We start from the raw sequence: 49213 nt of genomic DNA on the forward strand, positions 1-49213 counted from the left end.
GTCTGGCGCCGTGCATCGCAAGGCGGAGGGGCGCCCGAGTACTGGACGTACTTGGGCGCCCCGACAACGCGGCGAGGCGCGGTGCCAGACGGCGCGGGTCAGGCAAGATCCGAAAGAGACGACCTAGCCGCCGACGCGCGCGACCAGGAGTGCGATGTCGTCGTCGGCCGCCGCCGGGACGAGGTGGGTGATCAGGGAGTCGCACACGTGGTCCAGCTGGCGCTGGGGGTCGGCGAGCAACTGTGTCAGCTCGGCCAGCCGTTCGTCGATGTCGCGGCCGCGGGCCTCGATCAGGCCGTCGGTGTAGAGCACGAGGAGGCTGCCCGGCGGCACCTCGATGTCGGTCGGGGTGAAGGCGACTCCCCCGACGCCCAGGGGGACACCGGGCGGGGTGTCCAGGAGGCGGACCGTGCCGTCGGGGAGCGCGAGGGCGGGCGGCGGGTGTCCGGCCCGGGTGACGGTGCAGTGCCCGGTGGCCGGGTCGCAGACGAGGTACAGGAAGGAGGCCAGCATCGGTTCGGCCAGATCGGCGAGGGTGGATTCCAGCTGGTGCAGCAGGCTGACGGGCGGGAGGTCGAGGCGGGCGAGGGCCCGTACGGAGGCGGACAGCCGGCCCATGACCGCGGCGGCGGCGATGCCGTGGCCCATGACGTCGCCGATGAGCAGCCCCGCCTTGCCGCCGGCCAGGGACAGCACGTCGTACCAGTCCCCGCCGACCTCGTTGACGTCGCTCGCGGGCAGGTACCGGTGGGCCACGGCGATGCCCGGGGGCGGGGTGATGTGCTGCGGGAGCATGCTGCGCTGGAGGATCACCGCGGTCTCGTGCTCGCGTTGGTAGAGCCGGGCGTTGTCGATGCTGAGGGCGGCGCGGGCCGTGAGCTCACCGGCGAGGGTGACGTCTTCGGAGCCGAAGGGCCCGATCGGGCGGGTGCGGTAGAAGGTGGCGACGCCGAGCACCGACTCCCTTGCCACCAGCGGCGCCATGATGAAGGAGTGCACGCCCACGGAGACCAGGTGGGCGGGTTGCGGCGCGTGCCGGGCGGCGGGGGCGTCGGCCTGCTCGTCGAGGCGGGCGATGAGGTAGGGCTGCCGGGCCGCGAGGGACTGGCTGTAGGGGGCGGCCGCGGGGAAGGTGAGGGTGCGGCCGAGGGGGTCGAGGATGTCGGTCACCCGGGATCCGGACAGCGGAGCCTTGCCCAGCCGTCGCAGGGCGACCCCGCCGGTCAGGCCCATGCCGGGGTCGTCGCCCTGTGCCAGTGCGTCAAGGACGTCCACGGTGACGGCGTCGGCCAGGCGCGGCACGGCGAGATCGGCGAGTTCCTGAGCGGTGCGCTCCAGATCCAGGCTGGATCCGACCCGCATGCTGGCCTCGCTGAGCATGGCCAGCCGGCGCCGTCCCGCTTCGGCTTCCACGTGGTCGCGCTGCTGCTCGGTGATGTCGACGAGCGAGGCGATGACTCCGATCGGCATGCGGGCCGGGTCCTCCACCCGGACGTAGGAACACGACCACACCCGGTCGTGGTCCGGTTCGGACGGTGTCCGTCCGACCCGGCGGCGGTCCAGGACGGGGCGCCCGGTCTCCAGGACCTGCCGCATGGCGTCCTCCATCTCCTGGGCGTTCACCTCCGGCAGGATCTGGGCCAGCCGGCGGCCCACGTGCGCCGATTCCGGCAGCCCGTTCATGGCCTCGAGAGCAGCGTTGACCTGGAGGAACCTCAGTTGTGTATCGAGGATGGCGATGCCGACCGGGGAGCGGGCGAACAGGCCGTCCCACACCGCCGACGAACCCCGGATGCGCCGTGCCGCGTGGGCGTCCGCGGCGAAGACCAGCACCGTGGCCGCGCCGTGCTGGCGGTCGGACACCGGAGCGGCCCAGATCTCCACCTCGAGCGGGTGCCCGTCGCGGTGCCAGGCGGTCACCGTGCCCATGACGCCCCGCCCCATGGCCGCGGCCTCCCACAGGGACCGGCCCAGGCTGCGGTCGGCTCCCGGGTGGAGCAGGTCCGCGATGTTGCGGCCCAGCATCTGCTGCGGGGCGTGGCCCAGCAGTTCCTGAGCCAGCTGGTTCCAGCGCACGATCGTCCCGTCGGCGCTGGTGGCCACGACCGCCACCGGCAGCGCGCCCAGCCATCCGCCGGCGGCCTGTGCGGCGCTGCTGATCAGCTCGTCGACCGCGTTGTGCTCGTTCATCTGGCACCCGCATCCAACGCCGCGGTCTCCTTGCCCTGCGTTCCGGCCCTGCGTTCCGGCCTTGCGTTCCGGCTCTGCGTTCCGGCCTTGCGTTCCGGCTCTGCGTTCCGGCCCTGCGTTCCGCGGTCGCGGTTCCATCGTCTGCCGGTCGGCGTGCCACCGCCTCCCCGGTCGGCCGCGCCCACGCACTGCCCGTATGCCGTCACCGAGGGTCACGGGGCCGTCGGGCTGGTCCGAACCGGGGATCCGGGGCCCTTCCCGGTGTCGGGCCGAGCGGTTCAGGGGACCCGTGAAGGGTTGTTTTCAGCCCAGGGAACGAGGGATGGCTGTGGCCAAGGCTTATCTGGTGGGCAGTGGGATCGCATCGCTCGCGGCGGCGGCGTTCCTGATCCGCGACGGCGGGTTCGCCGGACGCGACATCGTGATCCTGGAGGAGCAGGACCGCGAGGGGGGGAGCCTGGACGCGGCGGGTTCACCCGAGACCGGGTACACCATGCGCGGCGGCCGCATGTTCGAGATCCACTTCGACTGCACCTACGACCTGCTGTCCTCCATCCCCTCACTGGACGACCCGGCCACCTCCGTCACCCAGGACACCTTCGCCTTCCACGAGGACTTCGCCTGGGACGACCGGGCCCGCCTGGTCGACGGGCACGGGAACATCATCGACGCGCACTCGATGACCTTCACCGAGCGCGACCGCCTGCAACTCGTGAAGTGCGTGGCCACTCCCGAGGCGCTGCTGGACGGCAAGCGCATCTCGGACCTGTTCCACGAGGAGTTCTTCAGCACCAACTTCTGGGCGATGTGGTGCACCACCTTCGCCTTCGAGCCCTGGCACAGCGCGATCGAGTTCCGCCGCTACCTGAACCGCTTCGTCCACCTGTTCAAGACCTTCGACACCATGTCGGGGATCTACCGCACCCGGTTCAACCAGTTCGACTCGATCGTGCGCCCGCTGCTGGCCTGGCTCACCGCCCAGGGCGTCACGGTCGAGCTGGGCACGCGCGTGACCGATCTGCGGCTGGCCGACGGCGACGGGCTGACGGTGGAGGCCCTGGTCTGGGAGCGCACCGGGAAGACGGGGACGACCGAGCACGGCAGGGCCGCCGGCGAGACGGCCGTCGGTCCGGACGACCTGGTGCTGGTGACCAACGGCTCGATGACCGCGAACTCCACCCTGGGCTCCACCGACACCGCCCCGGCCCTGGACACCACCTCCTCCAGCGGGGCCTGGCAGCTGTGGGAGACCCTGGCCGCGAAGCGGCCCGGAGCCGGACTGGGCGATCCGAACGTGTTCAACTCCTCGGTGAAGGACTCGACCTGGGAGTCCTTCACGGTCACCACCAAGGACCCGCTCTTCTTCAAACTGATGGAGGAGTTCAGCGGCAGCGAGGCGGGCAAGGGCGGCCTGATCACCTTCAAGCAGTCCAGCTGGCTGCTGACCATCGTGCTGAACCACCAGCCGCACTTCCGCGAGCAGCCCGAGGACACCTTCGTATGGTGGGGCTACGCCCTGTTCCCCGACCGGCAGGGCGACTTCGTCGGCAAGCCCATGTCCGCGTGCACGGGCCGCGAGATCCTCGACGAGGTGCTCCGGCACCTGCCCTTCGCCGAGCGGCAGCGGATCCTGGACGGATCCGTCGTGATCCCCGCGATGATGCCGTACATCACCAGCCAGTTCCTGGTCCGCAAGGCGGGCGACCGCCCTCAGGTCGTCCCCGCGGGCTCCACCAACCTCGCGTTCATCGGCCAGTACGCCGAGGTCCCCGACGACGTGGTCTTCACCGTCGAGTACTCCGTACGCACCGCCTGGACCGCGGTGTCCCGGCTGCTCCACCTCGACAAGAAGCCCCCGGCCGTCTACAAGGGCGGGCACGACCCGCGCATCCTCGTCGAGGCCCTGGAAACCCTGCACCGGCGCTGACCGGGCCGGTCCGGCGTCAGGCCCCGGTCCCCGGAGTCGCCGGAGTGGCCGGGGGCGGTGGAGGTGCCGAGCCCGTGACGGCGGCGAGCGCGTCCCGCAGGGCCGGGTCTCCCGGCGGGCGGCCGGTCCAGCGGGCGCCGATGTATCCGTCGGGCCGGACGAGCAGGGCTCCCCGCGGGGAGAGGCCGTACCGCCCGGCCTGCTCGCCGGTGAGGGGCTCGACGTGCAGGGGCCACGGTCCGGCGGCCCGCCGCTCCCAGTGGGCGGGATCCGCGGTGACCAGCGTGAACCACGTGCCGAAGGCGTCGAGCGTGGAGCGGCCGGGTGCGAGCCAGAGGTGGGGCATGCGGTGGCCCGGTTCCGCGGTCGCCTTCGGGGTAGAGCGGGGCGAACGCTCCGTGCGCGGTGAAGTACACCCCGGCGGGCTGCCGCGCGCGCCAGCGGCTGAGATCGGCGTCGAAGACGACGGTGGTGAAGCCGGTCATCGCCCCGGGGCCGCTGGTGTCGATGCCGAGCCGTTGCCGGACGGTGGAGTTGGCGCCGTCGGCGGCGAGTACGTAGCGGGCGCGGACGCTGGTCTCGACGCCGCTCCGGCGGTCGGCGAGCACGGCCACGACGCCGCCGGGTTCTTCCGCCAGGTCGACGAGCTCGACGCCGAACCGCGTGGGGGCGTCGGCCGCGCCGAGCAGGACGGGCTCCAGCCGGTCCTGCGAGGTCACCACCCCGGTCGCGGGGCTTTCGGGGATCGGCGCGTGGACGCCCACCATCTCCGCGGTGGCGAAGTCGCCGTCGTGCAGGGTGTCGCGGAAGCGGACGCGGCCGAACTCCGGGGCGAAGGCACCGGCCGTGATGGCGTCGGCGAGGCCCAGCAGGCGGTAGATCTCCATGGAGCGGGTGTTGACCAGCCGGGACCGGGGGAAGGGGGACAGCTCGCGGTGCTTCTCGACGAGCAGCGTCCGTACGCCCCACCGTTCCAGCAGCACCCGGGCGGTGAGCCCGACCGGCCCACCGCCGACGATCAGCACCTCCACGTCTTCGGCGGCTGCGCCTGCTTCGGGCATGTCGGACTCCTCGTGCTCACCTCGGGCCTGCCGGCGCCGATGGCTCCGGTGTCCACCCTAGGCAGGCGAACCGGCCGCCTCCCCCGATGAGCGGTCCCGGCGCGCCGTCCGCACGCTGCCCTGCGGTCAGGCGGGGCCGGCGGCGAGGCCGTGGCGGCCGGATCCGGCGGCGAAGCGGGCGGCCCCGGTCACGGCGTCGGCGGCGAGGGAGACCGTGCCGTGGCCGAACTCGACGGCGAGGGCGGCGGGTTCGTCGAGGCCTTCCTGTTCGAGCACCGACATGCGGTCGTGGCGCATACAGGTCTGCGGGAACTCCGCCAGCTGTCCGGCGAGTTCCCGGGCCGCAGCCAGCGCCTGGCCGGCCGGGACCACGCGGTGGGCGAGGCCGATGTGGAGGGCCTCGGCGGCATCGACCGCCCGGCCGGTGAGGATCATGTCCATCGCCCGACTCGTGCCGATCAGCCGGGGCAGCCGGACCGTGCCGCCGTCGATCAGGGGCACGCCCCAGCGGCGGCAGAACACTCCGAACACCGCGGTCTCGTCGGCCACTCGGAGGTCCGCCCAGAGGGCCAGTTCCAGGCCCCCGGCCACGGCGTGTCCGCTGATCGCGGCGATGACGGGCTTGGAGAGCCGCATCCGGGAGACGCCCATGGGGCCGTCTCCGTCCGCGGCGACCCGGTTTCCGTTGCCCTCGCTGATGGCCTTCAGGTCGGCGCCCGCGCAGAAGGTGCCGCCCTCGCCGTGGAGCACGGCCACGGCCGCTTCCGGGTCGGCGTCGAAGGCACGGAACGCGTCGGCCAGCGCGGTGGCGGTGGTCAGGTCCACCGCGTTGCGGACGTGCGGCCGGTTCAGGCTGATGGTCGTCACCGCGCCGCTACGGCTGACCCGTACGGGCTCGGAGGTCACGTCGTACTCGGATGCCATGGGGCGAGTGTCTCCTGCCGGGCCGGTCCGGCGGAACACGTCGATCATCCGCGGGCTCGGCGGTGGCCGGGACCGGCCGCCGCCGAGCCCTGCCGCGCCGCACGCGCCCGCTCGCCCCAAGCCCAGAACGGCCGGGGCGCGCCGGTCAGTCGGCCGCCGCGGGGGGACGGGCGAAGTGGCGGGCGGTCGGCACCAGGGCCGCGGCCGCCGGGACGGCGAAGCAGACCGCGGCGCACACGGCGAGGACCGGGGTGACGCCGAAGGCGGAGATGGCCGGGGCGATGAGGGCCAGTCCGAGCGGGGCCAGACCGTAGGAGACCAGGAAGTCCAGCGAGGAGACGCGGGCGAGCTTGTCCGGGGCGACCTCGCGCTGGGTGGCCGTGAACCAGGGCACGTTGAACAGTTCGATCCCGATGCCGGCGACGGCGTACGAGGCGATCACCGCGGCCGGGTGCAGCGGCAGCATGAGGCTCAGCGGTGCGAAGCCGTACGCGGCGAGGCCGGCGAACGCGGCCCAGCCCTGGGCGCGGGGCCGCCAGCGGGCGATGACGAGGGCGCCGCCGAGGGCGCCGAGGGTGTACGCGGTCACGGCGGCGGCCAGCACCCATTCCGTGCCGTAGCGGTCCCGGCTGATCAGCGGCAGGGCGACGCTGGTGGCGGAGTAGCCCAGCGCGATGACCGCGGTGAGCGCGGCGAGGCCCGCGAGGAACCAGGGGTGCCGGCGGGCCTCGCGTATGCCGTCCACGAACTCCGCGCGGAACGAGGCCCGTCGGGCGGGTTCCGGAGCGGCGGCGGGGGTGGCGCCGCCGCGGCCCGGTACGAGAGCGGCGACCAGCCAGAGCAGGCCGATGCCGAGCAGCAGGGTCCACACGTCCAGGAAGGCCGCGAGCAGGGCGGTCAGTGCCGGTCCGGCCAGGGTGGAGCTGCGGACGGCCAGGGTCATGGCGGCGTTGGCCTGCTGCCTGCGCTCCGGGGCCACGACCTCGGCGGTGAGTGCCTGGAAGGCGGGGCGGCAGGCGCCCTGGCCGGCGCCGGCCAGGGCCGCGGCGCAGGTCATGAGCAGGACGGAGCGGCCGAGTCCGGCGGCGAGGAGCGGGGCGGCCGCGGCGGCCGCCAGGGCCGACCAGAGGACGACCGCCCGGCGGGAGTGGCGGTCGGCGAGCACACCGCCGACGGCGACGGCGGCGAGGAAGCCGGCGGTGCGGGCGGCGAGGACGAGGCCGAGTGCGGCGGGGCCGAGCTCGCGGTGCAGCACGGCCAGGCCGAGGACGAAGGGCAGCGCCCAGGTCGCCAGGCCGGAGGCGGTAGTTCCGGCCCAAAGGCGGAGGAACGCGACATCGCGCAGGACGGACGGCGCGGGGGGCGGATCGGTCGGATCGGCCTCGGCCGGGGCCGGGGCGGGCGTGGATGGAGTCGCCACGGGGTGTTGCTCCCTTGTTCACGGTCTTGTTCACGGTCGGACGGGCCGGGTGGCGGGCGGGGCGCCAACGCGCCGCGCGTTCGGCGCCGTTGCGGCCGGCGCCGCCGAACGGCGCGGCGGCGGCCGGGCGGAAAAGCGCCACCCCCGGAGTAGTTATTGAACATGATAACCATTACGGTACTGTCTGGCACGCGGCACTCCTGCCCCGCGACCAGCACCACGCTCTTCTCAGACCGGAGAACCCATGCGTCATCCCGCCCGCCTCGGTATCGCCCTCACCGTCGTCCTCGCGACCGCCGGGTGCTCGGCCGCCGCCGACCGCTCCGCCCCGGACCGCAAGGCCGCGGCCACCGCCCCGGCCAAGGCGACGACCCTCACCAGCTGCGGCCGGCAGCTCGCCTTCGACCGGGCACCCCGACGCGCCGTGGCCCTGGACCAGGCCTCGACCGAGATCCTGCTGGAGCTCGGACTCCAGGAGCGCATGGCCGGAACGGCCAACCTCAAGACCAAGATCCCGGCGAAGTACCAGGACGCCTACGCCAAGGTCCCCGTCATCGCTCCGAAGATCGCCACCAGCGAGCAACTGCGCTCCGCCACCCCCGACTTCGTCGTCGCCGGCTCCGGCGACCTCTACACCAAGGACCGGGCCGGCACCCGCGAGGAACTGGAGGCCCTGAAGGTCCCCACCTTCGTCAGCGCCGTCGACTGCCCGCAGCAGAACGAGCCCGGGAAGACGGCCTTCGACCTGCTCTTCGCCGACTACGAGAACCTGGGCAGGGCCTTCGGCGCCGACGAGGCCGCCACCGCACTCGCCGCCGCGCAGCGCGCCGCGGTCGCCAAGGCCGGGGAGACGGCCGCCCAGGTCAAGGACCAGCCGACCGTCGTCTACCTCTACTCCGTCTTCAACGGCATGCCGTACGTGGCCGGCAAGACGGGCCTGCCCAGCGAGATGAGCCGGATCGTCGGCGCCAGGAACGCCTTCGACGACGTGAACGAGGACTGGCCGGAGGTCTCCTGGGAGGAAGTCGCCAAGCGCGACCCCGACTTCATCGTCATCGGCGACCTCTCCGAGCGCGGCCGGCCGGGCGACAGCGCCGCCGAGAAGCGCGAGGTGATGGGCCGGCACCCGGTGATCTCCAAGCTCGACGCCGTGCGCGGAAACAAGATCATCGAGGTGCCGGGCATCGAACTCGACCCGTCCGTACGGTCCGTGCACGCGCTGGAGCTGCTCGCCACGGGCATGCGGGACCTCGGCCATGCCCGCTGACCCGGCCTCCCGCCCGGGACCGGTGGACCTGCTGCACCCGGCGGCCCGCCGCAGCCCGGCACCACCGGCCACCGCGGCAGCCGCAGTACCGTCGCCCGTACTCCCCGCCGGCCGGTCCGCGCCCGCCCGGGCGGGCCTGTTCCTCGCCGCGGCGGCGGCGCTGGCCGTCTCCATGGCGTGGGCCGTGCGCATCGGCACCGCCGACGTGGGGTGGGCCGACCTCGGCGCGGTGTTCGGCAGCCGGCTCGGCCTGGCCGTCGAACCGCTGCCGCCGCTGGTGGACTCGCTCGTCTGGGACCTGCGGATGCCACGGGTGCTGATGGCCGCCCTGGTCGGCGCCTCGCTCGCGGTGTGCGGCACGGTGCTCCAGGCCGTCACCCGCAACGCGCTGGCCGACCCCTACCTCCTCGGCGTGTCCTCCGGGGCCTCGACGGGCGCCGTGGCCGTCGTGGTCCTCGGCGTGGGCGCCGGCGTGGTCGGGGTCACCGGCGGCGCTCTGGTCGGCGCGCTGCTCTCCTTCGGCCTGCTCCTCCTGCTGCTGCGCCGGACCGGCCTGGACTCGGTGCGCATCGTGCTGACGGGCGTGGTCGTGGGCCAGCTCTTCACCGCGCTGACCTCGCTGACCCTGATGGCCTCGGCCGACGCCGACACCACCCGGGCCGTCACCCACTGGCTGCTGGGCTCGATGGCGCCCGCCCGCTGGGACGCGGTCCTCGTCTGCGCGATCGTCACGCCCCTCGGGCTGGCGGCCGCCTGGCTGTGCTCGGGCGCCCTCGACGGGCTCGCGTTCGGCGCCGACACCGCCGCCTCCCTGGGGATCGGCGTACGGCGCACCCGGCTGCTGCTGCTCGTGGTGACGGCCGTGCTGACCTCGGTGGCCGTCGCGACCGTCGGCGCCATCGGGTTCGTCGGGCTGATCGTGCCCCACGGGGTGCGGTTCCTGATCGGGCCGCTGCACCGGGTGCTGCTCCCGTACGCGGCGCTGGCGGGCGCGGTGTTCCTGGTGTGGACGGACGCGCTGGCGCGGGTCGCCTTCGCGCCGCGCGAGCTGCCCGTCGGCGTCATCACCGCGCTGCTCGGCGTCCCGCTGTTCCTGCTGGTCCTGCGCAAGAGGGGTGAGCTGTGAGGATCACGGCCGAACGGCTGAGCTGGTCCGTGGCGGGCACACCCGTGGTGCGCGCCGTCGACCTGGACATCGCCCCGGGCGAGACCGTCGGGCTCCTCGGGCCCAACGGGTCGGGCAAGTCCTCCCTGCTGCGCTGCCTCGCGGGCCTGCGCGCCCCGGACGCGGGCACCGTGCGGTACGACGGCGCGTGCGTACGGCGGTGGAGCGCCCGGCGCATCGCCCGCCACATCGCCTTCGTGGAGCAGGACTCGGGCTCCGACAGCGATCTGAGCGTCGCGGACATCGTCGGCCTGGGGCGTACCCCCTTCCGGGACCGCTGGCGCGGACCGGACGCGGCCGACCGGGCCGTCGTCGCCGCCGCGCTGGACCGCGTCGGGCTCACCGCACTGGCCGGCCGCTCCTGGCGGGCCCTGTCGGGGGGTGAGCGCCAGCGCGCCCACATCGCCCGGGCGCTGGCCCAGCAGCCGTACGGCCTGCTGCTGGACGAGCCCACCAACCACCTCGACGTGAAACACCAGTTGGAGCTGCTGGAGCTGCTGGCCGGCACCGATCAGACCGTCCTGGTGGCGCTGCACGACCTGTCGCTGGCAGCCCGGTACTGCGACCGGCTGGTGCTGATGCACCACGGGCGGCTGGTCGCCTCCGGCAGCCCCGAGGCCGTCCTGACCGCCGAGCGGCTCGCCGAGGTCTTCGAGGTCGACGCCGAACTCGCCACCGACGCCCTCGGCAACCGCACGGTCGCCTACCGCCGCCGCACCCGCTCCCCCTCCACCCCGCTCGCCCTCTGACAAGGACCTCCGATGACCCGCACCTCCACCGCGCCCGCCTCGTCCACCTCACCCGCCACGTCCACCTCACCGACCTCACCGGCCTCGTCCCTCGCATCCGTCCCGACCGTGGACGCGCTGACGGCGGCCGTGCTCGCCGGTGAGCACGGCCCGCTGCCCTCCGCACTCGTCGCGACGAGCGTGTTCTGGATCCACCACGGCACCCGCCTGGCCGGCGGCGACACCACCTACCTCAACCAGTACGTCCTGGTCCGCCTCGGCGGCTCCTTCGGCGGCTGTGCCTTCGAAGCGGGCGAGCTCGACCCGGCCGTCTGCCGCGAAGCCTCCGGCAGCCCGCTCGACGTCCTGCTGCGCGAGGCACCCCGCCCCCTGCGCATGGCGGCGCTCGACGCCTACCTCGCCGAAGCCCGCCCGCACGTACGGGCCGTGGACGCCGGGGAAGCCGAGGCGCTCGTCCTGCCGGCCGGGACCCCGGAAGTGCGCGCGGCGGCCCGTGACGCGGCCATCGCGGGGCTGCTCGACATCCGCGCGGGTGCGAAGGTCGGCCTCATCGGCGTCGTCAACCCGCTGGTGGCCGCGATCCGCGAGCGCGGCGGCGTACCCCTGCCCTGCGACTTCAACCTGAAGACCACCCAGTGGGGAGACCCGGTCACCGCCGACATGCACCAGGTCCTCGACGAGGCGGAGGCCGTCGTCGCCACCGGAATGACCCTGAGCAACGGCTCGTTCGACACGGTCCTGGACCGCTGCCGGTCCCGGGGGATCCCGCTGGTGGTGTACGCGCAGAGCGGCAGCGCCGTGGCCCGCGCCTTCCTCGGGGCGGGCGTGAGCGCGCTCTCGGCGGAGCCCTTCCCCTTCTCGCAGTTCAGCGCCGACCCCACACGGCTGTACCGCTACCGCGCCACGCCCGGCGCCTGACCTCCGGGCCCCAGACGCCCTCCACGTCCGTCACGTCCTCCACGACAAGGAACTCCCGCATGGACCAGCACTTCGCGGAGTCGGTCGGCCGCCCCGACCTGATACGCCTCGACGACCGGCTCGTCTGCCTCCGCTTCGAGACCATGAAGGTGGTCTCCGCGCTCGCGGCGGTCCGCCACCTGCTCGACACCGGAACCGTCCGGCGCGGCGACACCCTGCTGGACAGCTCCAGCGGCATCTACGCCCACGCCCTCGCCCTGGCCTGCCACCGCTACGGAATGCGGTGCCACATCGTCGGCTCGACCACCGTCGACCGCACCCTGCGCGCCCAGCTCGCCGGACTCGGGGCGACGCTGGAGCAGATGGAGCCGTGCAGCGACCTCAAGCTCGACCAGAAGCGCCGGGTCGAACGCGTCCGCGAGATCCTCGCCGAACACCCCGACTACCACTGGATGCGCCAGTACCACGACGACATCCACTACCTCGGCTACCGCTCCATCGCCGAGCGCATCCGGCGCGCGACCGGCACCGAGGCCCTGACCATCGTCGGCGGCGTCGGGACGGGCGCCTCGACCGGATCCCTGGCCCGGTACCTGCGCGAGGAGGACCCCGGCGTCGAACTCGTCGGCGTACAGCCGTACGGCAGCGTCACCTTCGGCGCCGAGCACGTCTCCGACCCCGAGATCATCATCGCCGGGATCGGCAGCTCCATCCCGTTCGGGAACGTCGCGCACGAGCTGTACGACGTCCTGCACTGGATCTCCTTCGACGCGGCACGCGCCGGCAGCATCGACCTGCTGCGCCGGCACGCCCTGTTCGCCGGGCTCTCCACCGGGGCCGGCTACCTCGCGGCCCGCTGGGAGCGCGACCGCAGCCCCGGGCGGACCGTCCTGTTCATCGCCCCCGACACCGGCCACCGCTACGTGGACACCGTCTACGCCCGCCACGGCCAGGTCGCCCGGCTGGCGGACCTGGCCCCGCACCCGGTGGTCGACCAGGCCGAACTCGCCCTGCCCTGGTCCCGGATGCGGTGGAACCGCGCGCCCTCCCCCGCGCACGGCCGCGTGGGATCCCTCGTGTGACGGACGGCGCCCGCCCGTCCGCCGAACCCGGCGGTGGTTGCCGGGAACCGGCGTCGCACGCCGTCCGACTACTGCCGTGTGGGAGGCGGAAACCCGTACTCCACTCGGCCGGGAGCAGCGGAGAGGCGTGGGATGGGCGGGCTGGATGTGCGCATGACGGAAGTCGCCTGCCGGCACGGCCGGGTGGAAGCCGTCAGCGACGTGAGTCTGGAGATCGCCGCCGGTGAGCGCGTGGCGCTGACCGGCACCAACGGCTCGGGCAAGACCACCCTGCTGCGTGCGGTCCTCGGCCTGCACCGCCAGGTGACGGGCTCCATCACGGTCGGCGGCCGGGACACCGGCTCGCCCGCCGCGTGGGCCTGGCGGCGCCGGGCCTGCGCCTGGATCCCGCAGAAGCCCGCGGCCGGCCGCTTCCCCCTGCTGGGGGCCGAACTGCTCGCGAGCAGCGCCGCACCCGAGGACGCGGCCCAGGCCGCCGCCCGGCTGGGGGTGGGGGCCCTGACCGAGCGGCCCCTGCACACCCTCTCCGGCGGCCAGTTGCAGCGCATGTACCTGGCCCGGGCGATCGGCTGCGTCGGCGCCGGGGCCCAGGTGCTGCTGGCCGACGAGCCCACCGCCGCGCTGGACTTCGACGGTCAGGCGGAGGCCGCGGACGTCCTCACCTCGCTGCCGGTGACCCTGGTCGTCGTCACCCACGACCGGGCCCTGGCGGAGCGCTGCGACCGTGTGCTGGAGATGGCCGCGGGCCGGCTGCGGGAGGTCCGGTGACCCTCGCCACCGCCGACCTCGGCGCCCTCCTCCAGCTGCTGCCCGTCCAGCGGGCCGCCCTCGCGCTGCTGCTCGCCGCGGTCGGACTGCCCGTCATCGGGGTGGTCATCGTCGGGCTCGACATCATGCCGGTCCGGTTCGCGATGATGCACGTCGCCCTGCTCGGCATCGCGATCGGCCTGCTCACCGGTCTCGACCCGATGCTGTGCGCGCTCGTCGCCTGCGCCCTGGCCGGAGCGGGGGTCGCACCGCTCGCCCGCACCCCGGACGGCCTGTCGGGGGCGATGGGCCTGCTGATGAGCCTCGCGATCGCCGCCGCGCTGCTGGTGCTCGCCGTGTCCGGGGTCAACGCCTCCGGCGCCTTCGCCCTGCTGTGGGGATCGATCCTGTCCGTCGGCACGCCCGACCTCGTCGTGCTCGGGGTGCTGGCCGCGGTCGTACCGGGCCTGTTCTGGTGGCGGCGCCGCGACATCGGCCTGCTCCTGCACGACCGTGAGCTCGCCGAGTGCTCCGGCGTCCCCGTACGCGCCCTGACCGCGGCCCTGCTGGTGCTCGTCGCGATCGCCGTCGCGGGCGCGATCAAGCTCACCGGGGCGCTGCTCGTGGACGCCCTGACCCTGCTCCCCGCCCTCGCCGCACGCCGACTGGGCAGCTCGCTGAAGTCGATCACCCTGTGGGCGGTCGGCATCGGGGTGGCCGTCAACGCGACGGGCTTCCTGCTGGCCCTGTGGCTGGACTGGCCGCCCGGCCCCGTACTCGTCCTGACGGCCGGGGCGCTCGTCCTCGCCGTCCACGCCATCCCCGAACGGAGAATCAGCTCATGGCGCGCACCCGCGTCCGTATCACTTCCCTCCTCGCACTGAGCGCGGCACTCGCCCTGGTCACCGGCTGCGGCAACGACACCCCCACGCCCGCGGCGGACGGCGCGCCGCCGCGGGCGGGCAAGCCGGTGGTGGTGGTCACCACCACCTGGGAGGGTGCCTTCGCCAAGGCCGCCGGAGCCGAGGACGTCAAGGTGATCGTCCCGCAGTCGGTCCACCACGCCCCCGACTACGACCCCAAGCCCTCCGACCTCGCCGCCGTCGCCAAGGCGGACTTCGTGCTGTACGCGCCCTTCGAACCGTACGCCGCGAAGATCAAGGAGGCCGCCGGTTCGAAGGCGAAGCTGGTCGAGGTGAACCTCGACAACGACCCCGACAAGGCCAAGGCCGAAGTCGACAAGCTGGCGGCGCTCTTCGGCACGACGGACGCCGCGACGCAGTGGAAGTCCGGCTTCGACGCGGAGTACGGGAAGCTGAACAAGGAGCTCCAGGCCGCCTGGCCGGACGGCACGAGCCCCTCCGTGGTCACCCAGGTCTTCACGGCCTGGTCCGCGAAGCTCGCCGGCGCCACCACGGTGGGCACCTACGGCCCGGAGGCGGTGACCCCGGCGCAGCTGGCCGCACTCTCCGCCAAGAAGCCGTCGCTGGTACTGGACAACGCGCACATGTCGACCGGGACGGTGCTGCCCGATGCGGGCGCCAAGCAGGTCGGAATCGTGAACTACCCGGGCGAGGACCTGGATCTGCTGGCGGTGTACCGCAAGGCGGCGGCCGAGCTGAAGAAGGCCATGGGCGGCTCCTGATCCGCGAGTCCCCGCCGGCGCGGCCCGGGACGGTCCTGGTGGACCGTCCCGGGCCGCGTCGCATGTCCGTGCCCGCCCCGGCGGTCAGCCGGCCTGGGCGAGGGGCTCCGCCTCCGGTAGGCCGAGCCGTGGCTGCGGGAGGCTTTCGGCCAGGCGTGCCCGCAGGGCCGCCCGGTCCGGCTTGCCCGCCGCGGTGAGGGGTACTTCGTCCAGTACGAGGAGCCGTTCGGGGTGCTTGCCCTGCTCCAGCCCCCGCGCGGTCAGGTGGTCGCCGAGGGAGGCCGGCGTCGGGGCCTGCCCGCCCTTCGGCACCACGCACGCCGCCAGCCGCTCCCCCATCAGCCGATCGGGGACGCCGACGCACACCACGTCCCGGACGTGCGGGTGCGAGCGGAGTTCGCGTTCGACTTCGGCCGGGCTGATGTTGGCGCCGCCGCGGATGACGATGTCCTTCAGCCGTCCGACGACGTGCAGGACGCGGTCGGTGTCGAGGTAGCCGAGGTCTCCGGTACGGACCCAGCCGTCGGGCGTGCGGTAGCGGGCGTCCAGCTCGGGGGCGCCCACGTAGCACAGGGGTGTCATGGGGCCGCGCGAGATGATCTCCCCGATGTCGCCGTCGGGCAGCGGGGCGTGGGTGTCGGGGTCGGCGATGCGGATCTCGGCGACCCTGGGGTCCGGGTGGCCGGCCACCACGCCCGAGCCGTCGGTCGGGGGGACCGTATGGGCCAGTCCCGTATGGCAGTTGACGCCGTCGGCCGATCCGTAGAGGTTGACCACCGGGCAGCCGAAGGCCTTGGCGGCGGCGGCCGCGGTGGTTTCGTCGAGCGGGGCTCCGCCGAGGACCAGCGCGGTGGGCGCGGGCAGTTGCTCGGCCGTCGCGTCCAGCCGCTCGAGCATCATGCGGACCATGGTGGGCACGCCGAGGATGTGGGTCGGCGCATGCTCACGGACCGCGGCGATGGCGGCCTCGGGGTGGAAGCGGTCGAGCAGGACGAGGGCTCCGCCGTGCCGGGCGAGGGTGACGGCGGTGCCGTTGGAGCCGAAGGCGGAGGCGAGCGGGACGAGGAAGAGGCAGCGCGGCGGGGTCCCGTCGGGGATGAGGGAGGCGAGGAAGTTCCCGCGGCCGCCGGCCAGCGCGTTGTGCGAGTAGGCGACCATCTTGGGCTCGGCCTCCGAGCCCGAGGAGACGAGGATCCGGGCCGCGCTGTCGGGGTCGGGGCGGGCGGGCACGAAACCGCTGGGGTCGCTGCGCATGAGTTCCGGCCAGGGGACCGTGCCCTCCGGAGCGGTGCCGGGGCCCACGGCGATGACGTGGCGCAGGCCGGGCAGTTCGCTCGCGAGTGCGTGCAGTGCGGCGGCGTGGTCGAGGTCGCGGTGCCGGATCGCCGCGATGACGGCGACGGCGCCGGCGCGGCGCAGCAGGCTCTCGGCCTCGAGGGTGCCGCGGCCGGCGGGGTAGGGCAGGGCGATGGCGCCGAGGGCGGCCAGGGCCAGGTCGGCGATGACGGCGTTGCGGTTGTCGGGGAGTTGGACGCCGACCACGTCGCCTTCGGCTATGCCGAGGTTTCTGAGCCCGGTGGCCAGACATCGCACCTTGCGGTCGAGGGCGGTGTAGCAGAGCTTGCCCTTGGCGTCGAGGACGGCGGTGGCGTGCAGGTCGGCGATCTGACGGGCCCGGAAGAGGCTGTAGAGGTCGAGGTCGGGGCAGGTGCCGTCGACCACCCAGGAGCGGCGGAGTTCGACGGGCAGCAGGTCGTGCAGGACGGGCCTGTTCGCGGTCATACGAAGCTCCAGGGGTCGGGAACGGCGGGGGCGCCGTGCGCGTCACGGCTGATCGAGCCGGCGAAACGGGCGTCGTGGTGCAGGTCGGCGAGGTCGGTGGTGACGGCGGTGGCGTCGAGTCCGCGGGCGCGCAGCCGGGCCACCGCGTCGGCCGTGGAGAGGTGGCGCAGGTCGTACGCGGCCGCGGCGACGGCCGCCTCGTCGGCAGGGGCGATCCAGCCGTCGGCGGCCGGCAGCGGGTGCCGGAATCCGGCGCGCCGCCGGGGGTCCTGTCCGCGTGCGGCCCTGCGCAGGGCGGGGGCGGTCAGGGTGTCGGCCGCACCGAGGAGGGAGGAGTCCACCCGTACGCCGAGGCCGGTGCGTTCCCTGAGCAGCAGTCCCGCGAGCACTGCTTCGGCGCCGTGCAGGCCCCCGAGCACGTCGAGCAGGGTCATCAGCGAGGGGGCCGGGGCCTCGCCCCGGGGGCGGACGGCCTCGCCCACGCCCGTGCGGGCCTGCACCATGAAGTCGGTCCCCATGGGGGCGTCCGCGAGCCGGTCGGCCCAGCCGCTGGTGTAGGCGTAGACGAGGGCGGGGTTGACGGGCGCGAGGTCCTCGGCGTCGAGCCCGAGTTCGGCGGCCTTGCCGGGGGCCCAGTTGTGCAGGAACACATCGGCCTCCGCGGCCATCTCCCGCAGCCGCCGCCGGTCGGCGCCGGATTTGATGTCTATTTCGACGGCCTTCTTGCCCCGGTTGAGGGCGAGCCAGCGCGCGGAGACCCCCGAGCAGGCGGGCGGCATGCCGCGCAGGGGGTCGCCGCCCGGCGGCTCGATCCGGATGACCTCGGCGCCCAGCAGGCCGAGCAGGTGTGCGGCCAGCGGGGCCTGGATGCGGCGGCCGGCCTCCAGCACCGTCAGCCCGGCCAGCGGCCGGGCGGGAGAAGGGCCGGGCCCTGCGGGTCTGGTGCCCGGCGGACCACTGGGAGCAGCCCCGCCCGTGCCTGCTCCCAGTGGCCGCAGGGACCAGGGGGCGGCCCCGTCGGCCTCGCCGGCGCGTTCGGCGAGGGTGCGCAGGACGCACACCTCGGCGCCCGAGAGCACCGCGGCCCGGCGGATCCGGGCGAGGGGATGGGAGCGGGTGATGGTGTGGAGGGCTTCGGGGAGGGGCGCGCAGGCGGTGGCGTAGCGGAACTGGAAGGGCCGCCACCCGTCGCGTACCGAGGCGGCGGGCGCCTCCAGGGCCCGCCAGAACGCCGCCCAGGCTCCCGGGTCGAGGGTCTCCAGCTCGAACAGGACCCCCTCGGCCGAGGTGAAGGGCGGTCCGCCCGGGGCGAGTTCGGCGGCCTCTCCCTCGTCGGCCCCGGCCGCTGCGAGGTACTGGGACACGGCGAGCAGCCCGGCCCGGGCGGCACTGGTGGCGACCTGGGAGGGCCCGGTTCCGCGGGCCTGGCCGACCAGGCCCGCGAGGAGCCCCTGGACGGTGAGGACGGCGGTGGCCGTGGCCGCGTAGTCGGCGGCCAGCGCGCGCGGACGGCCGTCGCGCCGGCCGTGGACCGCCATGATCCCGGTGGCGGCCTGCACCGTCGCCTCGTCGACGAGCCCGCTGCCGGGGTCCGACCAGGCGGCGGTGGCGTGGGCGGGCTCGAAGCCGCCTCCGGACAGGGTGATGCGGCCGGAGGGGTCCGCCGGGGCGGGCCCGTGGGTGCGGGCGCCGAGCAGCCGCAGGTGTCCGGCGACGATGCCGGTGATCTGCGGGGGGCCGCTCCCGGCCCCCGAGGTCTCACAGAGCAGTGTGTCGAGCGGCCGGATCGTCTGCGTGGTCGCGGGGGACGCCATGCCTCTCCTCTCCCGGCGCGGCGGTGGCCGTCGCCCAGGTCGAACGGATCGCGGGAACCGGGGAGGGTGCGCACCCGACCAGTTCCTCGGACAGGGAGTCGGACAGCCGTTCCCACGGGTTCCCGGGAATGGGCATGAGGAGGACGCAGTGGCGGATTCAGGCACCGCGGACGGCGGGGCGGCACAACCCGACGCGCGCACCGACGAGTTGAGGGTGCGCGTCGAGCGGTTCGTGCGTACGCGGGTGATCCCGTACGAGGCGGTGCTGGACGCGGGCGGGCCGGCGGCGGCCGCCGCCCTGACGGAGCTGCGGGGGGAGGCGCGCGACGCGGGGCTGTGGGCGCTGCCGCTCCCCGCGGAGCTGGGTGGCGGCGGGCTGTCCTTCCCCGCGTACGCGCGGCTGGCGGAGGCCGAGGGCGCCAGCGACCACGGCCCGGCCGCGCTGGGCTCCGCCCCGCTGCTCGACGTCACCATGCTGGCCCGTCACGGCAGCGCCCGGGTGCGCGGGGAGTACCTGGAGCGGCTGGTCGCGGGCGGGCTGCGGACCTGTTACGCGATGACCGAACCGGACGTGCCGGGCACCGACCCGTTCCTGACGGGCAGCCGGGCCGAGGTCCGGGCGGACGGCGGCTGGTGCGTCAGCGGCCGCAAGTGGTTCACCTCCGGCGCCGCGGGCGCCGACCTCGTCACCGTCATGGCCCGTACCGGCGGGTCCCCCGGCGACCGGGACGGGCTGTCGCTCCTGCTCGTGCCGACCGGCTCCCCCGGCTTCCGCGTCGTACGGGAACTGCCCGTGCTCGGGGCGGCCGGCCAGTACGAGATCGAACTCGACCGGGTTTGGGTGCCCGCCGACCACCTCCTCGGCGCAGGGGGCGACGCCCTGGCCATCGCGGGCGAACGGCTCGCGCTCGGCCGCACCCTGCGGTGCCTGCGCTGGCTCGGCCAGGCCCAGCGCGCCTTCGACCTCATGTGTGAACGCGCCGCCGGCCGCAGCGGGTCGCGCGGGCCGCTGGCCGGCCACCAGCTGGTCCAGCAGCACGTCTTCGACGCACTGCTCGCGCTGCGCACCACCCGGCCGCTGGTCCACGAGGCGGTCGCGCTGATCGCGGCCGGACGGGACGCCCGTACCGAGGTGGGCCTGGCCAAGGTCGCCGCCGCCCGGATGCTCCAGCAGGTCACGGACAGCGCCATCCAGGTGCACGGCGCCGCCGGCCTCGGCCCGGACACCGCGCTCCCGTCGCTGTTCCGGGGCGGGCGGGCGGCCCGCATCCTCGACGGCCCGGACGAGCTGCACATCACCTCGGTGGCCCGCCGGGTGCTGCGCGGCTACGGGCCCGCTACACGCGCCTGAGGTCGGCCAGGCCGCCGAGGGCGGCCAGCCCGAGGGCCAGGAAGAAGTCTCCCCAGACCAGTTCGTGGCGTACGGCCAGGCCCTTGGCCGCGTCATAGCAGCCGTCCAGCAGCATGCCCGCCGGGCGTCCGCCGCCCGGTGCGGTGAGGTGGGCCCCGGCCAGGCGGTCCAGGACCGCCGCGGCCCGGTCCGCGCACGCCGCGGCGCGCGGCCCCGGCACGAGCGACAGTTTGAGCAGCGCGACGGCGGTGATGGCCGCGGCCGAGGTGTCGACGGGCCCCCGCGGCCGGGACGCCTCGTGGGGCGGGACCAGCGGTCCCGTCAGGGCTCCGGCCCGCTCCAGCAGGTGCCCGGCCGCGTCGGCGAGCCGCCGCGGCCGGTGGCCGGCGACCTCCGGGCGCAGCAGTGCGTCGGCCACGGCCAGCAGCAGCCACGCCTCGCCGCGGCTCCAGCCCGGTGCCGGGTCCTCGCAGGGGTGCCATCCCGTCTCCGGGTCGAACCGCCAGGCGGGCCGCGGCCTCCCGGGGTGCGCGGCGCCTTCCGGTCCGAGGCAGAGGTCGAGGTGCCGGTGCAGATGGGCCGCCGCCACGGCGGCCCCCTCGGGTCCGGCGCAGGCCAGCAGCGGCACCAGCCCCGGTACGGCGTCCGCGCGGGCCAGCAGGCGCGGGCCGCCGAGCGCGTCGCCCCAGGGCACCAGGCCCGCCCGCGGGTCGTAGGCCTCCGCGCAGGCCCGGCCCGCCCGCGCCCGGAGCGCTTCGGCCCCGGCCGCCTCGTCGCCCAGGGCGAGGGCCGTCCCGTACCAGAGGATCAGGCCGCGGGTGGCGGTGTCGGCTTCCGTCCACGGTGCGAGCCGTGCCGTCCACTCCGCTGCGGCCCGCCGGTCCGCTTCGCCGCCGGTGCGGCGGGCGCGCAGCCACAGGAGACCGGCCCAGAAGCCGCCGGTCCACGAGCCGCGGCCGGTCGTCGTCCACCGCCCGTCCCGCGGGTCGGCGTACAGCGGGAAGCGGGATCCCACCTCGGCCTCGGTCACCGTCACCCGGTCGAGGACGGCCGCCAGCGCGCGGCCGGCCCGGTCGTCGGCCCTCGCGCCGCTCACGCCGCCTTCGCCGTCCCCGTACGGCGGTCTCGTACGGCCCAGAGGAACGCGACGGCTCCCGCCGCGGCGAACTCCACCGCCACCAGCGACCAGCCCGAGCCGTACCTCCCGCTCTGCGCGAGCAGGCCGAACAGGGGCGGGCCCACCGCGAATCCGGCGAAGAACCCGGCGGCGACGAGCGCCGAGTCCTGTCCGGCCCGCCCGGGGGCCGCCCGCTGCATGACCAGCACCATCGAGACGGCGTTGCCGGATACGGCGAACACCCCGACCGCGACGGCGCCGGCCCACACCAGTGGGCCCGCGAGCAGCGCCGCCGCCAGCAGGGCCGCGGCGCCCACGGCGCCGCAGGCCAGCAGGCCCGGCAGCCACTCTGCCCGCCCCGGCCGGGCCGCTTTCGACCACCCGACCCGGCCGGCGATCCCCGCGACGCCGAGTACGGCGACCAGTGCGCCGGCGACGGTGGGGCCCATCCCCAGGCTCTGCACCCCGTACAGGGCGAGGTAGGTGTTGACGGAGGCGATGCCGGCCCCCAGGAACAGCGAGAAGCCCGCCAGCCAGGCCACCATCCCGCGCGGGACGAACGGCGTACGGCCGAGCGGGCTCCGCGGCGCGGGCGGATCGGCCGGCAGCGCGAACAGCGCCCAGGCTCCGGCGAGGAGCGCCGCACCGGAGGCGGTCCACACGGCGCCCCGCCAGCCGAGACCGCCCGCGAGGGCGGCGAGCGGCAACCCGGCCGCGAACGCGCCCAGTTGCACCCCGGACTGCTTGAGGCCCGTGACCGCGCCCCGCCGGGCGGGCGGCACCGTCGCCAGGATCGCCTTGTTGGTGGCGGGGTTGGCCAGGGCCTGCGGTATTCCGCCCAGGGCGACGGCGCCCAGCAGCAGGCCTGCGCCGGGGGCGGCACCGATCAGGGCGAGCGCCACGGCGGACGTGACGAGCAGGAGGACCATCGAACGCCGGGGCCCGATGCGGTCCACCATCCGGCCGCCGGCCGGGGACAGCGCGGCGGCCGTACCGAAGCCGACCGTGGTCGTCAGCCCCAACAGAGTAGGCGAGATGCCCAGTTCCGCCACCAGGCGCGGCCCCAGGGCGCCGAGCAGGAACAACTGCAGCATGGAGAAGGCCATGGCGCAGGTGAGCAGCGCGGTCAGGCTCCGGGGGTCCCCGTCCCGCGCACGCGGTGCCGACTCCTTCGCCGCCGTCGTCCCCTCTGCCGCCACAGAAGTCTCCCTTCCCCGGATGTTGCACAACTCGGCTGACCGGGAAGGGAGTCGGATGGACCGGCAGTGCGGTTCCCGTCCTTCCCTGTGCCCTGCACCACACCGGGAGAGCGGCCTCCGAGGCGCTCTCCACGGTCGCGTTCCAGAACTTGTCAGGTAGTGCGCACCCCGCTGCGCAACCCGGAAAGCTGGTGCGAGGATGAACCCGCCATGACGCCAGGCCACTGTTTACGAGCCGTACGGGCTGCGATGTTCGCAGCCGTCTGCGTGCTGCTCGCGGCCGTCGGGCACATCTTCATGTCCGGTACGGGCGTGCCCTGGTGGGCGTTGTCCGCCGCTCTGGCGGGCACGGGTGCGGCGGCCTGGGCGCTCGCCGGCCGGGAACGCGGGCTGCTGTGCGTGACCACGGCGACGGTCGCCGTGCAGGCCGCGCTCCACTCGGGCTTCTCCCTGGTCCAGTCGTCCGTGCGGCCTGCGCACCCGGCGCGGCCGGCCGCCGCCGTGGCCGCCGCCGTGCCGGACGCGGGCGCGCACGCCCACCACGCGCACCACGCCGCGCACGGCACGGCCGGCGCCGCGTCCGAGGCGGCCGGCGCGCTCATGCCGTCCGGCGGCCACGACATGGCCGGCATGTCGCTGACGGGCCTGTCCCCGGCCGACATGTCACAGACCGGGATGCTGGCCGCCCATCTGCTGGCCGCACTGCTGTGCGGACTGTGGCTGGCCTACGGCGAACAGGGCGCCTTCCGTGTCCTGCGCGCCGTCGCCGGCCGGCTCCGGGCCCCGCTGCGCCTGCTCGCCGGTCTCGCCCCGGCGGCGCTCCCGCCGCGCGTCCGCGTGCGCCGGGAGCGGCACGGCCGGGCCCTCCCGCAGCTGTTCCTCGTCCACGCCATCACCTCGCGGGGTCCGCCGACGGGAACCGCTGTCCTGTGACAGCCGGTTCCCCGAGCCCGCGCTGACGGCGTTCCCTCAGCGCCCCTCGCGCCTCGGGCATCGGCCATGCGCTCCGCCTGGCCGTACCCCTTCACCGGCGCCGCCGTGCGCGGCGCCGGACACCTTGCCTAAGGACTTGTGGCGATGACTCCTGCCCTGCCCACCTCCCAGCACCGTCCCGCCGGCGAACGGCCGGCCCGGCACACCCCGGATTCCGACGCGGCGGTGACCCGGCTGGCCCTCGACGCCCGCGACGGCGACCCCGCGAAGGCGGACCGTTTCGTCCGGGCCCTGCACCGCGACGTCTGGCGGTACGTGGCCTACCTCAGTGCGGACCCGCAGGCCGCCGACGACCTGACCCAGGACGTGTTCCTGCGCGCCCTCGCCGCCCTCCCCCGCTTCGAGGGCCGGTCCTCCGCCCGCACCTGGCTGCTGTCCATCGCCCGCCGCACCGTCGTGGACAGCCTGCGCCACGCCGCCGCCCGTCCCCGGCTGTCGGACCGGTTCGACTGGCAGACCGCCGCCGAGCAGAGCCAGCCGTACGGTGTTCCCGGGTTCGAGGACGGCATCGCGCTGGCGGAACTGCTGGCGGCGATCCCGGGCGAGCGCCGCGAGGCCTTCGTACTGACCCAGCTGCTGGGCCTCCCGTACGCCGAGGCGGCCGCCGCCGTGGGCTGCCCCATCGGTACGGTCCGCTCCCGCGTCGCCCGTGCCCGTACCGCCCTCATCGCCCTGCTGACGGACACCGAACCCCCGTCGGCCCCGCCGGGTCAGCGCACCCCGGTCCCGGCCCGGCCCACCGGCCTGCCCGGCCCGGCCGCCGAACTGCTGGTGTCGCCCGCCGCCTAAAACCGGGGCTGCTCCGGTACGAACTCCAGCGTGCCGGCGTCGAAGGCGACGAGGTCGTCCTTGCGGAGCAGGGCGCTGACCTGGGCTCCGGTCCGTGCGTCGAGGGCGCCGGGCGCGGCCTCGACGCCGAGCAGCGCGGCGACCTCCCGGCCGTGCAGGTCGACCGCGGCCTCGACCAGCTGGGCGAGGGCCGCGGCCGTGGCTCTCGCCCGGACCACGGCCGTGGCCAGGGTGACGGCGGCGACCGGCGCCGCCGGCCACCACCATCCGGCGAGCAGCAGGTACAGCAGTCCCCACGCGGTCAGCCGCGCGGCGGCCCGGTAGGCCGCGTGGGCCCGGGTCAGCTCGTCCCGCGTGCTGTCCGGGACGGCCAGCCAGAGCGTCGGCCACCACGCCGTGAGGTCGACCCGGTAGGCGTGGTGGACCCGTACGTCCGCCGCGCGCAGCCGGTCCCCGATCCAGGTCGGGCGTTCGGCCGGCACCAGGGATGTCCGCGCGCAGCGGGCCATCGCCTCGCGCAGGGCCGCCCGCGCCTGCGGGTCGGCCCGGTTCGGGGGCACGGCCGACCGGATGACCGCCGTACGCCGCACCCGGACCTGCTCCTGCGCGCGCAGCCAGCGCCGTCTGCGCTGCCGGGCCAGCGGGCGCAGGGGCCAGGCGCGGCCCTCCGCCGTCCACAGCCGTTCCACGAAGTACCCCAGGGCCGACGCGCCGAGCCCGGCGGCCGCGGCCGCCGTCAGCACGCCGGCCGCCACGAGCACGCCGATCCCGGTCTTCCCGCTCGCCTGCGTGGCGGCCAGCCGGTCGATCCAGGCACCCAGCGCGCCCGCGTCCAGGGCACGCTGGTGCCCCAGCACGGAGGCGACGGTGACGGCGGCGACGAACAGCGCGCCGGGCAGTACGAGCAGGGCGAGCCAGCGCTCGGCGAACCGCTTGCCGAGCTCGCCGAGGAAGGCGTTCACAGGGGGATCTCGACCCGCAGGAGCGGGGCCTCCAGCACCGCGCAGGTCGGCGGGCGGCCGTCGCCGTCGGTGCCCGGCGGTGCGAAGCGCACGCAGCGCCGCGGCGCCGGGCAGACCCAGCCCCGCAGCTCCGGATGGCCGGCTTCGCCCGGCAAGGGCTGGTAGGCGCGGCTGCCGGTGGTCAGGCCGTCGATGCCGTGCACCGCGAAGCCCTCGTCGACGGCGTCGAGGTCCCCGCGCACCGCTTCGGGATCCGACCCCTGCCGCAGCGCGCCCAGCACCCGTTCCAAGGCTCCGGCGACTCCGTACCGCTCGGCGCGGAGGGTCAATTCGCCGCCCGCCAGTTGCGCGCACAGCCGCTCGATCCGGTGATCCATGTCCGACATCCGACCTCCCAAGGCGTCATGATGACAGACGATCAGACACCGAGAGCAGTGAACACATAACCGAAAGTGACGAGTTTGCAGGCCGACGGATACCCTGAACTACGCGCCCGGGTCACGCTGTTCGAGGAGCGCGGGGACGCCCGCCCGCTGTGCGACCCGGCGGCCGCCGAGCGCGCCCTGCGCATGGCCGCCGGCTGGCGCGCCCACCCCGACAGCGCGGACTTCGACGTCGTGTACACCCTGGCCACGCTCCTGTGGCAACACCACCTGTTCCGGCGCCGTTTGCCGGGCGCCCGCCGCGCCGACGGCCGACGGGAACGGCGCACCGCGCTCTTCCTCTACGCCTGGGCGGACGCCTTCCTGCCGGCTCTCGTCCCGGCCGAGGTGCGGGCGGCCGTACGCGGACTCCCCCGGCTGCCCCGCACGTTCGGGCCGATGCGCCGGGACCCCCACGCACGGATCTCCGCCCTCGGACGGCACGGGCTCGCCGCCCTGAACCGCTACGACCGCCTGCGCGACCGGCCCACCCTGCAACTGGGCCTCGAGCTCATGCTCGAAGCGGTCGACGCCACACCCCCGGGCAGCCCGTACGCCAACACGCTGGGCATGGAGGCGCGGTGCGCGCTCGGCACCGGTCTCCAGCGCATGCTGCACCTCACCGGCGACCTCAGGGTCCTTCCCACCGCCCTGGCCCTCAGCCGCGAGGCCGTACGGCGCTGTCCCGACGGCCATCCCGAACGCCCCCGGGTGCTCTTCAACCTCGCCAGCCTGCTGCTGGACTCCCACCTGCGCGCGGGCGACGAGGGGGCGCTCGGCGAGAGCATGCGCCTGACCCTCCGCGCGCTGGCCCTGTCCCCGGAGTCGGATCCCGACCGCCGCGAACGGCTGGCCCACGTCGCGCACCTGCACTCCCTCCAGTACGACCGGACGCGCGATCCCGACCAGCTGCGCAAGGCGGTCGCGGCCGGCCGTGGGGCGGTGCGCAGCCTGCCGTCCGAGCCGCCCGTCCGGGACGGCAGGCGGCTGCACAACCTCGCCAAGGACCTGCACACCCTGTACGAGGCCGACGGTGACCTCCAGGCCCTGCGCGAGTCCGTGAGCACGCAGCGCAGGGCCGTGGCCGCCACGGCGCGGGACGCACCGCAGTGGGCCGGCCGGCGGCACAACCTCGCCGTGTTCCTGGTGGACCTGGCCGAGGCGACGTCCGACGCCGAGACGGTCCGCCTCGCGGTCTCCGTCTGCCGCAAGAACCTCCGGCACGCGCCCCCCGGCCACGCCGAACACCGCGAATCCCTCGACAACCTGTACCGCGCCCTGGACCTGAGCGCCCGCAGGCCCGGGCACCGGGAGACGACCGCTGAGCTCGTGGACACGGCCCGGCGCCGTGCCGAGTCCGCCGGGCCCGGCACCGCGGCGGAGGCGGCGCTGGTCCTCGCCGAGACCCTCAAGCGCGCCTACGACTCCACGGGCGAGCTGAGCGCGCTGGTGGAATGCGCCGAGCTCTACCGGCGGCTGACCGGCCCGTCGGCCGCCGGACACCTGCCGGCCCGGCCCGGTACTCCGCTGGGTGAACTCCTCGCCTTCGTGGACGTCTTGCAGCTGCTGTACCAGCGGCGCGAGGATCTCGACGCGCTCGACGAGGCCGAGCAGGTCGCGCGGCGGGCCCTGGCCCTCGCTCCCGCCGGCGGCATCGGGCGCGCCCTCGCCCTGGCCAAGCTGGGCGGCGTACTCGACCATGCGGCGGACCGGGCCACCGACGCGCACACGGCCGGATCGCGCACCACCGAGTCGTTCATGTGCGCCGTCCGGGCCGAGGCGGCCTGCCCCGAGGACGACGGGCGGTACCCGGCGCTGCGGCTGCAAGCGGGGCAGGCGTGCCTGGACCTCTACCGGCGGAGCGGGCTCACGGCGGCGCTCGTCAAGGCACGCGGCTACCTGGAGCCGGGGGCCCTGGCCGTGCCCCCGGAGGATCCGAACGGAGCCCAGGCCCGGGCGGTTCTGGCCGAGCTGCTCCTGACGCGGCACCGCTGCACGCACGAGGAGGAGGGCCTCCTCGACGGCTTCCCGGACGACCTGCCCGGCGCCGTGGCGGCGGCCCGGGCGGCCTGCGCCGCGGCCTCCGCGCACGCCCCCCACCGGAAGGACGGCTTCCTGCTGCTCCTGGCCCGCGCCCTCGAAGAACAGGCCGCGACGGGCACAGTCCCGCAGGCGGCCGCCGAGGCCGAGGAGATCTGCCGCACGATCACCTCGATGACCACCGCCGCACCGCACACCGTGCAGAGCGCGGCCGGCGCCCTCGCCAGGACGGCGATGGCCCGGGGGGACGCGACGGCCGCGCTGGCCGCCGTGGAACAGGCCGTCGCCCAGATCCCGTTGATCGCGCCGCGGGATCTGGCACGGCGGGACCGGCAGCACCTGCTCCAGGGGGCGGCGGGACTGGCCAACACGGCCGCGGAGGCGGCCGTGGCGGCGGGCAGGCCCGAGCGCGCCGTCGAACTGCTCGAACAGTGCCGCGGCCGGCTCCAGGCCGACGCGCTGCCCGGCCCGGACGGCGAGGTCGAGGCGCTGCGGCGTACCCACCCGGCGCTGGCCCGGGAGTACGAGGAGCTGCGCGCCGCGTCCGTACGGGAGCCGGTGGCGCCGGCTCCCGGTTCAGGGCAGGCCGAGGAGCGGTACCGCCGCGGTGAGCGGTGGACCGCCCTGCTGGAGCGCATCCGCTCCCTGCCCGGCCACGAGGGGTTCCTGCGGCCTCCCGCCATCGGACTGCTGGCCCGGGAGGCCGAGCCGGGGCCCGTCGTCTTCGTCTACAGCGGTCCGCGGCGGTCCGACGCGCTGGTTCTGCGTCCGGGCACCGCTCCGGGGCACCACGTGGAGGTCGTACCGCTGCCGCTGCTGGTGGCCGAGGAGGCCCTGGACCGGATGGCCGGCCTCCCGAAGGTGGTCGAGGCGGCGGCCGGCGCGAGCGACTTCACCGCGCGCGAGCGGGCGCAGGAGGAGGTGCACGCCCTGCTGGAGTGGTTGTGGGACGCCGTCGCCGGGCCGGTGCTCGACCACCTCGGCATCGACGGCTCCGTCCCGGAAGGGGGGCCGCCGCGGATCTGGTGGTGCCCGGTGGGCTTCCTGGCCCGGCTGCCGCTCCAGGCGGCCGGCCGCCACCGCGCACCGCGCACACCGGACCTGCTGCCGCCGACCCTGCTGGACCGGACGGTGTCCTCCACGACCACCACGCTCCGCGCCCTGGGCCACTCGCGCTCCCGGGCGCGGGCCCGGCGAAAGCCCGGCGGGCCGGTGCCCGCCGCGCTCGTCGTGGCCATGCCCCGGACACCCGGGGCGCCGCCGCTGTCCCAGGCCACCAACGAGGCGGGCATCACCGCCGAACTGCTCGCACCGTACGGGGAGGTCAGCACCCTGGTCGGCGCCGAGGCCACGGCGGCCGCCGTACGCGCCCGTCTCCGACACCACGGCCTGGTGCACTTCATCTGCCACGGCGTGGGCGATCCGGCCGACCCCTCGCGGGGCCGGCTGCTCCTCGCCGACCACGAGAGCCGGCCGCTCACCGTCTCGGAGATCGCCGGGCTCAGGCTGGAGCGGGCGGAGCTGGTCTACCTCTCGGCGTGCGGTACGGCGGTCAGCAGCCCGCGCCTGGCCGACGAGGCCGTCCACATCGCGGCCGCGTTCCAGCTGTCCGGCTATCCGCATGCCATCGGTACGCTCTGGCCGGTCGTCGACCGTGCGGCCGCCGCCGTCGCCGAGGGCTTCTACCTCCGGCTGACCCACGGCGGCACACGGCCCGCGGACACGGCGGACGCGGCCCGCGCCCTGAACGAGACGCTGCGGGACCTGCGCGACCGCTATCCGCTGACCCCCACCCGCTGGGCCGCGCACCTCCACGTGGGGGCCTGAGCTGCCGGACGGGGCCGGGGGCCGGGTCAGAACGGGCGTGCGCTCCAGCGGTACTTCCCGCCGCCCACCCACCGGACCTCGTCCGGGTCGTCGAGGTCGTGGACCGTGATGCCGTTGGCCGCCGCGGTCAGCAGCACGTCCGTCATGGACCTGGCGGTGCTGACGAACTCGCCGTCGATCTCCACGATGCGGAACGGCGGGTCACCGGGGTTCACGGCGAGTACGGTGACCCGCGCCGCGGAGATGTAGGGACTCGCGCTTTCGGTCATGCGCAGCTCGCCTCCACTTCATGACCGGGGCACCTGGAAGCGGCCCCGCCACGGCGATCCACAGGGCACCTGCCCAGCTACGGGCGTCTCATTCAGTCCGGGCCGCACCGGCCGCGCAGGCCGGGCACAGGCCGCGGTAGGTGACCTCGACCCCGGAGACCGCGAAGCCGAACCGCTCCTCCGCCGGGAGGCCGGCCAGCGGGTCGCCGGTCGGGTGCACGTCGCGGATGAGGCCGCAGGCCGAGCAGACCAGGTGCTGGTGCGGGTGGTGCGCGTTGGGGTCGTAGCGCTTGGCGCGGCCGTCGGTGGAGACCTCGAGGACCTCGCCGAGGGTGACCAGTTCGCCCAGGGTGTTGTAGACGGTCGCGCGGGAGATCTCGGGCAGCAGCCGGGCCGCGCGGGCGTGCACCTCGTCCGCCGTGAGGTGCACGTGTTCGCCGTCGAGGACCTCCGCGACGACACGCCGCTGGGAGGTCATGCGCCAGTGGCGCCCTCGGAGTCTCTCCAGCAGGTCACTCATGTTCGGCTCACAGTTCGGGCTCGGCGGGATGACGGAAGTCTACCGGCACGCCTTCGGGCGAGGCGGTCTGCGGTGCGCAACCATAACGGACGCCGACTCAGGACAGACGGTCTCAAAACGGAATGCAGCCAGCAGAGGGAAACCCCGAGACAGGAAGAAGGACGTACGTGTCCCGCAGCGAAAGCGAAAACCCAGCGATCCCCTCCCCGGCCCCGGCGGCGACCCAACCCAGGACGAACCGGGACTGGTGGCCGAACCAGCTGGACCTCCAGGTTCTCCACCAGCATTCGGAGCAGGCCAATCCGATGGGCGGGGACTTCGACTACGCGGCGGAGTTCGCAACCCTCGACGTCGACGCGCTGAAGCGGGACGTCTTCGAGGTGATGACGGCCTCGCAGGACTGGTGGCCCGCCGACTACGGCCACTACGGGCCGCTCTTCATCCGGATGAGCTGGCATGCCGCGGGCACGTACCGGATCGCCGACGGCCGGGGCGGTGGCGGCTCCGGCGCCCAGCGCTTCGCCCCTCTCAACAGCTGGCCCGACAACGCGAGCCTCGACAAGGCGCGCCGTCTGCTGTGGCCGGTCAAGCAGAAGTACGGCCGGAAGATCTCGTGGGCCGACCTTCTGGTGTTCGCCGGCAACTGCGCGATGGAATCAATGGGTTTCAAGACCTTCGGTTTCGGATTCGGCCGGGAGGACATCTGGGAGCCCGAGGAGATCTTCTGGGGTCCCGAGGACACCTGGCTCGGTGATGAGCGCTACACGGGCGACCGGGAACTGACCGGTCCGTTCGGAGCCGTGCAGATGGGCCTGATCTACGTCAATCCGGAAGGCCCCAACGGAAACCCGGATCCGGTCTCCGCCGCCAAGGACATTCGCGAGACGTTCGCGCGCATGGCCATGAACGACGAGGAGACGGTCGCGCTGATCGTCGGCGGGCACACCTTCGGCAAGTGCCACGGCGCGGTCGATCCCGAGTACATCGGTCCGGAACCCGAGGCCGGCCCGGTCGAGCAGCAGGGCCTCGGCTGGCGGAACTCGTACGGCAGCGGCAGTGGTGTCGACTCGCTCACCAGCGGGCTGGAGGGCGCGTGGACGACGGAGCCGACGAAGTGGGACAACGGCTTCCTGGACAACCTGTACCGCTACGACTGGGAGCTGACGAGGAGCCCGGCCGGTGCGCAGCAGTGGACCCCGAAGGACCCGTCGGCCCAGGGCACGGTGCCCGACGCCCATGACCCGTCGAAGCGGCACGCTCCCATCATGCTGACGACGGACCTCTCGCTAAAGCTGGATCCGGTCTACGGGCCGATCTCGAAGGGCTTCCACGAGAACCCGGCCAAGCTCGCGGAGGCGTTCGCCAAGGCCTGGTACAAGCTGCTGCACCGCGACATGGGGCCCCTGTCCCGCTATCTCGGACCGTGGATCCCGGAGCCGCAGCTGTGGCAGGACCCCGTCCCCGCGGTCGATCACGAGCTGGTCGGGAGCGCGGAGACCACCGACCTCAAGGCCCGGATCCTGGCCTCGGGGCTGTCCGTGTCCCAACTGGCCGGCACCGCGTGGGCGGCGGCGGCGAGCTTCCGCGGCACGGACAAGCGGGGCGGGGCCAACGGGGCCCGGATCCGTCTCGCGCCGCAGAAGGACTGGACGGTCAACGCCTCGCCCGAGGTGGCCGAGACGGTGCGGACCCTCGACGGGATCCGGGAGGAGTTCAACGCAGGGCAGAGCGGCGGGAAGAAGGTCTCGCTCGCCGACCTGATCGTCCTGGGCGGGTGCGCGGCCGTCGAACAAGCCGCGAAGAACGCCGGGCACGAGGTCACGGTCCCGTTCGCACCGGGGCGTACGGACGCCTCGCAGGAGCAGACGGACGTGGAGTCGTTCTCCGTGCTGGAGCCCCGGGCGGACGGTTTCCGCAACTACCTCCCGGCGGGAGAGAAGTTGTCGCCGGAGACGCTCCTGCTGGACCGCGCCAACATGCTGACGCTGACCGTGCCCGAGATGACGGTCCTCATCGGCGGCATGCGGGCCCTGAACACCGGCTTCAAGCAGTCCCCGCACGGTGTCCTCACCCAGCGGCCGGACGCGCTGACCAACGACTTCTTCGTCAACCTGCTCGACATGGGTACGGAGTGGAAGGCGTCGGCCTCGGCCGAGAACGTGTTCGAGGGCCTGGAGCGTGCCTCGGGCCAGCTCAAGTGGACCGCCACCGCGGTCGACCTCGTCTTCGGTTCGAACTCCCAGCTCCGGGCCGTCGCGGAGGTCTACGCGTCCGAGGACGCGGGAGAGAAGTTCGTGGCGGACTTCGTGGCGGCGTGGGACAAGGTCATGACCCTGGACCGGTTCGACCTCGCCTGAGCCCGGCGTCCCGGCCGGCCCGCACCGGGCCGGCCGGGGCCGGCAGCGTCGCATGAACGGGCGGAGCGGGGGCAGCCGCCCCCTATGTCGGAACCCCGGTAGAGGAGGCGAAGGGTATGGCAGGCGGGAAGGACCAGGACGTCGTCGAGGTGATCCTCAAGGACCACCGCACCATGGAGGAGCTGTTCCGCCGCATGCGGAGCATCGAGGCGGACCGCGCGGGAGCACGGGAGAGGTTCGCGGCCCTGCTCATCGCGCACGGAGAGGCGGAGGAGATCGAGGTCTACGGGGCGCTCAAACGCTTCAAGGACGTCGACAACGAGGAAGTGGACCACGGCGAGGAAGAGCACGCCGAGGGCAACAAGGCGCTGCTGGCGCTGCTGGAAGTGGACGACGTCGGCTCCGACGCGTGGGATGCGCGGCTGGAGGACCTGGTCAAGGCGGTCTCGCACCACCTGGACGAGGAGGAGCGGACCATCCTCAACGGTGCCAGGGAAGGCGTCCCGGACGAGCGCCGGGCCGAGCTGGGCGCGGCCTTCCTGCGGGAGCGCGAGAAGCAGCTCGCGTCGGGCTGCGGCAGCATCGAGAACGTCCGCAAGATCGTCGGCAAGGGCTGACCGGGCGCCTCGGCGGCAGAGCTCACCTGGCTGACGTGCGGCTCGCGTGCGGCCTCTCCCAGGGGTCGGCGCCTTCAGAACGCGTTGCGGCGCCGCAGTCCCATCGGACGTCCGTCCGGGTCGACCAGGACGTGGTGCAGCGGGGTCGCGAGCAGCCGCTTCGGCGTGGGCAGGTCCGGCGGGACGTAGCGGCGCAGCCGGCCCGGCGGGCGCGGCCCGCGGCGGCCGTCCTCGTACCAGGCGTCCAGGGCGGCGGCGGTCTGCTCGAAACGGTCGAAGGCGGTCACCGGGTCGCACAGGGCATCCGGTGCCCGCCGGTCCGCGCGGTCCGGGGCTTCCGCGTCGAGGTGCTCGCGCATGAGCTCCAGGCGCAGTTCGCGGGCGAAGACGCGGGCGCCGTCGCCGAGTCCGCCCGGGTCGGCCGGCTCGCGGGGGTCGCGGCTCTGGTCGAGGACGGCGCAGCTGAGCTCCGAATCGTGGGTCCACGAGCGGAGGTTGACGTTGTCGGAGCCCACGGAGGCCCACACGTCGTCGATCACGCACACCTTGGCGTGCACGTAGACGGGGGTTCCGGCCGGGTTCTCCAGGCCGTACACCGCGACGCGGTCGCCGCCGGCGCGGCGCAGCTCGTCCAGGGCGGTGATCCGCCCGATCAGGTTCATCGGCAGGGTGATCGGGCCGTCCTGCTCGGGGACCAGCGGGATGATCCCGATCAGCCGCAGCCGCCGGTTCGAGCTCAGCGCCCGCGCGAAGGACTCGACCACCCTGGGTGACCACAGGTACTGGTCTTCGAGGTAGATCAGGGCGCGGGCCCGCCGCAGCGCTTTGAGGTAGCCCCGTGCGATGCTGCGCTCGCCGTCGGGTGCGAAGGGGTACCCGTGGAGCAGGCGGTTCGGATACGTGCGCAGCAGCTGCACGGTGTGCGTGCCGCGGGGTCGTGGATCGGCCGCCTGCGGGGGCAGGGTGTCCGCGAAGGTGTCCTCGCGGTGCAGGAGCTCCTGGAGGCGGACGAGGGGGCTGCGGCCGAGCGGCGACGGGTCCTCCCAGCGTTCGCGGAAGACGGTTTCCACGTCGCCGACGGCCGGTCCCCGCAGGGCGAGCTGGACGTCGTGCCAGGGCGGGTGCGGCCCGTACGCGGCGGCCATGGGCAGCGACTGGCGGTCGCCGCGGTGGGTGGCGTCGTCGTTGCGGTTGTGGCAGAGGTCGATGCCTCCGACGTACGCGACGTCCAGCTCCGGACGGCCGGGGTGGCGCAGGACGACCAGCTTCTGGTGGTGTGACCCGCCGGGCCGCACCCGCAGGTCGAGCAGGCATTCGCCGCCGGCTTCGGCGATCTCCTCGCCGAGGTGGCGGTTCTCCTGCTCGCTGAAGTGGAGGCCGTCCAGGTGCGAACGCCACAGCAGCCCCTTGACGATGACCCCGCGCTCCGCCGCCCGGCCGAGGACGGCGCCGATCCCGGTACCGGGTCCGGCGAGCCGCTCGTCGGGGTCGCCGCGCCAGTCGGTGAACAGGAGCAGGTCGCCCGCGCGCATCGCGCGGATCCCGGTCAGGAGCTCGGCGAAGTACGTGGCGCCGTGGACCAGGGCCCGTGCGCGGTTCCCTCCGGTCCAGGCCGATCCGTCCGGGTGGCGCTCGTCGAGCCGCGTCGCGGGGTTGCCCCGTTCACCCGCGGTGAGCAGCCAGTCCGCGCGCGTCACGGTGTCGTCCTCGGGCCCGGCCGGCGCGGTGGGTCCGCGAACGGGCTGTGGTCCAGGCCGGCCAGCAGGTCGGCCGGGTGGCGGTACACCGCGCGGGCCCCCGCCTCTTCGAGGTCCTGGCGGGGGATCCCGCCGCTCAGCAGGCCGACGCAGGTGACCCCGGCGCGGGCGCCCGCCTCCATGTCCCAGACGGTGTCGCCGACGAAGACGGCGTCCTGCCGGGCCGCATCGGCGAGGCCGAGGCCGCGGATCACCGGTTCCGGAGCCGGTTTCCCCTCGCTGACGTCGTCGGCGCTGGTGGCGGCGGTGATGGCGTCGTCGGCGTCGACGGCCCTCCTCAGCGCGGCGAGCTCGGTGCCGCTCGCGGAGGTGACCAGGACGACCCGCCAGCCGCGCCGGTCGAGCTCGCGCAGCAGTTCGGCGGCCGAGTCGAGGCCGGGCAGCCGGTCGAAGTAGGTGCCGTAGAGCGTGTCGTGCGCCGCGCCGAGCGCGTCGTCCTCGCCCGTGTCCCGGTCGTCGCCGAGCAGCCGGGCGAGCAGGTCCCCGCCCTGAAGGCCGATCGCCCGGTGGATGTCGTGCGTCGCCACCGGGTGGCCCGCCTGCCGGAGCGCCTCCCACCAGCAGGCGACGTGCAGGTGGTTGGTATCGGCGAGGGTTCCGTCGACGTCGAACAGCGCGGCGCGGTTCATCTCCGCCTCCAGGATGTCGTCCGCGGCCCGGCTCGCGCGGGAGCCGTCGTCCACGGGCGGGCTCACGCCCGGCGTCTACCCGCCGGGCCCACGCCCACTCCCCCGCCGCGCCGACGGGGTTTCGGAGGGTACGGAAATGGTTAGACGCCTGCCGTGACGGCCGGGCCCCGGCCGAGCCCGGCGGGGCCACCGGCCCGTCCCGAGCACGTGCGGCGTGCTCGCCGTGAGTGAGCGAGGCCCCGATGACCAGCCATCCTCCCTCCCGGCCGGGCGGTCTCCCGCCCCCGGGGAGCCTCAGCCCGCCGGCCCTGTCCGGCGGTCAGCTGCCGAAGGACCACACCCAGGCGATCCTGGAGCTCACCAAGCACGTGGCGGCGCTGCTCAAGCAGTCCGGGCAGCCCTTCGCCCTCGCCGGCAGCGTGGCCGCGTTCGCACACGGGGTGCCGGCCCGCTTCCAGCACGACACGGACTTCTGCGTGCGGCACGAGGACGCCGGCGCGGTCATCCAGGCACTGGAGGCCGGCGGGATATCCATCCGCAGGGCGCCGGAGGACTGGCTGGTCAAGGGCAGCTCCGGCGGGGAGGACATCGACCTGATCTTCGAGCTCGCCCGCAAACCGGTCAGCACCGAACTCCTCGACCGGGCGGCCGTGAAGTCGGTGGACTCCGTGTGGATGCCGGTGCTCTCCCCCACCGACCTCATGGACAGCCTGCTGGCCGCGCTGTGCGAGCACTACTGCGACTTCGGCGACCTGCTGCCCATGGCCCGGATGCTGAGGGAGCAGATCGACTGGGACCGGCTCGACCGCACCCACCGGGCCGACCCCCTGCCCGACGCCTTCCTGTACCTGCTGGAACGGCTGCGCGTCATCGACTCCCGGGAGGCGGCGCCATGACCTCGCCCGACAACATCGAGTACCGCGTGGAGCGCCTGCGCGGCCGCCTGGCGCGGGAGGACGTCTCGGAGCTCGGCGTACGCGTCGAAGTGCGCGGGGCCGGGGCTCTGGTCTGGGGGCACGTCTCGGGGGCGGACACCCGGGCGGCCGTCCTGCGCATCGCGGCGGAGGAGCTGGCGGGCGTGGACTGGCAGGAGGATCTGACGGTGAACCGCGCGGGGCCTCCCGACCACGCCGAGGAGCTGTCGTGATCCGCGTCGCGGCGGTGGGCGACATCCACCTCGGCCCCGGCAGCGCGGGCCTGCTGCGCCCGGCCTTCGACACGCTCGGCGACTGCGCGGACCTGCTGCTGCTGGCGGGCGACCTCACCCGGCACGGCACCCCGGAGGAGGCCCGGGTGGTGGCCCGCGAGGTGTCCGGGCTGCCGCTGCCCGTGGTGGCCGTCCTCGGCAACCACGACTACCAGAGCGATCAGCAGGACCTCGTGGTCCGGGAACTGGCCGCGGAGGGCGTCCGCGTCCTGGAGGGCGAAGGCGTGGTCCTCGACATCGGCGGTACGAGGGTCGGTGTCGCGGGGACCAAGGGGTTCTGCGGGGGCTTCGCGGGGCGCAGCGCGAGCGAGTTCGGCGAGCCGGAGATGAAGGCCTTCATCCGGTACACCCGGACCTGCGCGCAGGGCCTGGGCCGGGCGCTGCGGGAGGTGGGGGACGGCGGCAGCGTGCTGCGGATCGCGCTGACGCACTTCTCTCCGGTGCCGGACACGCTGGCGGGCGAGCCGCTGGAGATCTATCCGTTCCTCGGCAGCTACCTCCTGGCGGAGGCCGTGGACGAGGCGGGCGCCGACCTCGCCGTCCACGGGCACGCCCACCTCGGCACGGAACACGGCATGACGGCGGGCGGGGTGAGGGTCCGCAACGTCGCCATGCCCGTCATCGACCGCGCCTTCGCGCTCTACCACCTCGCGGTGCCGACGGTTTGAGCGGGCCGGATGAGGGCAGGCGCGAGGGCGTCGAACACCGGAACAACGGAGACGGCCTGCGGAGGATTCCATGTCCACCAGCACACTTCTCGCCGTCCTGATCCCGGTCGTCGTCGTACTGGTCCTCGCCGGCATCGCCGCGTGGATGTACCAGCGGCGGCGCCGGCTGCAGGAGCGGTTCGGTCCGGAATACGAGCGGACCGTGGAGCACACGGGCAGCAAGCACGCTGCCGATGCCGAGCTGCGGGACCGCGAGGTCCGGCACGACGGCCTCGACATCAGGGAACTCCCCGCGGCGGAACGCCACCGCTACGCCGACGCGTGGACCAGCGTCCAGCAGCGCTTCGTCGACCGGCCGGAAGGCGCGGTCGCGCAGGCGGACGAGCTGGTCACCCGCCTGATGCGGGACCGCGGCTACCCCACCGAGGGATACGAGCAGCAGGTGCGCGAGCTGTCTGTCGAGCACGGGCGGACCCTGGAGCACTACCGCGCGGCGCACGAGGTCAACATCCGCAGCAGCAGCGGGCAGGCAACCACGGAGGAGCTGCGCGGGGCCATGGTGCACTACCGCGCGCTCTTCGACGAACTGGTCGGGACGACGAGGTGACCCGAAATGCAGAGGGACGACGAACAGCGGAGCGAGGAACAGCGCTTGACCACGGAACAGCTGGCCCACCCCGGGGGCGGCGAGCCGCCGCCGCTGTACCCGGGTGAGGCGACCGCCGACGAGGCCCGGGAGGAGGACCGCGACGAGATGCGGCAGGAGGCGGACGTCACCGACGCCGAGGAGACCCCGTACGGGGAGGAGACCGCATACGGGCAGGAGACCGCCTACGGGCAGGGCGCGGCCGCGGAGCGGACGGAGGCCGTCCAGCCGGAGACGGAGGAAGAGGAATCACTGCTTCCCGTGCAGGAGGCCGAGGAGTACCAGAAGACCTGGGGCGAGATCCAGGCCCGTTTCGTGGACGACCCGCAGGGTGCGGTGCGCGACGCCGACGGCTTGGTCGCCGAGGTCATGCAGACCCTCGCCGCGACCTTCTCCGACCACAAGAGTGAGCTGGAGAGCCAGTGGCAGCAGGGCGAACAGGTGGCCACCGAGGACCTGCGGCTGGCCCTGCAGCGCTACCGGTCGTTCTTCGGCCGGCTGCTGCGGACCTGACGATGCGGTTCGGCGGGCCGGCGCGGGGCAGGCGCCGGGCATGACATTCGAGCATCCGGCCAAGAAGGGCGGACCCGGGCGGCTCGGCCGGTTCGAGAAACTGGCCGAGCTCGCCTCCAACTTCACGAGCTCCGCGCTCTTCTCCTTCCTGTGCGTCCTGCTGGTGGCGGGATTCGTCGTCGTGCACCTGCTCCACCTGCCGACGACGTGGCAGCTCCTGGCCGGGGATGCCATGGCCGCGGTGTCCCTGCTGTTGCTGGCCCTGCTTAAGAACTCGGAGCGGCGGGCCGAGCACGCGATCCAGCGCAAGCTGGACGCCATCGCCGCCGCCCTCCTGGAACAGCAGGAGGGCGCCCGGGGAAAGGCTCAGCGGGACCTGGAGAAGGCCATCCGGATCGAGGAGCAGGAATAGCTCAGCTGTCGGGTTCGGCGGCGGCGATGGCCGCGAGGGCCGATCCCGGGTCCCGTTCCACCGTGAGGTCGCCCAGGGTGACGACACCGACGAGCTCCCCGTCCCGCGTCTGGACGGGGAGCCGTCGCAGCGCGTGCCGGCGCATGAGGTCCATGGCCTGGTCGACGCCGTCGTCGGGCGCCACGGTGACCGGTTCCGTGGTGCAGATCGCGTACACGGTCGTGTCAGCGGGGTCCCGGTTGTCGGCCATGCCGCGGATGACGAGGTCCCGGTCGGTCACTATGCCGCGCAGCCGGCCCTCGTCGACGACGAGGACGTCTCCGATGGAGGCGTCCCGCATCACCCGTGCGGCTTCTGCCAGCGATGTCAGTTTTTCGACGGTCACCGGCTTCTCGGTCATCACCTCGTGAACGCGTCGCGTCATGGCTGCTCCTCCCGCTGCTGGAAGCAAAGCGGTTCTGCCGGGGCGCCTACCCGCCCCGGCGCTCGCCAAGCGCCTCCTCGGACGGGGGGTGCCATTCCGCGAGGAGGATCGTCGCGTCGTCCTTGAGGTGGCCGTGGTGGTGGTCGAGGATGGCCCGCACGAGGCGGCGCAGGGCTTCGGGGGCGGCCTCTCCGGCGGCGGTGGCCCGTACGACCGTGTAGATCAGGCGCTCCTCGCCGAACTGCTCGCCGGTCTCCCAGCGGGCTTCGGTGACGCCGTCGGCGTGGATGAGGATCCGGTCGCCGGGCTCCAGCTGCGCGTGGTGGACGGTGCTCCGTACGCGCGGCGCGTGGCGGGGGCTGATGCCGAGCGGGGCTGCACATCGCGCTGGAGCGCGTCGGCGACCACGTGGTGGCCGCGGATGAGAAGCGGTACGGGGTGGCCGCAGTTGACCCAGGCAAGACCGCCCGTCCGCGTGTCGAGGTCGGCGAAGACGCCGGTGAGGCTCATGGGTCGGGTGCGGACCGTGCGCAGGATGGTGTCGCTGAAGCCGGCCTTCGATATGACGATCTTGGCGACCAGCGCCGCGAGCGCCCGGCACTGCGCGAGCCGGGCCGCGTCCAGCGAGGGGGCGGTCAGCCGCAGGACGCCGATCCGCTCCGCCCCGTCCACGAGCGGGATCCACATCACCAGCTCGGGCCCGGACGTCAGCTGCGTGGCTCCGGTCCGGTACGCCCAGCCGGCGAGGGTGCCGTCCACCGGGAGGCACTCCCCGCCGGCACGGGCGGCCGGCCGGCGCGCGCCGGGGCGCGCTGCCCGCCCTTCGGCCCGCCCTTCGTCGAGGGGGGTGAGCATTCCCTGCTGGAGGTCCGCGAGGAAGATCACCGCGTCGAGCAGCCCCAGCTCCCGGATGGCGTCCTGCACCACCTCGGGCAGCTCGCCGGGGGCCGCTCGCTGGGTTGCCTCCAGCAGCGGACCCAGCGGGTTCGGGGCTTCCGCACCCTCCACGACGGGTCACCCGTCGGGGCCGTCACCAGTAGTGGCGTCGGCCGCCGACCGCGTGCCCGACCGAACCGAGGATCCACAGGATGGCGCCCACGACGATCAGGACGATGCCGATGGTCCACAGGATGCCTATGCCGGTCAGCCAGCCGACGAGCAACAAGATGATTCCAAGGACGAGCATGATGTCCCTCAATCCCGCGGAAGGCTGCGGAACGATTTGCCCCGCAGCAGGGCCGCAGACGGCGTCTACCCGCCTGCGCGGCCGTTATCGGCGGAAGTACGGAAAGTTTGCGACGCCCGGAACCGGTTAGACGCTGCCAAGGACCGATTCCAAGCCGATGGGAGTGACATCGTGTCGGGCGAAGAGAAGATGCGGGCCAAGAAGGAACAGGCGACGGGCAAGGCCAAGGAAACCATGGGCCGGGCCGTCGGCAACGAGCGCCTCACCACCAAGGGACGCGCCGAGAAGACCAAGGGAGACGCCCGCGGGGCCAAGGAGAAGATCAAGGACACGATCAAGGACACCATGGACAAGTAGCGCGGTCGGCGGGAGCGGAAGCGCACGCCCCGCGCCTTGCGCACCCGCGCGAAGGCCGTCTCCGGACCGGTGTCCGGAGACGGCCTTCGTGCCTTCCGGATCAGGAGGACGCGGCCGACGAACGTCGGCCCGAGGACCGCTCGCTGTCGGCGAACTCCCGGACCAGGACGGCGCAGAACGCGTCCAGATCAGCGGGCTGGCGGCTGGTGACGAGCGTCGCGGGCTCCTTGTGGCAGACCTGCACCTCCTCGTCCACCCAGGTGCCGCCCGCGTTGCGGATGTCGGTCGCCAGGCTCGGCCACGAGGTCAGCGTCCGGCCCCGTACGACATCCGCCTCCACCAGGGTCCAGGGCGCGTGGCAGATCGCCGCGACCGGCTTGCCCGCCTCGAAGAAGCTCCGTACGAATCCGACGGCCCGCCGGTTCACGCGCAGGGCGTCGGGGTTGGCCACTCCCCCGGGCAGGACGAGCGCGTCGAAGGCGTCCGAGGTATCGCCCGCGAGCACGTGATCGACGGGGTGGGTGCCGGCCTTGTCGAAGTGCCGGAACGCCTGGACCCGTCCGGGCGCCGTCGAGACCAGCTGCGGGATCCAGCCGTTCTGCTCGACCGCCTTCCACGGTGCGGTCAGTTCGATCTCCTCCACGCCCACGGGCGCGGTCAGGAACGCGATGCGCACACCACTCACTTCCCCTCCACTCCGGTGGTGAGGTTTCGGACATGTTGTGCGCTTACCCGGCCCGGGAGCACGCATTCGGCCGACTGCGCCGCCCGTGGCGCCCGTGGCGCCCGGCGGTCGCCTGCCCGACCGGGGGAACGCGGAGTGTCGGTGCCGGGCCGGAACCGTGCCGTCCGGCACGGTGGGCGCAGTGTTCCGCCGTCCGCGTGCGACGGCGCCCGGGGCCACCTGTGAGGGGTTCGCATGGCCGAGAACGACACCTCCCGCACCTCCCCTACCAGCCGCCGCGCCGTCCTGCTGGCCGCCGGATCGGCCGGGGCCGCCCTGCTGACCGCGGCCTGCGCCGACCCGGCCGGCACCCGGGGAGCGGCCGGGCAGCCGTCGGCCCCGGCCTCCCCGCCCCGGCCGACCGGCAGCAGCAGCAGCAGCAGCAGCAGCCCATCCTGCGTCCTCGCCACCGAAGCGGGCGCGGGCCCCTACTACCTGGAACTGGACCGGGTCCGGTCGGACATCACGGAGGGCCGGGCCGGGGTTCCCTTCCGGCTGGACCTGACGGTGGTCCGGGTGTCGGCGGGCTGCCGGCCCCTCGAGGCCGCCACCGTCGACGTGTGGCAGGCCGACTCCTCGGGCACCTACTCCACCGGCGGGGCCACCTTCCTGCGCGGCACACAGGTCACCGACGCCGCCGGCCGGTGCGTGTTCCGGACGATCGTGCCCGGCTGGTACGCGGGGCTGGCCCCGCACATCCACTTCAAGGTGCGCCCGGACACCCGTACCGAGACGACCTCTCAGTTCTTCTTCCCCGAAGACCTCCTGCTGAAGGTGTACGCGGGCCAGCCCTACGCCCGCCGCTCGGCGCCCGAGCACCCCAACGCCCGGGACAGCCGCTACAACTCCACCGGCGCCGCCATGACCCTGGCCCCCACGCCCGACGGCAACGGCTACCGCGCCGCGTACACCGTCGGAATCGCCTGACGCCACAGCGGCACCGGTGCGGTTCCGCCCGCAACTGTTCAGCGCGGACGGCGCCCGCGGCCGTCAGGAGGGTTGGGCCGACGAGAAGGCCGTGACGGTCGCCTTGTCGTCGCATTCGGCGAAGACGCCGTCGTCCATGGCGATCTGGTGCGAGCCCGCGCCGGGCACCCCGAGGACGAGCGTGGGGAAGGCGGCGGGCGTGGCGCCGGACGCGCAGTAGCCGTCGGCCTCGCCCTGGACGTTGACGAAGGTGAGCTTGGTCCAGGCGCGGCCGCCCGGGGCCAGGGACACCGTGGCGGCCGGGCCGCTGTGGGTGACGGTGAGCGGGTGGTTCTTGTCGGGCGAGCCGTGGCCGGCACCGGCGACCGTCGGGAACCCGCGGAGCGTGCACGGCCGGGTCGAGGTGTTGGTGACCGAGACGATGGCGGCGCCCGTCCCCGTGCCGGGCGGCCGGACCTCGGCCTGGCGGGCTTCGGAGACCTCGATCTGGTCGATCGTGCAGGCCTTCGCCCCACCACCCGTACCGATCCCGCCCGTACCGCTCCCGCCCGTACCGCCGCCCACCGAGGCGCCTCCGGTGGGTGTGGGTGCGGCCGTGGGCGTGGCCGTGGGTGCGGCGGTGGGCGTCGGCGACGACGGATCGGGGATCGCGCCCTCGTCGCCGGCCGGGGTGCAGCCCGCCATCAGGGCGGTGACCGCCACCGCCGCCACCAGCGCTGCCGCGGACCGGCCGACGGCTGTCGTGTACTGCATGAGCGCTCCCGAGGTTCACGACCGGTCCCGCACCGGCACTCGCCGCGGGACACAGCATCGTGCCCCGCCCGGGTTCCCGGGAGCGCCACGCTGTGGCGGTTCCGTGACGCCACCATGACGTGCGCCCGCGCGTACGCCGTACCGCGGTGTCAGTCGCCTCCGCCGCCGCCCCCGCACGACGAGCCCCCGCACGAAGAGGAACCCCCGCAGCCGCCACCGCCGCCGTCTCCGCTCGACCACGAACCGCGCCGGCGCCTCCGCCGCGACTGCTGTCCGGCCCCGCGCACCGCGGCGATGAGTAGCACGAAGAAGATGATCCCCACCATCACCAGGTAGTCCATGTGTCCCGCCCCCCGTTCCGTTCCCTGCGTCCGGTCTTGCCCGTGTGGGGGAGATGCCCGCCGCGGCCCGCGCGCCAATCCGGCTTTGAGCAACTCCAGAGCTTCGGCCCCCCGGGCAGAACCGCCCGCACCCCCGCGGGCATCCTGAAGGACATGCCCCTCCCGAGATCCGCCCCCGTCCACCGGGCGGCGCACGCCCTGCGCCAGCTGGTCCGCTTCGGCCTGCTCCAGGCCGCCTCCTGCGCGTTCGCGGTGACCCTGCTCGCCGGGGTGGGCTTGTCCGGGCTGCTCCCCGAACTGCCCGTGGCCCGCTACGACCTGCTGTTCGGCTACGGGGTGCTGCTGAGCGTGGTCTTCCGGCTGACCGGCTGGGAGCGCGGCCGGGACCTCGTGGTGATCGCCGGCTGCCACCTGCTGGGCCTGGTCTTCGAGTACGTGAAGGTGGCCCTCGGCTCCTGGTCGTATCCGGAGGACGCGGTGCTGAAGTTCGGCGGTGTGCCCCTCTACGGGGGCTTCCTGTACGCGGCGGTCGGCAGCTACATCTGCGCCGTGTGGCGGCTGCTCAGGCTGGAGCTGACCGGCTACCGCCCGGCCGCGACCGCGGTGGCGGCCGGCGCGCTGTACGTGAACTTCCTCAGCCACCACTGGCTGCCGGACCTGCGCTGGCCGCTGGCAGCCCTGCTGGTCGCGGTCACCGCCACCGCCCGGGTGCACTACACGGTGGGCAAGCACTGCTACTGGATGCCGATGCCGCTGAGCTTCGTCCTGATCGGCTTCTTCCTCTGGGTGGCGGAGAACATCGCGACCTACGCCGGGGCCTGGCGGTACCCGTACCAGCTCGACGGCTGGGAGCCGGTGTCGGTGCAGAAGTTCGGCGCGTGGGCGCTGCTGGTCAGCGTGCTGTGCGTGCTCGGAGCCGCCGTGCACCACCGGACCCGGGCCCGCCGCGTCGGGCTCCGTGTCAGTCTTCGGGGATGACGTTGCCGTCCTCGTCGAGCGTGAGGTGGATGCGGGCGGGGTCCTGGCTGTTGACGTCGGACGGGCGCGGTCCCTCGGGCCCGTCGGGGCCCCACCGCAGCAGCCGGCGGGTGCGGACGATCTGGTACACGCTGCCCTGGAACTCCAGCCGGTTGACGCGTCCGGCCCGGAGCGTGTCGGCGGCCCCAGCGTACGCGGCCAGCTCCGCGGCACGTCGGTCGGCCGCGTCCGCGCCGCCCTCGCCGTGCACGGCCGCGCCGTCCGCGGCGGCCGCGCCCTCCTTGGCCCGGGTGCGGGCGTCGGTCTGCGGGGCGGCGTCTTCGGGGATGAGTCCGCGCATCCGCGGCCACATCCAGGTCAGCGCGAAGTCCAGCGACCTGCGGGCGGCGTGCGGCGACTCGTGCGGGCCGCTGACCGGCCTCCAGCCGCCGTCGGTCCGCTCCGCCACCGTGAACGTCGCGGGAAGCACCAGGACATCCGGGTGGGTGACCAGCGCCCGCCGCGAATCCTCCCGCACGTCTTCGGGGAAGCGCTCGCCCGAGTAGCACAGCTCGCGCAGCGCCAGCTGCTCGGCGGCCTGGCTGGGGGTGACCGGCGCGTCCGGGTCCAGGACCAGTCCGTCGTCGATCTCCGGGCCCCTGGTGGCACGGTCCCAGTCGGGTACGGGCGGCTCCGGATCGGTCGGGCGCGGCTGTTCGATGCCGCCCGGGCCGGAGGCGGCGTACTCCTCGGCGCGCACGACCCGGTACCGGGTCCCGGCCGCTTCGAGGTCGTCGACCCGCTCGGTCTCCAGCCGGGCGACCGCCGCCAGCAGCGCGCGCCGCTCCACCCGGTCCTGTGCCTCGTCCTTCGCACGGAACCAGAGGCGCGAGTTCAGCGCGTCACGCGCCTGCTGCGGGCAGCCGGCCGTCACCGCGATCGCCATCCGCCACCGCGGCCCGTCCGCGGGGCCCTGCTCGGCCACCCCGAACAGCGGGCCGCGCACGACGACATCGCCCGCCCGGTGCACGGCGTCGACCGCATCGGCCTCCATCGCGGCTTCCACCGGCTCGACCGGCACCCGTACCACCATCGGCCGCGACCCGCCCGGCCCCACTACCCCACGGTCCATGCGTTCATCTTGGCGACCGCGGCACGAAGCCGTCCCGGATTCGCCGATTCGCCCGCCGGGCGGCGTCCGCGGGGATACGGTCCGGGAGGGGCAGCCGCTTGCGCGGAGCGCCCGCTACGGAAGCGCGTCGGTCACTCCGTCGACGATCATCATCCACATGGGCTGGCCGCCCGTGCCGAACGCCGAGGCCAGGGCGTAGCCGATGGCGGCGTCCGCGGGCCGGGTCTCGGCGCCCTCCTTCCACTCGGCGATGACCGTCTCGTCGCCGTCGGAGGAGAAGTCGCCCAGGTGCACGCCGTCCCGGGTGAGCCGGCTGCTGGGGACCGAGTCCGGGACCAGGCGGTAGTCCGCCCCGTCGTGGCGGACGTCCACCCGGTACGAGCGCCTGCTCAGCCTGCCCTTGCCCGGATTCAGCCCGGCTTCGAGGCCGTCGACCAGCATGCGGAGGCGGGCCGGATCACGTGTGCCGATGGCGATGTGCGGGTCCGCCTCCGCCTCCGGGTCACGCTCCAGGACGACGTGCGGGATCCCCTCGCCCGCCACCTCGATCCGGTGCCGGCCGTCCTGCCGGACGGTGATCCCGCCGAAGCGCGTGTCCTCGATGGGTGCTCGTTCTGCCTGGTTCACACTGCCCCTTCCCCTCCGGGACCATTGAGCCACACACGTCCGACCAGGCGACTGGCGGGGCCCGGACGCGTCAGGCCTGCGCCGCCGTGGCGGCGGGGATGTCGACGCGGGCGGCCCTGCGGGCCGGCCACAGCGAGGCGAGCAGCGCGCCCGCCAGGGCGATCAGCACGCCCAGCGCGAGGCGCCCCCAGGGCAGGACCAGCGTGTAGCCGACGACGTTCTCCTGGAGGGTGCGGCCGAGCGCCCAGCCCAGGAACACACCCAGGGCCGTGCCCAGGGTCGCGCCGAGCCCGCCAAGGAGCAGGGCCTCCAGGCGGATCATCCGGGTCACACCCGTGCGGTCCACACCGAGGGCGCGCAGGGTGCCGATCTCCTTGCGGCGTTCGAGGACGGACATCGCGAGGGTGTTGGCGATGCCCAGTGCGGCGATCGCCAGGGCCATGCTGAGCAGGGCGTAGAAGACGTTGAGCTGGTCGCCGATGGATCCGCTGTCCTCGGCCCGGATCTCCGCCTCGTCGCGGACGGCCAGGGCGGGGTTGTCGCCGAGGGCGCGGGTGATGCCGCCGAGCGCGGCCCGGCTGGGTCCGCCGTCCGTGGCGACGAGGATTGCGTCGGTGTGCGGGTCGGTGTCGTAGCGGGCGACGAGGGAGTCGGGTGCGGTGATGCTCGGCAGCAGGTTGCTCTGCTCGTCGGCCCGGTAGATGGCGCCGATGGTGACGCTGCCGTGCTGCTCGTCCCGGCGCTGGACCGGGAGGGTCTGGCCGACGCGCCAGCCGGCCGCCTTGGCCTTGAATTCGGCCACGGCGATCTGGCCCTTGGCCAGGCTGTCGAGGGAGCCCTCGATCACGTCGTAGCGCAGCAGCCGTCCGATGGTGGCCGGGTTGACGCCGGTGAGTACGGAGGAGGTGCCGGCCAGGCGGTACTCGGTGGACTGGTTGAGCGGGCTGACGGCCGCGCCGGGCAGCTTCTCCAGGGCCGCGGCGGTGGCGGGGGTCATCCCCATGCCGCCCTCGGCGGGCTTCACCAGGTAGTCGGCGGTGAAGTCGTGGGTGGTCGCGCGGTCGAGGTACTGGGCGGCGGAGGCTCCGAGGATCGACAGACCCGAGGCGAGGGTGAGGGCGATGGCGAGCGCGGCGGCGGTGGCGCCGGTGCGGCGCGGGTCGCGCACGGTGTTGCGGGCGGCGAGGTTCCCGTAGACCGGGCTGAGGCGCGTCAGCAGCGGCTGGAGCAGTGCCACGAACGGCCGGGACAGCAGCGGGATGAGAGCGATCGCCCCGGTGAGGGCGAGGGCCGCGCCGAGGCCGATGACCATCCGGGCGTCCCGGCCCGTGGTCAGGGCCCCGTACACCGTGGCGGCCGTACCGGTGAGGACCAGCGCCGCGCCGAGGCCGGTCCGCAGGGAGCCGGCGCGTGCGGGGGCCGGGGGTTCGGCGGCGCTGAGCGCGGCGACGGGCGGGATGGACATGGCCCGGCGGATCGGCAGCCAGGCGGCGACCATGGGCAGGGCCGTGCCGACCAGCAGGGACGTGATCACGGTGGCCGGGGTGAGGACGAGCGGGGCGGCCGGGGTGTCGGCGGCACCGAACAGCCGCTGCAGCAGGGCGGCGACCCCGGTGCCGAGGGCGAGGCCGGCCGCGGAGGCGATCGCGCCGACGAGCAGGGTCTCGGTCAGCAGGATGCGCCGCACCTGCTTGCGCGAGGCGCCCACGGCCCGCATCAGGGCCAGTTCCCTGGTGCGTCGGGCGACGAGCATGGTGAAGGTGTTGGAGATGAGGAAGGTGGCGACGAACAGCGCGACCGCGGCGAAGCCCAGCAGGATCTGGCTCATCGTGTCGCTGTCGCTGGTGGCGAGGTTGACCTGGATCCGGGCGAGCTGGGCCCCGGTGGCCGCGCCGGTGCCCTGGGGCAGCACCTGTTCGACACGGCCGAGGAGCTGCTGCGCGCCGGTGCCGGGCGCGGCCGTCAGCTCGATGTTCTGGTAGCGGCCGGGCTGGAGGAAGAGTCGCTGGGCGGTGGTGTCGGCGAACAGGGTCAGGCTGCCGCCGGAGGTGCGCGTGGTCCCGTCGGTACGGAAGATTCCGGTCAGCGTGTACGAGGAGGCGCCCTGGTTCGTGCCGACGCGCACGGTGTCACCGATGCGGTAGCCGCCCTTCGCGGCGGTGGTCTCGTCGAGGGCGACCGCATCGTTGCCGGTCGGTCCGGAGCCCTGGGTGAAGCGGTAGGCGGGATCCGTGCCGTCCGCTCCGGGGGCGAAGTTGCCGCCCCGGTGGGACGGTCCGTGACCGAGCAGCCGGCCCTCGCGGTCGGCGACGGCGGCGAACCCGTCGACGCGGCCCGTGGCGGCGGCGACTCCGGAGACCTTGGCGAGGGTGCCCACCGTCCCGGCGTCGATGCCGGCGGGTCCGGCGGCGGCGCCCTGGGGCTTTTCGGGGAAGACGCTGACGGCGATGCGCTCGTAGCCTTCGGTCACCCGGGCCGTTGCGGCGCGGCTGAGGCTGTCGCCGTAGACGAGGCTGCCGGAGATGAACGTGACGCCGAGCATGACCGCGAACGCGGTCATGAGCAGGCGTGCCTTGTGCGCGAGCACGTTGCGCAGGGCGGTACGGAACATGGGTGTGCGTTTCCTCGGAGGAGGCGGGCTCGGCGGGTGCGAGCCGGTGGCTGGGGGCTGGCGGGGCCGGACGGGCCGGCTGACGCGGCTGGTACGGCTGACGCGGCTGGTTCGGCTGGGTACGGCTGGTTCGGCTGGCGCGGCTGGCGCGGCTGGCGCGGCTGGCGCGGCTGGCGCGGCTGGCGCGT

At 74.2% G+C, this 49213-nt stretch carries 46 protein-coding genes and 2 pseudogenes; 24 read left to right on the forward strand and 24 right to left on the reverse strand.

All coding sequences use genetic code 11. From position 1 onward, the window contains the following. Window positions 1-123: 123 nt before the first annotated feature. On the reverse strand, window positions 124-2190 hold the full coding sequence (locus ACFWP3_RS27755; RefSeq protein WP_384226200.1) for a SpoIIE family protein phosphatase: 2067 nt from the start codon (window positions 2188-2190) through the stop codon (window positions 124-126). A 328-nt stretch (window positions 2191-2518) separates the two neighbouring features. Between ACFWP3_RS27755 and ACFWP3_RS27760 the strand changes: the two genes are divergently transcribed. Then, window positions 2519-4117, forward strand: a complete 1599-nt coding sequence (locus tag ACFWP3_RS27760) for an oleate hydratase (protein WP_384226290.1) — start codon at window positions 2519-2521, stop codon at window positions 4115-4117. Between the two features lie 16 nt (window positions 4118-4133). Here ACFWP3_RS27760 and ACFWP3_RS27765 read toward each other — a convergent pair whose 3' ends face one another. The 4 genes and pseudogenes from ACFWP3_RS27765 to ACFWP3_RS27780 form a co-directional block, all read right to left on the reverse strand. Then, complete coding sequence (locus ACFWP3_RS27765) at window positions 4134-4463, reverse strand: hypothetical protein (protein ID WP_384226292.1); 330 nt, start codon at window positions 4461-4463, stop codon at window positions 4134-4136. A gap of 118 nt (window positions 4464-4581) precedes the next feature. Continuing rightward, window positions 4582-5178: pseudogene (locus ACFWP3_RS27770) on the reverse strand (FAD-dependent monooxygenase); the annotation flags it as partial. A 126-nt stretch (window positions 5179-5304) separates the two neighbouring features. Continuing rightward, window positions 5305-6102: a crotonase/enoyl-CoA hydratase family protein gene (locus ACFWP3_RS27775; RefSeq protein WP_384226202.1), complete on the reverse strand. Its 798-nt coding sequence runs from the start codon at window positions 6100-6102 to the stop codon at window positions 5305-5307. A gap of 145 nt (window positions 6103-6247) precedes the next feature. Then, window positions 6248-7447, reverse strand: a complete 1200-nt coding sequence (locus ACFWP3_RS27780; protein WP_384226294.1) for an MFS transporter — start codon at window positions 7445-7447, stop codon at window positions 6248-6250. Window positions 7448-7766: 319 nt separating this feature from the next. On the opposite strand from ACFWP3_RS27780, the gene ACFWP3_RS27785 reads away from it, so the two are divergent. The 8 genes from ACFWP3_RS27785 (at window position 7767) to ACFWP3_RS27820 (ending at window position 15095) form a co-directional block, all read left to right on the forward strand. Then, the gene (locus ACFWP3_RS27785) at window positions 7767-8789 is read left to right on the forward strand and encodes an ABC transporter substrate-binding protein (protein ID WP_384226205.1); all 1023 of its coding nucleotides are present in this window, start codon (window positions 7767-7769) and stop codon (window positions 8787-8789) included. Continuing rightward, entirely contained in the window at window positions 8779-9915 is a 1137-nt protein-coding gene (locus tag ACFWP3_RS27790; RefSeq protein WP_384226208.1) for a FecCD family ABC transporter permease, read from the forward strand. The genes ACFWP3_RS27785 and ACFWP3_RS27790 overlap by 11 nt, the downstream gene beginning before the upstream one ends. Then, window positions 9912-10703, forward strand: coding sequence for an ABC transporter ATP-binding protein (locus tag ACFWP3_RS27795; protein WP_384226210.1), 792 nt, complete (start codon window positions 9912-9914; stop codon window positions 10701-10703). The genes ACFWP3_RS27790 and ACFWP3_RS27795 overlap by 4 nt, the downstream gene beginning before the upstream one ends. Window positions 10704-10715: 12 nt before the next feature. Further along, the gene (locus tag ACFWP3_RS27800) at window positions 10716-11621 is read left to right on the forward strand and encodes a Rossmann-like domain-containing protein (protein WP_384226212.1); all 906 of its coding nucleotides are present in this window, start codon (window positions 10716-10718) and stop codon (window positions 11619-11621) included. A 59-nt stretch (window positions 11622-11680) separates the two neighbouring features. After that, complete coding sequence (locus ACFWP3_RS27805) at window positions 11681-12703, forward strand: pyridoxal-phosphate dependent enzyme (protein ID WP_384226214.1); 1023 nt, start codon at window positions 11681-11683, stop codon at window positions 12701-12703. Between the two features lie 132 nt (window positions 12704-12835). Then, a complete protein-coding gene (locus tag ACFWP3_RS27810) occupies window positions 12836-13471 on the forward strand; it encodes an ATP-binding cassette domain-containing protein (RefSeq protein WP_384226217.1) in 636 nt (211 codons plus the stop codon). Then, on the forward strand, window positions 13468-14334 hold the full coding sequence (locus ACFWP3_RS27815) for a metal ABC transporter permease (protein ID WP_384226218.1): 867 nt from the start codon (window positions 13468-13470) through the stop codon (window positions 14332-14334). The genes ACFWP3_RS27810 and ACFWP3_RS27815 overlap by 4 nt, the downstream gene beginning before the upstream one ends. Then, window positions 14292-15095 carry a metal ABC transporter solute-binding protein, Zn/Mn family gene (locus tag ACFWP3_RS27820; RefSeq protein ID WP_384226221.1) on the forward strand — a complete coding sequence of 268 codons (804 nt, stop codon included), beginning with the start codon at window positions 14292-14294 and terminating at the stop codon, window positions 15093-15095. The genes ACFWP3_RS27815 and ACFWP3_RS27820 overlap by 43 nt, the downstream gene beginning before the upstream one ends. A gap of 84 nt (window positions 15096-15179) precedes the next feature. On the opposite strand, the gene ACFWP3_RS27825 is transcribed toward ACFWP3_RS27820, so the two are convergent. Together ACFWP3_RS27825 and ACFWP3_RS27830 are read right to left on the reverse strand one after the other, a co-directional pair. After that, window positions 15180-16877, reverse strand: a complete 1698-nt coding sequence (locus tag ACFWP3_RS27825) for a class I adenylate-forming enzyme family protein (RefSeq protein ID WP_384226223.1) — start codon at window positions 16875-16877, stop codon at window positions 15180-15182. After that, a complete protein-coding gene (locus ACFWP3_RS27830; RefSeq protein WP_384226225.1) occupies window positions 16874-18691 on the reverse strand; it encodes a CoA transferase in 1818 nt (605 codons plus the stop codon). Before ACFWP3_RS27830 ends, ACFWP3_RS27825 begins: the two co-directional genes overlap by 4 nt. A 148-nt stretch (window positions 18692-18839) precedes the next feature. On the opposite strand from ACFWP3_RS27830, the gene ACFWP3_RS27835 reads away from it, so the two are divergent. Next, complete coding sequence (locus tag ACFWP3_RS27835; protein WP_384226227.1) at window positions 18840-20042, forward strand: acyl-CoA dehydrogenase family protein; 1203 nt, start codon at window positions 18840-18842, stop codon at window positions 20040-20042. Here the strand turns inward: ACFWP3_RS27835 and ACFWP3_RS27840 are convergent. Together ACFWP3_RS27840 and ACFWP3_RS27845 are read right to left on the reverse strand one after the other, a co-directional pair. Then, window positions 20029-21138 (reverse strand): sugar ABC transporter permease, encoded by a 1110-nt coding sequence (locus ACFWP3_RS27840; RefSeq protein ID WP_384226230.1) that lies wholly within the window; start codon window positions 21136-21138, stop codon window positions 20029-20031. The two genes, ACFWP3_RS27835 and ACFWP3_RS27840, sit on opposite strands and share 14 nt — an antisense overlap. Beyond that, on the reverse strand, window positions 21135-22265 hold the full coding sequence (locus ACFWP3_RS27845; protein ID WP_384226296.1) for an MFS transporter: 1131 nt from the start codon (window positions 22263-22265) through the stop codon (window positions 21135-21137). Before ACFWP3_RS27845 ends, ACFWP3_RS27840 begins: the two co-directional genes overlap by 4 nt. 303 nt (window positions 22266-22568) lie before the next feature. Here ACFWP3_RS27845 and ACFWP3_RS27850 point away from each other — a divergent pair, with 303 nt between their 5' ends. Beyond that, a complete protein-coding gene (locus ACFWP3_RS27850; RefSeq protein WP_384226232.1) occupies window positions 22569-23291 on the forward strand; it encodes a hypothetical protein in 723 nt (240 codons plus the stop codon). A gap of 144 nt (window positions 23292-23435) precedes the next feature. Then, the gene (locus tag ACFWP3_RS27855) at window positions 23436-24140 is read left to right on the forward strand and encodes a sigma-70 family RNA polymerase sigma factor (RefSeq protein ID WP_384226235.1); all 705 of its coding nucleotides are present in this window, start codon (window positions 23436-23438) and stop codon (window positions 24138-24140) included. On the opposite strand, the gene ACFWP3_RS27860 is transcribed toward ACFWP3_RS27855, so the two are convergent. Next, on the reverse strand, window positions 24137-25102 hold the full coding sequence (locus ACFWP3_RS27860; RefSeq protein ID WP_384226237.1) for a hypothetical protein: 966 nt from the start codon (window positions 25100-25102) through the stop codon (window positions 24137-24139). The two genes, ACFWP3_RS27855 and ACFWP3_RS27860, sit on opposite strands and share 4 nt — an antisense overlap. Continuing rightward, on the reverse strand, window positions 25099-25488 hold the full coding sequence (locus ACFWP3_RS27865) for a hypothetical protein (RefSeq protein ID WP_384226239.1): 390 nt from the start codon (window positions 25486-25488) through the stop codon (window positions 25099-25101). Before ACFWP3_RS27865 ends, ACFWP3_RS27860 begins: the two co-directional genes overlap by 4 nt. A 66-nt stretch (window positions 25489-25554) precedes the next feature. Between ACFWP3_RS27865 and ACFWP3_RS27870 the strand changes: the two genes are divergently transcribed. Then, a complete protein-coding gene (locus tag ACFWP3_RS27870) occupies window positions 25555-29391 on the forward strand; it encodes a CHAT domain-containing protein (RefSeq protein WP_384226242.1) in 3837 nt (1278 codons plus the stop codon). A gap of 26 nt (window positions 29392-29417) precedes the next feature. Here ACFWP3_RS27870 and ACFWP3_RS27875 read toward each other — a convergent pair whose 3' ends face one another. Continuing rightward, window positions 29418-29660, reverse strand: coding sequence for a hypothetical protein (locus ACFWP3_RS27875; RefSeq protein ID WP_384226244.1), 243 nt, complete (start codon window positions 29658-29660; stop codon window positions 29418-29420). Window positions 29661-29748: 88 nt separating this feature from the next. Further along, window positions 29749-30180, reverse strand: coding sequence for a Fur family transcriptional regulator (locus ACFWP3_RS27880; RefSeq protein ID WP_384226247.1), 432 nt, complete (start codon window positions 30178-30180; stop codon window positions 29749-29751). A 167-nt stretch (window positions 30181-30347) separates the two neighbouring features. On the opposite strand from ACFWP3_RS27880, the gene katG reads away from it, so the two are divergent. Together katG and ACFWP3_RS27890 are read left to right on the forward strand one after the other, a co-directional pair. Then, window positions 30348-32537 carry a catalase/peroxidase HPI gene (katG, locus tag ACFWP3_RS27885; protein ID WP_384226249.1) on the forward strand — a complete coding sequence of 730 codons (2190 nt, stop codon included), beginning with the start codon at window positions 30348-30350 and terminating at the stop codon, window positions 32535-32537. A 116-nt stretch (window positions 32538-32653) separates the two neighbouring features. Continuing rightward, entirely contained in the window at window positions 32654-33154 is a 501-nt protein-coding gene (locus ACFWP3_RS27890; protein WP_384226251.1) for a hemerythrin domain-containing protein, read from the forward strand. Window positions 33155-33228: 74 nt separating this feature from the next. Here the strand turns inward: ACFWP3_RS27890 and ACFWP3_RS27895 are convergent, their stop codons facing one another. Further along, window positions 33229-34851, reverse strand: coding sequence for a phospholipase D family protein (locus tag ACFWP3_RS27895; RefSeq protein WP_384226254.1), 1623 nt, complete (start codon window positions 34849-34851; stop codon window positions 33229-33231). Then, window positions 34848-35540, reverse strand: coding sequence for an HAD family hydrolase (locus tag ACFWP3_RS27900; RefSeq protein ID WP_384226298.1), 693 nt, complete (start codon window positions 35538-35540; stop codon window positions 34848-34850). Before ACFWP3_RS27900 ends, ACFWP3_RS27895 begins: the two co-directional genes overlap by 4 nt. A 242-nt stretch (window positions 35541-35782) precedes the next feature. Between ACFWP3_RS27900 and ACFWP3_RS27905 the strand changes: the two genes are divergently transcribed. From ACFWP3_RS27905 to ACFWP3_RS27930, 6 genes are all read left to right on the forward strand, one after another. After that, window positions 35783-36436 carry a nucleotidyltransferase family protein gene (locus tag ACFWP3_RS27905; protein WP_384226256.1) on the forward strand — a complete coding sequence of 218 codons (654 nt, stop codon included), beginning with the start codon at window positions 35783-35785 and terminating at the stop codon, window positions 36434-36436. Beyond that, entirely contained in the window at window positions 36433-36687 is a 255-nt protein-coding gene (locus ACFWP3_RS27910) for a hypothetical protein (RefSeq protein WP_384226259.1), read from the forward strand. The genes ACFWP3_RS27905 and ACFWP3_RS27910 overlap by 4 nt, the downstream gene beginning before the upstream one ends. Then, window positions 36684-37415, forward strand: coding sequence for a metallophosphoesterase (locus ACFWP3_RS27915; protein WP_384226261.1), 732 nt, complete (start codon window positions 36684-36686; stop codon window positions 37413-37415). Before ACFWP3_RS27910 ends, ACFWP3_RS27915 begins: the two co-directional genes overlap by 4 nt. Window positions 37416-37485: 70 nt before the next feature. Beyond that, entirely contained in the window at window positions 37486-38022 is a 537-nt protein-coding gene (locus ACFWP3_RS27920) for a hypothetical protein (protein ID WP_384226264.1), read from the forward strand. A 45-nt stretch (window positions 38023-38067) separates the two neighbouring features. Then, on the forward strand, window positions 38068-38574 hold the full coding sequence (locus ACFWP3_RS27925) for a hypothetical protein (RefSeq protein WP_384226266.1): 507 nt from the start codon (window positions 38068-38070) through the stop codon (window positions 38572-38574). Window positions 38575-38614: 40 nt separating this feature from the next. Continuing rightward, the gene (locus ACFWP3_RS27930) at window positions 38615-38986 is read left to right on the forward strand and encodes a low affinity iron permease family protein (RefSeq protein ID WP_384226268.1); all 372 of its coding nucleotides are present in this window, start codon (window positions 38615-38617) and stop codon (window positions 38984-38986) included. Window position 38987: 1 nt separating this feature from the next. Here ACFWP3_RS27930 and ACFWP3_RS27935 read toward each other — a convergent pair whose 3' ends face one another. The 4 genes and pseudogenes from ACFWP3_RS27935 to ACFWP3_RS27950 all read right to left on the reverse strand — a co-directional run bounded on the left by ACFWP3_RS27935 (window position 38988) and on the right by ACFWP3_RS27950 (window position 40596). Next, window positions 38988-39410: a CBS domain-containing protein gene (locus ACFWP3_RS27935; RefSeq protein WP_384226271.1), complete on the reverse strand. Its 423-nt coding sequence runs from the start codon at window positions 39408-39410 to the stop codon at window positions 38988-38990. A 46-nt stretch (window positions 39411-39456) separates the two neighbouring features. After that, complete coding sequence (locus ACFWP3_RS27940; protein ID WP_384226301.1) at window positions 39457-39972, reverse strand: SpoIIE family protein phosphatase; 516 nt, start codon at window positions 39970-39972, stop codon at window positions 39457-39459. Beyond that, window positions 39870-40265: pseudogene (locus ACFWP3_RS27945) on the reverse strand (hypothetical protein); the annotation flags it as partial. The gene ACFWP3_RS27940 and the pseudogene ACFWP3_RS27945, both read right to left, overlap by 103 nt. 175 nt (window positions 40266-40440) lie before the next feature. Continuing rightward, a complete protein-coding gene (locus ACFWP3_RS27950; protein WP_384226273.1) occupies window positions 40441-40596 on the reverse strand; it encodes a DUF6131 family protein in 156 nt (51 codons plus the stop codon). Between the two features lie 171 nt (window positions 40597-40767). Between ACFWP3_RS27950 and ACFWP3_RS27955 the strand changes: the two genes are divergently transcribed. Next, window positions 40768-40953, forward strand: coding sequence for a CsbD family protein (locus tag ACFWP3_RS27955; RefSeq protein ID WP_384226275.1), 186 nt, complete (start codon window positions 40768-40770; stop codon window positions 40951-40953). A gap of 100 nt (window positions 40954-41053) precedes the next feature. On the opposite strand, the gene ACFWP3_RS27960 is transcribed toward ACFWP3_RS27955, so the two are convergent. Next, the gene (locus tag ACFWP3_RS27960; RefSeq protein WP_384226303.1) at window positions 41054-41629 is read right to left on the reverse strand and encodes a type 1 glutamine amidotransferase domain-containing protein; all 576 of its coding nucleotides are present in this window, start codon (window positions 41627-41629) and stop codon (window positions 41054-41056) included. Between the two features lie 243 nt (window positions 41630-41872). Here ACFWP3_RS27960 and ACFWP3_RS27965 point away from each other — a divergent pair, with 243 nt between their 5' ends. Continuing rightward, entirely contained in the window at window positions 41873-42604 is a 732-nt protein-coding gene (locus tag ACFWP3_RS27965) for an intradiol ring-cleavage dioxygenase (RefSeq protein ID WP_384226277.1), read from the forward strand. A gap of 63 nt (window positions 42605-42667) precedes the next feature. On the opposite strand, the gene ACFWP3_RS27970 is transcribed toward ACFWP3_RS27965, so the two are convergent. Next, a complete protein-coding gene (locus ACFWP3_RS27970) occupies window positions 42668-43357 on the reverse strand; it encodes a DUF4232 domain-containing protein (protein ID WP_384226279.1) in 690 nt (229 codons plus the stop codon). Window positions 43358-43851: 494 nt separating this feature from the next. On the opposite strand from ACFWP3_RS27970, the gene ACFWP3_RS27975 reads away from it, so the two are divergent. Further along, on the forward strand, window positions 43852-44676 hold the full coding sequence (locus ACFWP3_RS27975; RefSeq protein ID WP_384226281.1) for a DUF817 domain-containing protein: 825 nt from the start codon (window positions 43852-43854) through the stop codon (window positions 44674-44676). Here the strand turns inward: ACFWP3_RS27975 and ACFWP3_RS27980 are convergent. The 3 genes from ACFWP3_RS27980 to ACFWP3_RS27990 all read right to left on the reverse strand — a co-directional run bounded on the left by ACFWP3_RS27980 (window position 44660) and on the right by ACFWP3_RS27990 (window position 49025). Next, a complete protein-coding gene (locus ACFWP3_RS27980) occupies window positions 44660-45787 on the reverse strand; it encodes a DUF5954 family protein (protein WP_384226284.1) in 1128 nt (375 codons plus the stop codon). The genes ACFWP3_RS27975 and ACFWP3_RS27980 overlap by 17 nt on opposite strands. A gap of 114 nt (window positions 45788-45901) precedes the next feature. Further along, window positions 45902-46414, reverse strand: a complete 513-nt coding sequence (locus ACFWP3_RS27985; RefSeq protein WP_384226286.1) for a hypothetical protein — start codon at window positions 46412-46414, stop codon at window positions 45902-45904. A 70-nt stretch (window positions 46415-46484) separates the two neighbouring features. After that, window positions 46485-49025 (reverse strand): FtsX-like permease family protein, encoded by a 2541-nt coding sequence (locus ACFWP3_RS27990; RefSeq protein WP_384226287.1) that lies wholly within the window; start codon window positions 49023-49025, stop codon window positions 46485-46487. Window positions 49026-49213 lie beyond the last annotated feature (188 nt).

This window comes from Streptomyces sp. NPDC058525 (genome assembly GCF_042719495.1).
Lineage (GTDB): Bacteria > Actinomycetota > Actinomycetes > Streptomycetales > Streptomycetaceae > Streptomyces.

What these genes read in the sequence shown, in the direction of transcription:
- ACFWP3_RS27755 (WP_384226200.1), bottom strand. Translation starts at nt 2,190, where the DNA reads ATGAACGAGCACAACGCGGTCGACGAGCTGATCAGCAGCGCCGCACAG.
- ACFWP3_RS27765 (WP_384226292.1), bottom strand. Translation starts at nt 4,463, where the DNA reads ATGCCCCACCTCTGGCTCGCACCCGGCCGCTCCACGCTCGACGCCTTC.
- ACFWP3_RS27775 (WP_384226202.1), bottom strand. Translation starts at nt 6,102, where the DNA reads ATGGCATCCGAGTACGACGTGACCTCCGAGCCCGTACGGGTCAGCCGT.
- ACFWP3_RS27785 (WP_384226205.1), top strand. Translation starts at nt 7,767, where the DNA reads ATGCGTCATCCCGCCCGCCTCGGTATCGCCCTCACCGTCGTCCTCGCG.
- ACFWP3_RS27790 (WP_384226208.1), top strand. Translation starts at nt 8,779, where the DNA reads ATGCCCGCTGACCCGGCCTCCCGCCCGGGACCGGTGGACCTGCTGCAC.
- ACFWP3_RS27800 (WP_384226212.1), top strand. Translation starts at nt 10,716, where the DNA reads ATGACCCGCACCTCCACCGCGCCCGCCTCGTCCACCTCACCCGCCACG.
- ACFWP3_RS27805 (WP_384226214.1), top strand. Translation starts at nt 11,681, where the DNA reads ATGGACCAGCACTTCGCGGAGTCGGTCGGCCGCCCCGACCTGATACGC.
- ACFWP3_RS27810 (WP_384226217.1), top strand. Translation starts at nt 12,836, where the DNA reads ATGGGCGGGCTGGATGTGCGCATGACGGAAGTCGCCTGCCGGCACGGC.
- ACFWP3_RS27820 (WP_384226221.1), top strand. Translation starts at nt 14,292, where the DNA reads ATGGCGCGCACCCGCGTCCGTATCACTTCCCTCCTCGCACTGAGCGCG.
- ACFWP3_RS27825 (WP_384226223.1), bottom strand. Translation starts at nt 16,877, where the DNA reads ATGACCGCGAACAGGCCCGTCCTGCACGACCTGCTGCCCGTCGAACTC.
- ACFWP3_RS27830 (WP_384226225.1), bottom strand. Translation starts at nt 18,691, where the DNA reads ATGGCGTCCCCCGCGACCACGCAGACGATCCGGCCGCTCGACACACTG.
- ACFWP3_RS27845 (WP_384226296.1), bottom strand. Translation starts at nt 22,265, where the DNA reads ATGGCCTTCTCCATGCTGCAGTTGTTCCTGCTCGGCGCCCTGGGGCCG.
- ACFWP3_RS27850 (WP_384226232.1), top strand. Translation starts at nt 22,569, where the DNA reads ATGACGCCAGGCCACTGTTTACGAGCCGTACGGGCTGCGATGTTCGCA.
- ACFWP3_RS27855 (WP_384226235.1), top strand. Translation starts at nt 23,436, where the DNA reads ATGACTCCTGCCCTGCCCACCTCCCAGCACCGTCCCGCCGGCGAACGG.
- ACFWP3_RS27865 (WP_384226239.1), bottom strand. Translation starts at nt 25,488, where the DNA reads ATGTCGGACATGGATCACCGGATCGAGCGGCTGTGCGCGCAACTGGCG.
- ACFWP3_RS27875 (WP_384226244.1), bottom strand. Translation starts at nt 29,660, where the DNA reads ATGACCGAAAGCGCGAGTCCCTACATCTCCGCGGCGCGGGTCACCGTA.
- ACFWP3_RS27880 (WP_384226247.1), bottom strand. Translation starts at nt 30,180, where the DNA reads ATGAGTGACCTGCTGGAGAGACTCCGAGGGCGCCACTGGCGCATGACC.
- ACFWP3_RS27890 (WP_384226251.1), top strand. Translation starts at nt 32,654, where the DNA reads ATGGCAGGCGGGAAGGACCAGGACGTCGTCGAGGTGATCCTCAAGGAC.
- ACFWP3_RS27900 (WP_384226298.1), bottom strand. Translation starts at nt 35,540, where the DNA reads ATGAACCGCGCCGCGCTGTTCGACGTCGACGGAACCCTCGCCGATACC.
- ACFWP3_RS27905 (WP_384226256.1), top strand. Translation starts at nt 35,783, where the DNA reads ATGACCAGCCATCCTCCCTCCCGGCCGGGCGGTCTCCCGCCCCCGGGG.
- ACFWP3_RS27910 (WP_384226259.1), top strand. Translation starts at nt 36,433, where the DNA reads ATGACCTCGCCCGACAACATCGAGTACCGCGTGGAGCGCCTGCGCGGC.
- ACFWP3_RS27920 (WP_384226264.1), top strand. Translation starts at nt 37,486, where the DNA reads ATGTCCACCAGCACACTTCTCGCCGTCCTGATCCCGGTCGTCGTCGTA.
- ACFWP3_RS27930 (WP_384226268.1), top strand. Translation starts at nt 38,615, where the DNA reads ATGACATTCGAGCATCCGGCCAAGAAGGGCGGACCCGGGCGGCTCGGC.
- ACFWP3_RS27935 (WP_384226271.1), bottom strand. Translation starts at nt 39,410, where the DNA reads ATGACGCGACGCGTTCACGAGGTGATGACCGAGAAGCCGGTGACCGTC.
- ACFWP3_RS27950 (WP_384226273.1), bottom strand. Translation starts at nt 40,596, where the DNA reads ATGCTCGTCCTTGGAATCATCTTGTTGCTCGTCGGCTGGCTGACCGGC.
- ACFWP3_RS27965 (WP_384226277.1), top strand. Translation starts at nt 41,873, where the DNA reads ATGGCCGAGAACGACACCTCCCGCACCTCCCCTACCAGCCGCCGCGCC.
- ACFWP3_RS27970 (WP_384226279.1), bottom strand. Translation starts at nt 43,357, where the DNA reads ATGCAGTACACGACAGCCGTCGGCCGGTCCGCGGCAGCGCTGGTGGCG.
- ACFWP3_RS27975 (WP_384226281.1), top strand. Translation starts at nt 43,852, where the DNA reads ATGCCCCTCCCGAGATCCGCCCCCGTCCACCGGGCGGCGCACGCCCTG.
- ACFWP3_RS27980 (WP_384226284.1), bottom strand. Translation starts at nt 45,787, where the DNA reads ATGGACCGTGGGGTAGTGGGGCCGGGCGGGTCGCGGCCGATGGTGGTA.
- ACFWP3_RS27990 (WP_384226287.1), bottom strand. Translation starts at nt 49,025, where the DNA reads ATGTTCCGTACCGCCCTGCGCAACGTGCTCGCGCACAAGGCACGCCTG.